Genomic DNA, 57,286 nt, shown 5'->3' on the forward strand with positions numbered 1-57,286 from the left:
TCAGCAGGCCATGGCGCTCTCGGTACAGGCAAGCCAGCAGCTTCAGGCGCACCAGGCACAACGCCCGGAGGGGCTGGAAACCGACGCCGCAACCCTTCAGGCAGGGTTACAGCAGCTGGCGCAGAAGCTTCGGGACAACACCACGCATCAGGGCGAGATACGCCAGCAGCTTAAACAGGACAGCGATAACCGTCTGCATCAGCAGGCGTTAATGCAGCAGATTGAGGAAGCGGCGCGTCAGGCCGACGACTGGGGCTATCTCAATGCGCTGATAGGCTCCAGCACCGGCGATAAATTCCGTAAATTCGCCCAAGGGCTGACGCTGGATAACCTGGTGTGGCTTGCCAACCAGCAGCTCAATCGTCTGCACGGCCGCTACCTTCTCCAGCGTAAAGCGAGCGACGCGCTGGAGCTGGAGGTGGTCGACACCTGGCAGGCCGATGCGGTACGCGATACGCGCACCCTTTCCGGCGGGGAGAGTTTCCTGGTCAGCCTGGCGCTGGCCTTAGCGCTTTCCGATCTGGTCAGTCACAAAACGCGGATTGACTCGCTGTTTCTGGATGAAGGGTTCGGCACGCTCGACAGCGAAACGCTGGATACCGCGCTGGATGCGCTCGACGCGCTGAACGCCACCGGGAAAACCATCGGCGTGATCAGCCACGTCGAGGCAATGAAAGATCGTATTCCGGTGCAGATCAAAGTGAAGAAGATCAACGGACTGGGATACAGCAGGCTGGACAGGGAGTTTGCGGTGGGTTAAATGATGGGGCGCTGTGATCTGGTGCCCTCACCCTGGCCCTCTCCCACGGGGAGAGGGTACAAAAACTTGCGTTGCTGTTTTGCGTTTATTCCGGCCACAACCACGCCGCGCCGCGCACGCCGCTGGAATCACCGTGAACGGCTTTGCGGATCGGCGTTTCACACTCGCCGCCAAATACCCACTGTTTTATCAGCGTGGGCACCGTCGCGTACAGCCGGTCGACGTTGCTCATGCCGCCGCCCAGCACAATGACGTCGGGGTCGAGAATATTGATCACATGCGCAAGGGATTTTGCCAGCCGCATTTCGTAGCGGCTGAGCGCCAGTTCAGCCACCGGATCCTGCTCGTCAACCAGACGCATAATCTCGTTACCTTTCAGCGGCTGGCCGCTCAGACGATGATAATCGGTGGCAAACCCCGTACCGGAAATAAAAGTCTCAATACAGCCCTGCTTGCCGCAGTAGCACGGTACTTCGGCGCGGTATTTGAGTTCATCGTCGTCCATCCACGGCAGCGGGTTGTGTCCCCACTCGCCCGCGGTGCCGTTGCCGCCAATATGCGAGCGTCCGCCGATAGCCACGCCCGCCCCGCAGCCGGTGCCGATGATGACCGCAAAAACGGTCTGCGCACCTGCCGCTGCGCCATCGACGGCCTCGGACACCGCCAGGCAGTTGGCGTCATTTGCCAGACGCACTTCCCGGTTCAGACGTTGACTTACGTCTTTATCAAACGGCTGACCGTTGAGCCAGGTGGAGTTGGCATTTTTCACCACGCCAGTATAGGGCGATATGGAGCCGGGGATCCCCATCCCCACCGTCCCCGTCTCGCCCGTTGCCTGCTCTGCCATATCGACCAGGCGAGCAATCGTTTCGAGGGTCTGGTGATAATCATCGCGCGGCGTAGGCAGACGATGGCGAAACAGTTGCTCTCCCTGCTCGCTCAGCGCAATAACTTCTGTTTTGGTGCCGCCCAAATCAATCCCAATACGCACAATACACTCCTCATTATTTTGATTATCAACAGAGTAGAAGCCCGCATCCCGATTAGCAATGCAAGCGATGCGACAATTCGTTATCATGCCCGCTGATTTAACGACAAGGCCGTGGAAATTATCATGCTGTGGTTCAAAAATTTGATGGTTTACCGTCTCAGCCGCGACGTTTCGCTGCGTGCAGAAGAGATGGAAAAACAGTTAGCCGCTTACTCCTTTACCCCTTGCGGTAGCCAGGATATGGCAAAAACCGGCTGGGTTCCGCCAATGGGTTCTCAAAGCGATGCGCTGACCCACGCCAGCAGCACGGGGCAAATCATCGTTTGCGCCCGTAAAGAAGAGAAGATCCTGCCGACGCCCGTGGTTAAGCAGGCGCTCGAAGCGAAGATCTTCAAGCTGGAAGCTGAACAGGGCCGTAAGCTTAAAAAAACCGAAAAAGATTCGCTGAAGGATGAAGTGCTGCACTCGCTGCTGCCGCGCGCCTTTAGCCGCTTTAGCCAGACCATGATGTGGATCGACACCGTTAACGGGCTGATCATGGTGGACTGCGCCAGCGCCAAAAAAGCGGAAGATACGCTGGCGCTGCTGCGTAAGAGCCTTGGCTCATTGCCGGTGGTTCCGCTGGCGCTGGAAACGCCGATTGAGCTGACCCTGACGGAGTGGGTACGCAGCGGGACGGCCGCTCAGGGCTTCCAGATCCTTGATGAAGCAGAGCTGAAAGCGCTGCTGGAGGACGGCGGCGTGATCCGCGCGAAGAAACAGGATCTGGTGAGCGACGAAATCGCCGTGCACATTGAAGCGGGCAAAGTGGTGACCAAACTGGCGCTCGACTGGCAGCAACGCATTCAGTTTGTGATGTGTGATGATGGCTCGGTGAAGCGTCTGAAGTTCTGCGACGAGCTGCGCGATCAGAACGAAGACATTGACCGCGAAGATTATGCCCAGCGCTTTGACGCAGACTTTATCCTGATGACCGGCGAGCTGGCGGCGCTGATCCAGAATCTGGTGGAAGGCCTCGGCGGCGAAGCGCAGAGGTAAATCTCTATCACCCTCTCCCCCACGGGGAGAGGGAAAAAAACATCACTTCAGATAGCGGCACAGATATGAGGTTGGCTCAGCAACCTGTAAATGGAACTCGCTGTGGCCCGGCACGTTGAATACCTGCCCGGCGCTATAGACTTTCCACTCCGTTTCACCCGGCAGTAAGACGTTCAGCGCGCCGCTGACCACCGTCATCTCTTCCGCTTCTGCGGTGCCAAAGGTGTATTCCCCTTCTGCCATTACGCCGACACTGGCGCGGCCAGTGCTGCTGCTGGTAAAACCAATGGATTTCACTTTACCGGAAAAGTATTCGTTACTTTGAAGCATGAACTGGCCCTTATATTTATAGAGAAAAATCCACTATAGGGGCCATGCTCATGACCTGTCACGCAAAATTCATTACACCAGTAATTCCGACGCCAGGCGCGCCATCAGGACGTTAGAGAGCAGCACCGGAACATCCAGCGCCTTTTGCAGTAAATCACGATGCCGCTGATGGAACCCCAGGCAGTCCAGCATCAGGACATCCGCCCCTCTGTCGATCAACTCCTGTCCAGCCGCAATTAGTTTCGCTTCGCTGTCCCAGAACGGATTTGCCAGCGCGTACAGCGGAGTGTGCTCCAGCGCGGCCCACTTCACCGTCTGGTTATCCAGCAGTTCTTCAACGGGAACAATAACCCCAACCTGATGACCATCAACAATTGACGCCACCAGCGGCGGAATGATCCGCATCGGTTCGAGCAGAATGGCATTACGCGCGCTAAGCCCTTTAACCGGTGCCGTGCTCATCAGCAAAATGACGTCATAGTCTTGATTATCGAGCACTTCGATCACGCCTTGTAGCGCGCGCTCGATTTTCTGACGCGACACATGCGCCAGTTTACCGTCGCTTAATAACGTTGCCAGGGGCTCATCCCCCGCCTCGACAGCGTAGTCTTCCATGACCTCTTCCCGACTCATCTTCCCTAACAGGCTAAGATGCTTAATCTGTTGTTCAGAGATATGCTCCGTGAGGAGCGGTAATACTTCGCTTACAGGGACCACACCGATTGTGAGGATCGCCAACGTCGCCTTCATTTTGATCGCCTTCCGTTACTACCACAACTGCCACACAGGTACAGGCTCACTACGCTGCACCGTTTATTTATTCAACAAAACAGCACCAAGCGTAGCAGGGGACCTCTACACCGTAGTGTAAAGATCGACTGGCCTTTCCGAATCCACCTGTAATAACTAAATATTAACTGCTACTTAACAATGGCGATAAGTTAAAAGTGTGATGCAGGCACGGTTGTAACGAATTCGGACTTTTATCAGGACTTCTCTGGATCCTCATAGCGCCGTTTCGCATCCCGCGCTTCCTGTTCGGTTTCATGTTCGCTGATCAGCGAATCGGGTTTGGGGTGATCGGCACGCAGCTGGTACCAGGTTACGGTCTCATCGCCATTACCTTTTTCAACGGTAACGATGCGGGCTTCACGTGGATAGGGAGGTCTGGTTGGCATAGCTCATCCTTTTTTTATGTCTGAGCTATGAGTATAGACGGCTGTTAGCTGGCGCAAGCCAAACGCAGGGCGGTAATAATCTGAATCGCAACTTTTTCGGGTGACGCCGAAGCATCCACAACATGGTGTGCCGCCTCGCGGTATAGCGCATCGCGTTCGGCGAGCACGTCGCTGACCTCTTCACTCAGCGGTTTCGCGGTCAGCGCCGGGCGCTGCCCCTCTTCCGGAAACGCTTCCAGCCGCCCCACCAGCGTCGATACCGGGGCACAGAGGTAGATCACGACACCTTTGTCGCGCATAAACTGACGATTGTACGGTGCCAGAATAATGCCCCCACCGGTTGCAATCACGGTTGACGGTGCGGTCACCGCTTCCAGCGTAGCCGTTTCGCGCGCGCGAAAGCTCTCCCACCCCTCATTCTCCACGATATCGGCGATGGTCTGACCGGCATTCTCCTGGAGCCAGTGGTCAGTATCAACGAACCGACTCTGGCACAAACGCGCCAGCTCCAGACCAACGGTCGTTTTCCCACAGCCGCGAGGGCCAACTAAAAAGATGGGTGGGTTCATAACCAGGTGTTCCCCTTGATGCCGGATAACTGAAGGCTGTAAAGAAATGATTGCAGAAGATGTTGCGCTAACTTTACTGCAAAGCGGTACGGAATGACAAGCCTGTGGAAGCCACACTGTACCACAAAACAGCCCGGAGGATGTCTACGCCGGGCGGCGTTTCACTTCCAGCAGCCATTTGTCCAGCTCGGCGGCAAACTGCTGGCGATCGCGCTGCGACAGGCTATCTGGCCCACCGGTCTGCACGCCGCTGGAACGCAGCGTATCCATAAAATCACGCATGGTGAGTTTCTCGCGGATCGTTGCCGGAGAATAACGTTCACCGCGCGGGTTCAGCGCCGCCGCCCCCTTCGCCAGAACATCGGCTGCCAGCGGGATATCCGCGGTGATCACCAAATCCCCCGCGCTGCACAGGCGTACTATCTCGTTATCCGCCACGTCGAACCCGGCCGGAACGCGCAGAGAACGAATGTATCTGGAAGGCGGCACGCGGATATTCTGGTTCGCCACCAGCGTCAGCGGCATCTGCACGCGCTCGGCAGCGCGAAATAAAATCTCTTTGATCACGTTCGGACACGCGTCCGCATCAACCCAAATCGCCATAGTCTCTCCCCAATATGATTCTGGCGACTATTGTCGCCTGCATTTCGTTGTTAAGCTATCAGTGAGAGATAACAACGCATAATAACGGAGAGACGTGATGGATAAGAAAATCGGGTTTATCGGCTGCGGGAACATGGGTAAAGCTATCCTCGGTGGACTGATTGCCAGCGGCCAGGTGCTGCCGGGGCAGATTTGGGTCTATACCCCGTCACCGGATAAGGTCGCGGCGCTGCGTGATGAGTATGGTATCAACGCCGCAGAAAGCGCGCAGGAAGTGGCTCAGGTTGCGGACATTGTCTTTGGCGCCGTTAAGCCGAATATCATGATTAAAGTCCTGAGCGAGATCACCTCCAGCCTGAATAAAGATACTCTGGTGGTGTCGATTGCCGCAGGTGTGACCCTCGATCAGCTCGCCCGCGCGCTGGGCCACGACCGTAAAATTGTTCGTGCCATGCCGAACACCCCATCGCTGGTGAATGCCGGCATGACCTCCGTGACCCCGAACGCCCTGGTGACGTCTGAAGACGTGGCGGATGTACTGAATATTTTCCGCTGCTTCGGCGAAGCGGAAGTGATTGCCGAAGCGATGATCCACCCGGTAGTAGGCGTGAGCGGCTCGGCGCCGGCGTATGTCTTTATGTTTATCGAAGCCATGGCGGATGCCGCCGTGCTGGGCGGCATGCCGCGCGCGCAGGCTTACAAATTTGCGGCGCAGGCGGTAATGGGCTCGGCCAAAATGGTGCTGGAAACGGGTAAACATCCGGGCGAACTGAAAGATATGGTGTGCTCGCCGGGCGGCACGACCATTGAAGCCGTGCGCGTGCTGGAAGATCGTGGCTTCCGCTCCGCCGTGATCGAGGCGATGCAAAAATGCATGGAAAAATCAGAGAAGCTGAGCAAGTCCTGACGAGCAACGCCGGGCAAATCGCAGACCGGAACGGTATGAGTCATCCTGTAACAGCTGCTGGTGCCCGCTTCCCGAATGTGCTCGTGATTTCATAAAATTCATCGTTCATCCTTTGTGGGAAAATTATGAAACAATTTCCCCAATTATAGAGAGGGGATGTCAGCGAAAGTATGAAATTTTGGGTGAGCCACTATCGTGACTCACCCATAGCACTACGCCTGTTTCTTCAGGCACGCGCTCATGAACTTGCTGCGATCGTCGCCTTTCAGCATCTGCTGCGTCGCCTGAGCATTACACTCGCGCATTTTTTGCTGCTGCGGGGTCAGGCTTTTTTCATCCGGTTTGGTCGCCCCCTTCTTAAGGCAGTCGCTCATATATGTTTTACGGGCATCCCCTTTCAGACTTTGCGATGTCGCCTGTTGGTTACAGGTCGTCATGCGCTGCTGCTGAGGCGTTAACGTTTTCTCTTCCGCGTGTGCTGAGGCCATCAGACACAGGCCTGAGAGCAGGGTAACCAGTATTGTGGTTTTCATTGCACCATCCTTTATGTGAAGTTCCACGTTAAGTCTGGTTCGTTACGGGAAAAAAACCACCCTGCAACCATGATTTTCGCGGGGCTTCCCGGTTATTTCAGTTCCATCGCGGTGCGATTATCATTATCCGGTTACGCCGGAAGGACAAAAGTAATTAATAACGTAAATAATGCGGTGAAAAGTGTGCTCTGCTTCAATTTAATTACCCCATAACAAGTGGGTAAAAATAAAAACAGCGCGACGCCAGGCATCCTGCATGACAATTCTGTGACACGTCATTTTGACCTCTGGCAGGTTAGCTGCGAGGATGCCTTAAAAGCTTCTTTACGTATTGCTGAAGCAGCTCCGCATCTTCTGTGGGCACCTGTGAATCAGGGCGGGCATTCTCCAGCGCGCCTTCAACGTTGTTGATCAACGCCTCCTGCTCCGGTTTTGCCATCTGTCGCAACAGTGCCGTAACGACGATTTCCAGCGCCTCGACCTGGGCAACCAGCTCTTTCGACTCTTCTTCCTTTTGGGCAAGCTTAACCAATAACTCAGCAATGAGATTTTTCATGGTGGTATTTCCTTTTGTGATTCCCCCTGAAATTAACACCCTCAATGAATAATGCAAAGCATGAATTGATTTTCTCTTATGCAAAAGTGATATCGCTGCCAAAAAGATATTCCAAACCGGGAGCGAAACGTTTTTCCAAAAGAAACGCGCCGCATTTCGTTATATAAAAATACGGCGTTCATAAGAATAAATAATATATTATCGTGTTTACCGGGCTGACTTTGCCTCAGCGATTTGCCTGCGACGTCGCAAGGCAAAGGCCAGTTGAATAATATTAATAAGCACCACCACCGCCGTTGCGGCAAATACCCAGCGGAACCCCGCCATCGCCGAGACCGATGCGCCAATCAGCGGGCCCGCTACGTTGCCTAAATACATGAACGACTGGTTGTAGCCAAAAATGCGGCCTGTTACCTGGTCACTGGAATATTTCACCAGCAGCGTCTGAACCGCAGGCAGCATGGCGCCATCCGCAAAACCAAGCAGGAAGCGCAGCACGCCGAGCTGAAGTGGTGTGTTGACGAACGACATGGCAAAGAAGAGGATCACGGCGATGATGAGCGTTGCCATCAGAATGCGTGCCGTACCGATCCTGTCACCCAGTTTTCCCAGACGCGGCGCGGACATCAGCGCCGACACGCCCGGCACGGCGGCAATCATCCCGCTCAGAAAAGCAATGTTGCTGCTGTCCGGCGCCATCGACTTGATAAACAGCGCCAGAATCGGCCCCACCGAGCCGTTGCAGAGCTGGATCACCATCGTGGTGACAAAGAGGCTGATCATCAGGCCAGGATAAGGCAGCGAAGCGAAAACCGCCTTTCCGCTCAGGCGTTCGGATTTGCTTACAGCAGGCCGCCCGCCCTCTTTGATCAGAAAAAGGGTGACCATAAAGCTGATTGTCAGCAGGATGGCGGTAATGATAAAGACCGCACGCAGCCCGACATGGTCGGCCAGGAAGCCACCGAGCAGCGGGCCGCCAATCACCCCGCTGATCTGTGCGGTGGAAAGCGTACTGAGCGCCCAGCCGCTCCGCTCGCGCGGTACCTGCGAGGCCACCAGCGCCATGGCGTTCGGAATGTACCCGGAAGTCAGCCCCATAATCGCCCGCAGAATAAACAGCTGCCAGACGTTGGTGGCAAAGGCCTGGAGCAAAATGGCTATCGCCATCCCCAGCGAGGCGCGGAGCAACATCAGCTTTCGCCCCTTACGGTCCGCCAGGCTTCCCCACATCGGGGACACTATGGCAGATACCAGAAACGTCACGCTGAACGTCAGGCCAGACCACATGGAGAGCGCTTCATGGGAAGTGACCCCCAGCTGCGACACGTACAGCGGCAGGAAGGGCAATATCTGGCTGATAGCCAGTCCGGTGAAGAAACAGCCGAACCAGACTGAGATGAGGTTAACTTTCCAGGATTCCATAACAGAAATAGTCTTCATTTTTAGGCGAATTCGCCGACAGATTAGCAAGTTACGCGCGATGGCATAGCGCCAGAGATGCGGCCTTGCAGACTTTGGTGTTTTATCTTCCCAGTCATCATATTTGTGAAACAAGTCACAATTTATCCACTTGTCGGTGGAAGATTATGCTTCATCGACATAATCCATATCCGCGCATCCCCAAATGGAAATGGTTGGCATGAGCGGCATTATAGTTCGGCCCCAGACCGTTACCGTAATAGCCGCAGCTTGCCGACAGCAGCGCCTGTAGCCAGGGCTGCGTCTTTTCCGCTTTCCAGCCATTGAGGATGGTAACGCGCTGTCCGTTTGCCAGCCGGAAGGCACTGATATCCAGCGCATCCGCAGTAGCATGTTCACTGCGCCGCGCATCCGGGCGGCTATAGATATTCCGGCAGGCAAAGCTACCCAGATGTTCAATGCGCGTAAGCTCGCTTCCCGTCCAGGTTTTGGTAAGCGGTCGAGCCTGCTGGCTGACAAACAGCGCCGAACTTAACGCCAGCGGGCAACTGGCAAGAAAGCTGCCGTTCAGGCTGACCGGGCCAAAATCGCGCACGCGCACCACGTTACTTAGCGGGCACTCCCCGGCGCTGTCAGCAACAGCCTGGGTACGGATAAGCTGGCGTTGATTCGCCTGCGCTAACAGATTTTCGCACGCCTGCGGCGTTAAGCGCCGAAGTTTAAACTGGGTTATTTTTCCGGGCGGATCGTCAAGCGTAAGCGGCACGAAAGGGTTGTAATGGGGCGGCAACCAGCGATAACCCACCGCGGCGATCCAGGCAATAACGATAAGAATAAGCAGACCTTTTCCTCTCACGCGCCCCCCTTCAACATCCCTTAAAACATTATGGCAGAAGGCCGCGAAACCCGCCGGGCATCGTGGTATGTTATTGGCTTTTCGTCAGACTGGAAGAGAGTGAGATGGCAAAGCAGCGCGTAGGTATTGTCTTTGGGGGAAAATCGGCAGAGCACGAGGTGTCATTGCAATCGGCTAAAAATATCGTTGATGCGATTGATAAAAGCCGTTTTGACGTGGTGCTGCTGGGCATTGATAAACAGGGCCAGTGGCATGTTAACGATGCCAGCCAGTATCTGCTACATGCTGACGATCCGGCGCACATCGCCCTTAATCCTTCTGATATCAGCGTCGCAACGGTGCCGGGCGTGGAACAGGGACAGCTTATTAATGCCGGGAACGCGCAGGCGCTGGCACAGATTGACGTAGTGTTCCCCATCGTTCACGGCACGCTGGGCGAAGACGGTTCCCTGCAAGGGATGTTGCGTATGGCGAACCTGCCGTTTGTCGGCTCCGATGTGCTTGGCTCTGCCGCCTGCATGGATAAAGACGTCACTAAACGTCTGCTGCGCGACGCCGGTCTGAACATTGCGCCGTTCGTGACGCTTACGCGTGCTAACCGCGATAAACACACCTTCGCGCAGATCCAGGCGCAGCTCGGCCTGCCGCTGTTCGTGAAACCCGCGAATCAGGGCTCTTCCGTGGGCGTCAGTAAAGTGACCAGCGAAGCACAGTTTAACGATGCCGTTCGTCTGGCCTTCGAATTCGATCATAAGGTGGTGGTTGAGCAGGGAATTAAAGGTCGCGAAATCGAGTGCGCTGTCCTGGGCAACGATTTTCCCCAGGCGAGCACCTGCGGTGAAGTGGTTCTGAACAGCGACTTCTATTCCTACGACACCAAATATATTGACGACAAAGGCGCCCAGGTTGTGGTGCCCGCCGCGCTCGATCCCGACGTTAACGACACGATCCGCGCGATCGCCGTTGAAGCCTATCAGGCGCTGGGATGCTGCGGGATGGCGCGCGTCGACGTGTTCCTGACGCCGGATAACGAGGTAGTGATTAACGAAATCAACACCCTGCCGGGCTTTACCAATATCAGTATGTACCCGAAATTGTGGCAGGCCAGCGGGATAAGTTATCCGGAACTGATCACTCGCCTGATTGAACTGGCGCTGGAACGTCACGCCGCTGACAGCGCCCTGAAAAGTTCGATGAACTAACGGTTACTCGACGTTCTCTGTCGTCGTCTCATCGGGACGACGACGGATAATGAATCCCGCAAGCCAGAAACTGATGACCCAGGTCACCAGCCCCACCGCATAGGTTTGCCAGCCTTTCGCTTCAAACCCCAGCAGCCCGACAACACCGTTAAGAATAAAGATCAGCCCGATCGCAAAGGCGTAGTAATGCCAGTCACGGCGTAGTTTGGAAGTGAGCTTCATGACAACTCCGGCAGAAAAAAACCATCCTCTCACAGTTTACTGAAGACGTCTGTGGCGGATACGTAAATTCTGAAATGCAGCACAGTTTCACTTATGTTATCAATTTGTGACATGATGCATAAATCGACAATCCAGGAGGAATCCTGAGCCGACTTTCCCACGATTCTGATATTGACAAATGCTATGACCTGTCACACTCACCCTGTACGACGCGTATTAAAACAGAGTGATATTTTCGGGAGGTCTTATGGCAGACTTTACATTGTCGAAACCGATTTTTGGCGGAAAACAACCAAAAACCTCCACTGCGGGGAACATTGCCTATGCCCTGTTTGTTCTGTTTTGCTTCTGGGCAGGAACCCAACTGCTGAACATGCTGGTGCACGCTCCTGGCGTGTATGAGCACCTGATGCAGGTTCAGGATACCGGCCGCCCGCGCGTTGAAATCGGTTTAGGTGTGAGCACCGTGTTCGGGCTCATCCCCTTCCTCGCGGGCAGCATGGTGCTGGGCGTCATTGCACTCGTCCTGCGCTGGCGCCACCGCCGCTGATTACAGTCCCATGCAGCGAGCCCGACGATCGTCCACGCGTTTTGCGAACCAGGCGGTCGTCAGGTTACGCGTGATCTTCGGGCTTTCCAGCTGAATGCCCGGCAGAATGGCTCTCGGTAATGCCTTTCCACTTTTCTTCTCGGCGAGCGCAAAGACCTGCTTATACAAATCCGTTTTCTCAAACGCCAGGCTATCGCCCTTCTCCAGCTGACGGCGGATATCGCTGTTGCTCATCTCCAGCTTCGTCGAGAGTTTACGCACCGCACGTTCGGTGGTGCCCGCCTCGCTACTGCCGTAAGCAATGAGATCGCCGTCCAAAGCCAGCTTCACACCGCTGGCGCGACTTACCGCATTCTGGAAGGCGGCATTTCGGCTGGCATACCAGCCCGCGTTAAAGTCAGCAAAACGATACAGCGGTTTATCGTAGCTGGCCGGATAATTCAGCAGATGATACGTTCCAAACCACAGTCCGCCGCGCAGGGAGAAGACTTCCTGACGCACCGTACCGTCGATATCCCACGGATAGCCGTCTGTATGTTTTTCCGCAAATGCGATACTGACCTGCATCGGGCCGCCGGTATGCACCGGATTCAGCGAACCAAACAGCTTCTGCCCCATCGGCACCATATTAATCAGGTCGTCGAAAATGGCGCTCAGCTGTTTCTCAGTTTTCACCGTATCCAGCCGTTCGCTGTAGCTTTTACCGTTTGGCGAGGTGATTTTAAGGGCGGTATGCACCAAGAAAACCGGGATATGCATCGATTCGGCCCGGCGGTCGATCTCCTTCCAGGCGATTTTGTTCAGGCCAGGCACGACAGGATCTGACTGATACATCGATTCCTGCTGCGCCACCGCCAGCACCGAGCAGATATTCTCCTCGGTAGGCGCAATCTTCTGGCTTTTGAAGGTTGTTGCCAGCGCATCAGCCCACTCGCTGCGATCCTTCACGCTGGCGGGCATTTTTTGCCGCACCACGCTCGCCACATCAACGGGCTTCTCGCCTTCTTTGAGCGGGGCGGCCCCTTTATCGGCACAGCCCGCCAGCACGAAGGCAGCGAGTAACGTCAGCGGTAATCCACGTGGTACGGCAAATGGCATAGCAATTCCTTTTTAACCTAATGTATGGGTGACTTCCTGCAAGTCCTTATCGTCCAGCTCACGCTCGAAACTGCGTAAACGTTTATAGATGGACATCAGCTCCACCAGCGTAGTCCAGGAGCTTATCAGGTACTGGAACGAACCGCGAACCTGACCAAAGACGTTGGTGATTTGGGTCATCAGACCGAGCGTGATCGTACCCGCAACGATAGACGGGAACAGCAGGAACAACCCGAAAACGTTATCCACCTGAAGATAAAGAATGCGCGCGATATTGAAATACATGTAATGGAAATAGAGGCGGAAGTAGTTACGACGTACGGCGCCAAACAGCTCACGCACGGTTGGCGGTGACGCACGGTTGGCATCGTCTTCGCCATACACCAGCTCTTTACGGTAGGCCGCTTCCACGCGCTGGTTTTTAAATTCCAGCCCCGGCAGCTTGATCCCCACGACCGCCAGCAGCCCCGTTCCCATCAGCGACCAGACGATCGCGGCAATCACCAGGCCATATGGCAGATGCCCGACAATCGGCAACTCCGGAACGTGCGATGAAAGCGTTACCAGCACCGGCAGGAAGGCGATAAGCGTCATGATGGCGTTGATAAAGCTCACGCCCATATCTTCAAGCGTTGAGGCAAAACGCATGGTGTCTTCCTGCACACGCTGTGCGGCACCTTCGATATGACGCAGGTGCTGCCAGTGCGCCATATAGTGTTCGTTCATCGCGGTACGCCAGCGAAACACGTAGTGACTGACGAAAAAGTTATTCATCACACCGATCACCACGGCGATCAGGGCGATGCCGAGGAAGATCCCTACCTCATGGTAGAACTGGTTTATGGTCACCTTATGCGGCGAACTCAGCGCCGTCTGGATCAGATCGTAAAACGGCGCATACCAGGCATTGACCGCCACGCCCACTTCCACCAGGAACCAGGTGACAAAGATGATTAACGACGTGCCGAGAATCGACCAGTATTGCCAGCGGTGAGGAGAATAGATGAACCAGAACATGGCGAAAAGCCCTACGCAGAGCAGGTAGTAAGCGTAGAAAAGCAGATAGCTCATGGACCAGAAGCGCGCTGCGCTAATGGGGATCTCGCCCGTTGCTCCCGTAAGACGGGTCAGCCACGCGCCGCCACCGGCCTGCCAGAAAATGACAGCCAGCAGCGCCCAAATAAATGCCGACAGGAAAAAGGGCCCCGGCTTTGGGAAAAATGACTTAAACATTGTGCTTCCTTCTTGTTGTTATGGCTGTTGCTGTGTTCAACATATCGCCACGCGAAACCTTGCCTGTGCCAGCCGCCCGGCTCAGGCAAAAAAGTCAGACCTGCGGGTGAATTATTAGTTCGCTTTCCCGTTTTCGAGAATTGTTTCGGTGCGTTTCATTCGCAACAGCAACCGTAGCGTCTATCATACGGTCGATGTCACAAAATGGGAGTCTGGCCGCAAGTAAATTGTTCAAATTTACCCACGGTTACGTTTTTCTCGCTATCGTTATGCAAATCGGGCCATTGCCCGACGCCGATTAGTAGTATAAATACCCGTAACTCTCCTTATTCACTTGATGGATGCTTTTCGTTGAAACGTTGTCTGCTCTCTTTCGCCGCGCTGTGTGCGGTGACCCTGTCCACCGCCCAGGCAGCCCAGCCTCTGACGGCCCCGGTTTTGGCCTCTGACATTGCCGATCGCTACGCGAACCTGATTTATTACGGCAGCGGTGCGACGGGAATGGCGCTGGTCGTGATCGACGGTAACCAGCGGGTGTTTCGCAGCTTCGGTGAAACACGACCGGGAAATAACGTTCGCCCGCAACTGGATTCCGTCATCCGCGTCGCGTCGATAACCAAGCTGATGACCAGTGAAATGCTGGTGAAGTTACTCGATCAGGGCGTGGTGAAACTTGACGATCCGCTCAGCAAATATGCCCCACCCGGCGCGCGCGTGCCGACATATCAGGGCACGCCTATCAGACTGGTGAACCTGGCGACACATACCAGCGCCCTGCCGCGAGAGCAGCCTGGTGGCGCCGCGCATCGCCCTGTTTTTGTCTGGCCAACCCGCGAACAGCGCTGGAATTACCTGAGCACCGCTACCCTGAAATCGGCTCCGGGCTCGCAGGCCGGCTATTCTAACCTCGCGTTTGATCTGCTGGCTGACGCTTTAGCGTCGGCATCAGGCAAGCCTTACCCTCAACTGTTTGAAGAGCAGATCACGCGTCCGCTGGGGATGAAAGATACCACTTACACTCCATCTCCGGACCAGTGCAAGCGACTGATGGTGGCAGAAAAAGGGGCCAGCCCGTGCAATAACACGCTGGCCGCCATCGGCAGCGGTGGGGTTTATTCAACGCCCGGCGACATGATGCGCTGGATGCAGCAGTTCCTCTCCTCGGATTTTTACGCGCGCAGCAATCAGGCTGACCGGATGCAGACGCTCATCTACCAGCGTGCCCAGTTACGTCGCGTCATCGGTATGGACGTTCCTGGTAAAGCCGATGCTCTCGGCATGGGCTGGGTGTACATGGCACCAAAAGAGGGCCGCCCGGGTATTATTCAAAAAACCGGTGGGGGTGGCGGATTCATCACCTACATGGCGATGATTCCGCAATCAAACGTAGGCGCTTTTGTGGTGGTCACCCGGTCGCCGAACACCCGCTTCGTGAATATGAGTGATGGCGTAAATAACCTGGTGGCCGAGCTCAGCGCCAATAAAGCGCAGGTTCTTACGGCCTCTAACTGATCTCAATAGTCTGTGGGCAAACGGTTGATGCTGATCAGTTTGCCCCGGCTCATATGGATGTAGTTGCCCTGTCGCAGCGCCGCCAGCACTTCCGCAACGACCGAACGTGAAATACGCGTGCTACGCTGAATATGATTCATAACACCAATTTTTGAACGTAGCGTATCATCCCACTCGGCCATATTGATCAGCATCGCCCGTATTTGACTGTAGGAATTATTTCCGACCAGCTGTATATCACGTTTTCCCAGTATGTGATTTAGCCAGGACAGCCAGCAGAAAGCTTCTTGCCAAAGCTGTGCTTCCTGAATAAGTTGGCACGCAGTAGAGGCGTGTAAATAAAATCCGGCGCAAGGTGTTTGTGCTATCAGAGAATATTCAAGATAGCTGTCATTTATCCATGCACTTAAACCATGAATATACGGTGCTCGTGCAATACCCACCAGTAATTCGTCTGATTTACGGTGGACGGCTGTCATGCCGGACTGTATTACAAAGGTCAATGGTTCATCATCATTATTGCCGGGAGTTATTAATTGCTGTGGTTCGTTCTTAAATGGGGTACCGGCGACTTCCAGACACTTTATGAGCCGGCTTAATTCAGAAAGTGGTTTCGCATTAACGTTCATGCATACCTCAAGTCATCTGTATATGTCGGTTCTTTATTATTTTTAAAGCACATAAAAAAGCGGGGGCAAAATCCCCCGCGCTTTCTGTATTACCAGGTATATTTCACACCCAGATTTGCTCCCCAGTTCTGGTCAACGTCGCCGCCGCCCAGATAAGTCGCATCAGTGTATGCACTGAAGTTTTTCGTGAAGCTGAACTGTGTGCCCAGACCTACGCGAACCGCAGAGCCTTCCACGCCATTATCAATGCTGTCGTCGTTGATATCCGCTTCGTTGTCGGCATCATCATACACGTACGCCAGTTTGAAGTATGGCGTTAACGCCTGCTCGCCACCGTAGTTGAAGGTATAACCCGCATCCAGGCCAAGTTCATAACGCATGCTGTCGTAAGACTGACCATCGATACGCATGTCGTTGCTCAGCTGGTAGTCGTCGCCTGACTGGAACAGGCCAGATACCGCCGCGTAAGGGGTGATGTAGCCTGACAGGTTTGGTTTCCAGTCATAACCCAGCTTCATCCCGAAGCCAACCGCGTCAGAGGTGGTGTCACCGTCAACATACTGACCGTTGCTCATGGTTGCAGAGAGGTCGTTGTTAAAGCGGGTGTAGTTCAGTGAGCTGTCGAGGAAGACGTTGTTCGCAAACGTCGCAGACGCGTAGATCATCGCAGTCTGGCTGTCCTGATCGACCTGGCCAGTACGATCGCTGATATCGCCCTTCGCGAAACCGGCCGCACCACCGACGATCCACTTCGCGTTATTACCGTCAATCTGCGTATCCAGACCGACCATAATGCCGCTTACGTCCTGATCGTAGCTAACGGTGCCATTATCCGCGTCAAAGTTGCCGCCAAAATAGCTCACCCACGCTCCGCCATTATCTGCCAGGCCGTGACGGCTGTTGGTCAGACGCGTACCCACGGTATCCTGTTGCAGATTCCAGATGTTGGTATTAGCAGAAGGAATGCTCAGCGCCATGTTGGCGTAGTCAGTCAGTTCTTTCTGCTGGAGAACAACGGTGTCACCCTTCTGCTGCGCCTGATAGGTGTAAGCACCTAAATCGGCTTTGTTTGCGGCAGTAAAGCTGGCTGCGGTATCCGCGTTATTGTCATAGACGCGAATGATCTCTTTGTTTTCGTAATCAGCAACGGAGCCTGCACCGGTGGCATCGTCGATGCGCACTTTATAGTTACCGGCAACGTCACCGTTCACCGCCAGATGACCGTCAGAGTTCAGCGCGACAACACCATAGTCGTATTCCGCCTTGTAACGATCATTGGTAATGTAGCGTGCGTTGTTCAGGTCGCTGTTCAGCACATAATCGCGGCTGGCAACGTTGAGCACACCACCATCGGTCAGCACCATGTTGTGCGTATCAACCTGACCCAGACCCAGCGCCAGCTCTGCACCGTTGTCCACGGTAATGGTGTTGGCATACAGTTCAGCGGTTTCTTCGGTCAGTGCCGCACGGCTATAGCTGTCCAGATAGAGGCTGTCGGTTGCTACGGCCCCGCTGTCGCCAATATTCAGGGTTGAAGCATTGGTCAGGGTGATTGAATCCGCCAGCAGGCCGGAGTTTTCAACATTGACCTGAGACTGGTTGTTCACCGTCAGCGCATCAATGTTGGAGACCTTGCGGGTATCCCACTCGGAACCGTTATCCAGCGCCACATTGAACAGACCGCTCTGGTACACCTCTTCACCGGCAACGTGACCGTTGCTGTCAAAGGTAGAATCAGGCCAGATGCTATTCGGCGATAACGCGTGCCAGTCTACGTTGCTGTAGCCCTGGCCATACATCTGCGCAGTGCCGATAGCTTCAACGCTGGACTGCGCTGCACCGACCCACTTGCTGCCGTTAGTCAGCGTAACATCCAGTGTATCGGTACCGTCCCAGCCGTTGGTGGTTGGGTTATAGACGCCATCTTCAGTGGTATCCGTTGCCGGATCGCCATTCTCGTAGAAGTTGTTATCAAAGGTGCTGGAGAAAAGAATGTCACCCGTTACGGTAGAGTGATCGAAGGTCGCGGTGGTCTGCATGGCGTTATCAGACGCGCCAGCCGCAACGATCAGCGCCGCATCATCCGCAGCCGAGGCGTTGGTTTCACCGTAGTCGCTCGGCTTCGCCGTTTGACCGTAGAACCCGTTGGTGCCCAGATCGCTGTACGCACCAGAGGTCAGCACGGAGTCTTTCACCACCAGCGTATCGGTAAAGATATTGCTGCTGTTAGCAACGCCTTCAACGCCGTCGTACGGGGTGTTATCCAGTTCCTGATAACCCTGCGTCAGCGTGATACCCGCGACGTGGGAGTTGTTCTGAATAACAATATCAGATTCAACGTCCAGGGTAATTGCGTTACCCAGACCATAGGTGTCCAGATAATGCGTTTCAGTATTCTCGCCATTGACGACATCATACGCGTAATGCTCGTAGGCATCGTTGATGGTGGAGTTATCAACGGTCAGGCTAAAACGATCGTACTGGGCATGGCTGGTGCCATCGGTATCCACGCCATCTGCACACGTCGTGGTCATACACTCTGACGTGATCATGCCGTTAATGGTGCTGTTAGAAATACTCAACGCGTTTGCACGGCCATTGACACCATCATCCAGATAGTAAGTCGAAATAACACCGTTTACGGTTGATTTATTGATGACCGGATAAATGTCACCATCATGTGTGGCATCTGAATAATCCCAGTCAGCATAACCATAATACCAGGGAGTAGACGCAGTATTGTCATAACCAAAAGTATTATAGGTCGTGCCGGATATATCTTTCGCATTGGCCTGAGAAGCGATAGCCAGTGTGCAGGCTAATGCAAGTTGTGATACAACCAGTTTCTTTTTCCATGTTTGCATTGGGTCATCCCTCCTCAGGGACGTAAGCAAGTTTGTCCATCAAATCATTTGGCAATGTTTAATTGCGGAAAGAATTATGCAGTTTCACTTCGAAAAGGTTCAATGAATGATTCAATTAAGTCCGTATCCAGACAACTAAGCTTAAAAACCCAGCACAATATCAATCATTATGAATAAATATTATAAATTCAACTGATTGCAAACCCCTTAAGTCGGTTCAATACATATCATAAAATACAATAAATCATTAATAGTTATAACCCCTATCTAATATAGAAGCTTCGCCAATATTTCACACCACGTTAAACCCTATAATAAGGCTTATAATATAGGCAAAACACATATGGAAAATATTAGCTGTTTTCGAAAATCTAAAAGACAACTTTAGTAAAACACCGCTTCCCGCTTTCAGGTACACTATACCTCTTTGTTCCACAAACATCAGGCATACCATGACCGATTTAATTGCACGTCCCCGTCGCCTGCGCAAGTCACCCGCACTGCGCGCCATGTTTGAAGAGACAACACTGAGCTTAAACGATCTGGTGTTGCCGATTTTTGTTGAAGAAGAGATCGATGACTACAAAGCCATCGACGCGATGCCAGGCGTGATGCGTATTCCCGAGAAGCATCTGGCCCGCGAGATTGAACGCATTGCCAATGCGGGGATCCGCTCGGTGATGACCTTCGGTATCTCCCACCACACCGACGCCACCGGCAGCGATGCCTGGAAGGAAGATGGCCTCGTGGCCCGCATGTCGCGCATCTGCAAAGAGAGCGTGCCGGAGATGATCGTCATGTCCGATACCTGTTTCTGCGAATACACCTCTCATGGCCACTGCGGTGTGCTGTGCGATCACGGCGTGGACAACGATGCGACCCTGCTGAACCTCGGCAAGCAGGCGGTGGTTGCGGCCGCTGCAGGTGCGGATTTCATTGCGCCGTCGGCGGCAATGGACGGACAGGTTCAGGCTATTCGTCAGGCGCTGGATGCGGCAGGCTTTACCGACACCGCCATCATGTCCTACTCCACCAAATTCGCCTCTTCGTTCTACGGCCCGTTCCGTGAGGCGGCGGGCACGGCGCTGAAGGGCGATCGTAAAACCTATCAGATGAACCCGCTGAACCGCCGCGAAGCGATTCGTGAATCCTTGCTGGATGAGGCTCAGGGCGCAGACTGTCTGATGGTGAAACCGGCCGGCGCGTATCTGGATATCCTGCGCGACATTCGCGAACGCACCGAACTGCCGCTGGGCGCTTACCAGGTGAGCGGCGAGTACGCGATGATCAAATTCGCCGCGCAGGCGGGTGCTATTGACGAAGATAAAGTGATCCTCGAAAGCCTGGGGGCGATCAAGCGCGCGGGCGCGGATCTGATCTTCAGCTACTTCGCGCTGGATCTGGCCGAGAAAAAAATCCTCCGCTAATCTTCACCAAACTGCAATACAACCGACATCTCCTCCTTCTACTGTCTGGGCAAGACGGCAGGAGGAGTGATCAATGTTTAGTCTCGACAGCGTTCTTGATGACCTTTGGCCTCAGGCGAGGCCCGCACCCTGGCAAAAAAGTCTGTTAAAAAGACTGCTCCACGAAGACGAATTTCAGCAGTTTGCCGCCCGCCACCGTCACCTGAAAGGGCTGGATATGGTGGAGCAGGTTCTGGAACACCTTGATATTCTCTGCACCGTTTCCGCCCGCGATCTCGAACAAATCCCCGAACACGGCCCACTCATTGTGATAGCTAACCACCCGACCGGCACCCTGGATGGGCTGGCGCTGCTGTACGCCGTTTCGCGCGTGCGCCGCGACGTCAAGGTTGTCACCAACCGGATGCTGTCCCACCTTGAGCCCCTCAGTTCGTTGTTTATCCCCGTGGATAATATGGGCGGAAAAACCGCAAAAGCCTCGCTGATACAGATGGAGCAGCACCTGCAAAACGCCGGCGTGCTGATCTTCTTCCCGGCGGGCGAAGTCTCCCGCCCAACGCGCAAAGGCATCCGCGATAAAAAATGGCATCCGGGCTTTATCAAGCTGGCCAGCAAACTACGGGTGCCGTTACTCCCGGTACATATTCAGGCGCACAACAGCCTGCTGTTTTATGCCAGCACACTGGTATCGCCCACCGTATCCATGCTGCTGCTGATGCAACAGATGTTTCGCCGTCGTCACAGCCAGCTGCCGATCAAAATCGGCCAGCAGATTGCCTGGAATGACAGGTTTAGCGCTACCCTTTCATCGCGTGAAATGGCCGAGCAGTGCCGTCAGCACGTGATACGTCTTGGCAAGGGATTGCCTGGCGTCTTTAAAACCCAATGCGCCATTGCCCGCCCGGAAGATCGGGCCACACTGAAGCGCGAGCTGGCGCAGGCCGAGTGTCTGGGCAAAACCAGCGATGGTAAAACCATCTACCTGTGGCAGCGCAACGGGCAGGAGGAGGCACCTCTTCTGCGCGAGCTGGGACGGCTGCGCGAGATTGCCTTTCGTGCCGTGGCAGAAGGCAGCGGCAAGCGCCGGGATATGGACAGCTACGATGATGACTATCTGCACCTGATCCTCTGGGATGATGACGATCTGGAGATTGTCGGCGCGTATCGCTTTATGCCGACGGCGATGCAGGTTGAAAAGCGCGGCGTTGACGGGTTGTACAGCTACAGCCTGTTCCACTACGATGAAAAAATGCAGGACATACTGGTGCATGGCATTGAGTTGGGGCGCAGCTTTATACAGCCGCGCTACTGGGGACGTCGCGGTCTGGACTATCTGTGGTCAGGCATTGGCGCCTATCTGGCGCGCTATCCACACTATCGCTACCTGTTTGGCCCGGTGTCCATCTCCGGCGGCTTACCGCCTGCCGCACGGGATCTGCTGGTGGCGTTTTATCGCCTCTGGTTTCCGGCCAGCCATCCCTTAGCCGCCTCGCGTCAACCCTACCCGGCCTCGCTTCCGGACGTGCTGGCACAGTTTGGCGGAGTGGATTACGTGGGCGACCTGACAAAGCTGAAATCCCTGCTGGGCAATCTGGGATGCGGCATTCCGCCGCTCTATAAACAGTATTCCGAGCTATGCGAGCCAGGCGGCGTGCAGTTTATCGATTTCGGCAGCGATCCGGCGTTCAATAACTGCGTTGACGGGCTGGTGCTGGTGGATTTGTGCTATCTGAAGGCGAACCGCTATCAGCGGTACGTTGAGGCCCATTTGTAGCCCGTTGCCGGGTGGCGGCTACGCCTTACCCGGCCTACATGAACTGCGGAAACGACGGGTTATGGACGATAAAACGGCTTATCCCCCAGGATCGTCGCCCGCTGCATAATCCTTCGCTGCGGCAGGTAATCCGCATTGGCGTAATGCTGCGTAACGCGGTTATCCCAGATCGCCAGATCGTTCTCCTGCCAGCGCCAGCGCACCTGAAACTCCGGTTTCGTGATATGCGCAAACAGGAAGCTGAGCAGCGCCTCGCTCTCTTTTTCCGTTACGTCCACAATGCGCGTGGTAAACCCTTCGTTCACAAACAGCGCCTGCTTGCCGGTCACCGGATGGGTACGCACCACCGGGTGCAGCAGCGGCGGGTGTTTTGCGACCGCATCCAGCCATCGCTGATGTTCTTCTTCCGTTTTACGGTACTTATACTCCTGGAACGATTTTTTAAAATCATGCTCTGCCCGCAGACCACTTAGCAGAGTCTGGAACGGCGCGGAGAGCGCCTCAAACGCCGCAATGCCGCTCGCCCACAGCGTATCGCCGCCGGTCTCTGGCAGTAATTTTGCTGCCAGAATGGCCCCGGCTGGCGGTGTTTCGATAAAGGTGACGTCCGTGTGCCAGTTGTCATTATCGGGCGGATTATCGTTATGAGTGTCCAGCACGATAATTTCTTCCACCCCTTCCGCATGGGGGTAGACCGGGTGGATATGCAGGTCGCCAAAGCGCAGGGCCAGCGCGCGCTGCTGCTGCGGGGTAATGGCCTGATCGCGCAGGAACACCACCTGATGGCGCAGCACCGCGTGGTATAGCTGCTCAAACTGGTTATCGCTCAGCGGACGGGTTACGTCCAGGCCCGACACCTGCGCGCCAATGTACGGCCCCAGCGGGGTAATCGTCAGACGTTCACTCATTGTATTTCTCCATGCCAGGGCGTCAGGCGACGCTGTAGCGCGCGCAGTCCCAGTTCTAATCCAAAGGCGATCGCGGCGATCACCGCGATCCCTGCCAGTACCACGTCAGTCGCCAGGAACTCTCCCGCCGACTGCACCATAAATCCAAGCCCGCGCGTGGCGGCAATCAGCTCTGCCGCCACCAGCGTAGACCAGCCCACCCCAAGGCCAATGCGCAGCCCGGTCAATATCTCCGGCAGCGCGCCCGGTAAAATGACGAACAGCAGCACCTGCGCGCGGCTGGCACCGAGCGACTGCGCCGCGCGTATGCGTACCTGCTGCGCACTTTTTACGCCAGCCAGTGCCGACATCGCGACCGGTGCAAAAATCGCCAGGTAGATCAGTAAGATCTTTGACGTCTCGCCGATACCAAACCAGATCACCATCAGGGGCAGGTAAGCCAGCGGCGGAACGGGCCGGTAAAGCTCTATCAGCGGATCGAGAATGCCGCGAACGGTCTGGCTCAGCCCCATCGCGATCCCCACCGGTACGCCAATCATCACCGCCGCCAGCAGCGCCACCATAATACGCGCCAGACTGGCGCCTAAATGCTGCCAGAGGGTGGCATCCATAAAGCCCTGCGGCCCGGCGATGGTCATCAGTTTTTCCAGAACCTGGCCTGGCGGGGGCAGAAACAGCGGGCTGATCCACTGCTGAGCGGCAACCGCCCACCATACCGCCAGCAATACCGCCAGCGTGCCGACGCTTAAGGCGATCCGACGAGAGAACGGCCAGCGTAAGGCGAGGCGCGCCCGCCGCGGTTTTTCACTGTAAACAATGCTCATGAGAAGGCCTCCCGCTGCTCAAACACGCGGCTCAGGATGTATTCCCGTTTTTCGATAAACAGCGGGTCGGATTTAATGCTGCGCACCGGTTCTCCCGCAACATAGCGTCGGGCAAACTCAAGCGGCAGGCGCTCCAGCACGCGCCCCGGCCCCGGAGAGAGCAGCACCAGCTCCGTCGCCATAAACACGGCCTCTTCGATATCGTGGGTAATTAACAGCACCTGCTTGCCGGTTTCATGCCACAGGCGCAGCAGCAGGGTTTGCATCTGCTCGCGGGTGAAGGCGTCAAGCGCCCCGAACGGCTCGTCCAGCAGCAACAGCTGCGGATTCGCCGCCAGCGCGCGGGCGATCCCGACGCGCTGGCGCTGCCCGCCCGAAAGCTGCCAGATAAAACGTTTTTCAGCCCCCTCCAGCCCGACTTTTTTTAGCATGTCGCGCGCCGTACTCAGGCGCTGTTCACGCGCCACGCCGGCCAGTTGCAGACCGAATGCAACGTTTTCCTGCACGTTTCGCCACGGCAGTAGCCCTTCGTTCTGAAAGACCACGCCGCGCTCTGCGCCCGGCCCCGTGACCCGCTTCCCTTCCAGGTGGATCGTGCCGTGCTGATACGGTACAAACCCGGCGATCAGGTTCAGCAGCGTGGTTTTCCCGCAGCCGGACGGCCCCAGCACGACCAGCAGTTCACCGCTGTCCAGCGTCAGGTTGATCTCTTCCAGGGCGGGTTTGCCGCCGTAATCGGCAGACAGGTTTGTAATGTTCAGCATCGCAGCCTCCTTATTTCACAAAGCGATCGGTCACGAACTGGCTGTAATCCGCCGCCACCGCAGGCACTTTGCCCTGCTCTTTCAGGAACGTTGCGGTGTCGACAATAGCTTTGCTTACCGGCCCGTTCAGCTGCTGGACCTGCTGAGCCGGCGTCAGATAGGTGTTGCCTTTCACCAGCCCCGGCACGTCTGCTTCCGGCACGCCGCTCAGTCGTGAGAGTTTCTCCAGGTTGGCGGGCTGTTTAAGCCATTCATCCGGGTTATTGATGTACGGCTGCTGGGCATCGATGGCGCTTCTGGCGAAGGCTTTCACCACTTCAGGGTGTTTTTCGGCAAAGTCCTTACGCACTACCCAGACATCAAGGGTTGGCGCACCCCATTGCCCCACTTTTTCGGAGTCGGTCAGCACGGTGCCGTCTTTTTCCAGCTCGTTGACGGCGGGTGCCCAGACGTATGCCCCGTCAATGTCGCCACGCTGCCAGGCAGCGATAATCGCCGGTGGTTGCAGGTTAATGATCTGCACCTGCCCCGGCTTGATGCCCCAGTGTTTCAGCGCGGCCAGCAGGCTGTAATGCGTGGTGGAGATAAACGGCACCGCGATGCGCTTGCCGATCAAATCTTCGGGTTTCGTGATGGTTTTCTTCACCACCAGCGCTTCGGAATTTCCGAGCTGCGACGCCAGCAGGAAGACTTCAATCGGTACCTGCTGGCTGGCGGCAACGGCCAGCGGGCTGGAGCCTAGGTTGCCAATCTGCACGTCGCCCGAGGCTAACGCCCGCACAATCGCCGCGCCGCTGTCGAACTTGCGCCAGTCGACTTTTGCCCCGCTCTCTTTGGCGAAGGTGTTATCCGCCTGCGCGACTTTCGCTGGTTCCGCGGAAGTCTGATACGCCACGGTGACGTCCACCGCCTGCGCCTGAAATGCCCACAGCGCCAGCGCGCCGAGTAATGTGATCCGCGATGAAATAGCCATACTCTCTGCTCCCCTTGTTGTTATAAGGGCAGTATTTCCGGCGCGGGAATTTTGATAAAGGAATAAAAAAGCATCGCTAATGACGATTCGTTTTTAGAAAAAAAGCGGGAAAGGATAGTGAATTTTGTGCGGTTGGTTTGTGCCGGGTGGCGGCTGCGCCTTACCCGGCAAAGTCCTCAGCGCTGAACCGTCAGCGCAGCAATATCTTTCGGCGTGGTCCGGCAGCATCCGCCGATTAATTTCGCGCCCGCCGCCAGCCACTGCGGTAAATACCCCGCCAGCGTTTCGCAGGCTTCACCGTGGTGATGCCACGTTTTGCTCACCGCATCGTAATGCTCCCCGGAGTTCGGATAGACGACCAGCGGCAGCGACGTCAGGCTGTGCAGATGCGTCAGCGCCGCCGTGGTGTTTTCCAGAGCGATACAGTTAATCCCCAGCGCGACAACCTGCGGGTAGCTTTCCAGCGCAGAAACGACATCCCGCAGCGGCGTTCCGTCGCTCAGGTGCTCGCTGTCACGCAGGGTAAATGAGAACCATGCCCGGGCGCGCGGATACGCCGTCAGCAATGCGGCCAGCGCCCTGATTTCCGGGAACGAAGGCAGCGTTTCACAGGCCAGGAGGTCTGCGCCCGCATCCAGCAGCGCCTCCACGCGGGGGCGGTGGAAGGCGGTAAATGCTTCGGCGCTACGCACGTAGTCGCCGCGATACTCGGAACCATCGGCCAGATACGCGCCATACGGCCCCACGGAACCCGCCACCAGCAGCGTGCCCGCCTGTGGGTTCTCCGCCAGATACGCCTCGCGCGCCTTACGCGCCAGTTCTACGCTTTTGCCGATCAGCGCCCGGGATTGCGCTTCGTCCAGCCCGCGAGCGGCAAAGCCTGCGGGTGTCGCCTGATAGCTAGCGGTGATCGCCACCTGTGCACCCGCGCGGTAGTAGTCGAGGTGCACGTCGCGGATCAGTTCAGGATTTTCCATCAGCACTTTGGCCGACCAGAGGCTGTCGGCAAGGTTACAACCGCGCGCTTCCAGCTCCGTTGCCATCGCCCCATCCAGCACCACAAACGGCTGTTTTTCAAGGAGGGCGATAAGCGGATTATTCTGCGACATGTTCAGGCTCCTGCGTAGTCAGAGTTCGGGTCAGGTAGTACGCACCATAACACAGGGCGACAAACGGAAGCCCGCAATAAAGGGCAATACGCTGGCTGGGGTCAAACCACAGACCGACGCAGGCGACCAGGCACAGAATAAAGCCGAGCACGGGCACCAGCGGATACCATGGCGCGCGATACTGCAACGCGGATAGCGGCTGGCCGGACTGCACGTGACGGCGACGAAACATGAAGTGCGACACACAGATGCTGATCCACACCGCCACCACCGCAAAACCGGAAATGGCTGACAGGGCCACAAACACCGTATCCGGCGCGACCACGCTGGAGAACAGCGCCAGCACGCCGCCCAGCATGGACACGGAGAGCGCCGTCAGCGGCACGCCGTTTTTGTTGACGCGGGCAAAGCAGCGCGGCAGCGTTTTCTCGTTAGACAGGGACCATAGCATACGGCCAGAGGCGTACAGGCCCGAGTTCGCCGCCGAGAGGATCGCCGTCAGGATCACGAAGTTAAAGATATCGGCCGCATAGGGAATGCCGACCTTTTCAAAAACCAGCACGAACGGGCTTTTCTCCACGCCAGCCTGCTGCATGGGGATCAGCGCCGCCAGCACAAACACGGTGCCGATAAAGAAGATGATGAGCCGCGCGATGGTGGTGCGAATAGCAACCGGAATGACCTTGTGCGGATTTTCCGTCTCCCCTGCCGCGATGCCGATAAGTTCCGTCCCGGAGAAGGCAAAGTTGACCGCCACCATGGTCATCAGGATCGGCAGACCGCCGTGCGGGAACCAGCCTTCGGCGGTAATGTTGCTCAGCCCCGGCGCGGCAGATCCATCCGCCATAGGGATAAAGCCAAAGATGGCCGCGCCACCGAGAATAATAAAGGCGACGATAGTGATGACTTTCACCAGCGAGAACCAGAATTCCCCTTCGGCAAAAAAGCGCGTGGAAATCACGTTAAGGCCAAAAATCACCGCGCAAAAGACCACGCACCACGTCCAGACGGGAACCTGCGGGAACCAGTACTGCATGCAGAACCCGGCTGCGGTAAAGCTCGATCCCAGCGCCACCGTCCAGGTGAGCCAGTAGAGCCACGCCACGGTATACCCCGTCGCCGGGCCGAGATAGCGGGCGGCATAGACGTGAAACGCGCCGGTTTCCGGCATCGCCACGGAAAGTTCGCCCAGACACTGCATCACCAGCCAGACCACCAGCGCACCGATCAGGTAAGCCAGCAGCGTGCCCGCCGCGCCGGTTGTCGAAATGATGTATCCGGTATTGAAGAATAACCCTGTGCCGATAACGCCACCCAGCGAGAGCATAATCAGGTGGCGGGTTTTCATGGTGCGCTTAAGCTGCCCGTTTTCTTGTTGTGTTTGCATGTTACCTTCTAAACGTATAGACATCTAAACATCCAAAGAAGACGTGTTATACCGCGATTGTTAATAAAAAGCCACCCGCCGCGACTTCAGCGCAATTATTGGTAAATCCCTAAATCAGTTCTATAGTCGACACAGTTTCTTCTTCACCAGGACTTACTATGCGCTTTAACGGACTGACCAAAGGTTTCTTTATTCTCATCCTGGCCCTTGTTACCTGGGCCTTCTTTGACGTGCTGTCTCCCTATTTCTCGGCGATTCTGTGGGCCGCGATCCTGACCATCATCTTTAACCCGGTGAAAAACAAACTGCGTACCGCGTTGGGCGATCGCAACGGGCTGGCTTCACTCCTCACTCTCGGCATTATCTGCCTGATTGTGTTTATTCCGTTGATGGTGATCCTTTCATCGCTCGCGGTGGAACTGAACATGGTTTACACCAAGCTACAACAGAACAATACGCAGTTCCCGGAAGTGATCGCCGGTATCTTCAACCGCCTGCCGGACTGGGCCAGCGGCTTCCTGGCGGATCACAACCTCACCAACGCCGCGCAGATCCAGAAAAAACTTTCCGATGTCGCGCTACAGGGCGGACAGTATCTGGCGGGCAGCGCGTTCCTGATTGGTAAAGGGACATTCGGCTTTGCTATTAGCTTCGGCATTATGCTCTATCTGTTGTTTTTCCTGCTGAAGGACGGGCCGTATCTGGTGCGCCAGATCCTCGACTCGCTGCCGCTGTCTGACTTTGCCAAACAGCACCTGTTCGCTAAGTTTGTCGGCGTGTCGCGCGCCACGGTGAAAGGCACGGCGGTCGTGGCGGTGGTTCAGGGTACGCTCGGCGGTATCGCCTTTGCCATCGTGGGTATTGACGGCAGCGTACTGTGGGGCGCGCTGATGGCATTCCTCTCTCTGGTGCCTGCCGTCGGGTCGGCCATCGTCTGGGTTCCCGCCGCCATCTTCCTGTTCGCCACCCACCAGCTGTGGCAGGGCCTGTTCATTGTGGGCTTCTTCGTCATTATCGTCGGGCTGGTGGACAACCTGTTGCGCCCGCTGCTAGTGGGCAAAGACACCAAAATGCCGGACTACCTGATTTTGATCACCACGCTGGGCGGTATGGAGCTGTACGGGATTAACGGTTTTGTGATTGGGCCGCTGATTGCCGCCCTGTTTATCGCCTGCTGGAACCTCTTCTCCGGGCGCGATCACGAAGGCAATGCCGAGGAGCTTGACGCAGACTTTATCGAAGAGGGAAGAAACCCTCCGGATCTCTAAAGCAGAGGTTCTGTAAGGCGGCCCCTGGCCGCCTTTTTTTTCGCCATAAATCAGCGGTTTTCTATAATCTGAATGAACGCTATTCCATTTTTGTCGCAGAGGAAACCAACAGGTGCGAATCGCCACGATCACAAACTGGGCTTATGGTGTCACGGTGTGCCTGACTATTGCCTCCGGCATCGTCATGCTGATGGCTTCCCATGCCGATAACATCGAACGTGAAGCCGTTAAACAACGCCAGGTCTTCGATCAGCTGACGGAGGAGATCGAGACAGACACCTGGATGCTCTCCGATCTGGCGCGACTTTACGTCATCCAAAAAGAGCCCGAGGTGCTTGAGAAATACCAGGCGAAAGAAGCCGAGCTGAAAAATATTGAACACACGCTGCAACAGCTCAAAAACACCGGGGCATCGGGTGAAGAGCTGGCGCTGCTGTACGATGGACTGAAAATTGTAGACGAACTCCAGGATGAACAGCAGTCAGCCATTGACGGCATCGCCCGGGGCGAGGAACAGCAGGCCGTTGCGCTGCTTTTTGGTCAGCGCTATGAGCTGGAACTCGAACGGGCACACAACGCTATCGAACGCTTTCGCATGCTATTGGACAAGCGCATTATTGCCGACGTGCAGGCCGCAACCAAAACGTCCAAAACGCTTCGAACGGCCTCAGAGGTGATGGTCGGCCTGACCGCCCTGCTCTTCTTGTTTGTGATGGGCTTTATCCTTAAGCGCCGCGTACTCCGTCCGGTGGTGCGTCTGAGTGACGTGGTGCATCGTCTGGCATCGCAGGATTACGCCGTCGAAACGCCGAACTTCACCCAGGTTGATGAAATCGGCGATATGGCGCAGGCCATCCGCATCTTCCGCGAGAACGGGCTGGCAAGACAGCGGCTGGAAAAAGAGCGCGATGCTGACTGGTCCATCCGCGAGCTGCTGGCGCGAATGACCCAGCGGTTGCAGGGCTGTGAAAACTTTGCCGACGTGATGAACGTGGCGGAGCTGTTTGCGCCGAATATCGCACCGGGCGTTTCCGGGCGTCTGTATATTCTGGAACGTGATCCGTGGCAGATGCGCTGTGCGGCCGAATGGCTGTCGCCTGAAGGGGATAAAAAGCCGTTCCATCCTGACGAATGCTGGGCCGTCCGGCGTGGCCAAAGCCATCCGCCGGTGAACGGCGAGCCGGATATCGGCTGTTATCATCTGCCTGAATCACAGGCACAGCAATCGCTGTGCGTACCCTTAATTGCTCAGGGCGAGGCGATTGGATTGCTCTCATTCCAGAACATCACGCCTGAAACCGCGCCGTCCCGCGCCTATCTGGAACTGATGGCCGAGGCGCTGGGACTGGCGCTGGCCAACCAGCGGCTGCGCGATGCGCTGCTGGAAAAAGCCCTGTTCGACCCCCTGACGGGGCTGCGTAATCGCCACCATCTGGAGGATACGTTACGTACTCAAATGAAGCAGGCCATGCGTAACGAGGAGCCGGTAAGCTGCCTGATGATCGATATCGATCACTTCAAGAGCATTAATGACCGCTTTGGTCATGAGGCCGGCGACCTGGTGATCAAAAGCGTGGCATCCATTATTCAGCGCGCAGTGCACGATACTGGGCTGGCCTTCCGCTACGGTGGCGAAGAGTTTCTGGCGCTTCTTACCGGTGCGGATGAGGAGGCAGCGCACGCCGCCGCAACCGAGATTTACAACGGTGTGCATGCCCTTTCGCTGCGCTACGGGCTTTCGGAGATTGGCCCGGTGGATGTGTCGATCGGGATCGCCAGCTATCCGCAGCACGCCCAAAGCGATAACCTGCTGCGCGCGGCGGACGTTGCGCTCTACCGGGCGAAAGAGCTGGGGCGCTCGCGGATTGTCAGCTTTGGGATGCTGGAGGCGGGCTAATGGGGTTATCCGTGTCCGGGTTCAGGAGCGCGCGATCGCCCAAAGCACCACCATACCCAGCGAATTGCTCCGCTTTTCCACGTACAGGGTGCCATCGATTAAATAATATCCCTGTGGATAACAGATGCGGATCTCTCTCTTGAGTTCCGGCTCATAGACTGCCGCCCCCGAACAACGATTTCGGCTTCCGGATTCATACCGGTAAGATTGGCTCCAGGCAGAGTATTCTCCGCCCAGTAGCCAGGCAGCGGTAAAGATGACGAAAATGGCAACCGGCAGGCTGAAGATGATGAGGCCGAGATACATTTTGACAACATCACCAATGGTTTTATCTTTAAACACCCTCTTCGCGATGAATATCACCATCGCCACCAGCGGCAGCAGCAATGTGCCAGCCGCAAGATACTGCTCCCCCAGGACCGTAAGAAATGTCACGCGATAAATCTTGATTGACCAGACAACAAAGGCAAATATCAATGCCAACCCGCCAACGATAAGTGGAATTAAAAACGCATAGCTATCTTTTTTCATGATGGGACAGTTCCTTGTCATGCGTCTGCGGTAAGAAGATTAATCATCGCTCGGGTGGCTGCCGACTGACGACGCTGCGGCAGTAAATGAGCCATGTTCAGCAACGGTAATGAAGACGTCGGCATCGCCAGGACAATCACATTTTTGGCTCGTTCTACACTTTCACGAACAAATGTTTTTCATTTCCGCTAATTTATTCCCCGCAGAACAATGAGTAAAGCGCCCTCACACATCATCAGAAAGTAAAAATTATGGATCTTCAACCTGGCGGTAATAATGCGCTGGTTACAGGCGCAACGGCAGGTGTTGGCCTGACCATCAGCCGGGAACCACATTGATGCATACGCTACAGCCTGCGTCAGTTCACCCCGGCAGAACGGCTTTGCTGCCCAACCGAATAATCGTTAAATCCCCCTGCGTCACCCGACGGGTGGCGTTTTTACATCCTGCCCATGATGGATAAACTTGGGGAGAGAGAAAATATATAAACTAGTAGGATAACTAAATTATAATTCTTATACTTATGATAAAACGTGGAGGCTGAAATGCGATTAATCCTACTGCTGTGCTGCTTTTTAGTGCAAAGCGTCACCCTGGCTGCTGAGTTGCCAAAACCTGCTGGTAAACCCATTTTAACCATTTACGGTAATATTGAGAACACGAATGAAAGTGGCAAAGCCGTGTTTGATATCGCCAGCCTTGAAAAACTCGGTATGGTGAGCTTCCAGACATCATCTCCCTGGTACAATGGCCGCACTAAGTTTGAGGGTGTTCCGATGAGCAAACTCATGGATTATGTTGGTGCCAAGGGTAACATGGTCAATGTTATTGCGCTTAATGATTACGCGACAGCCATCCCGCTCAGCGACTTCAAAAAATACAATGCCATACTCGCTTTAAAAGTTAATGGCGAATATATGCGCATCCGCGATAAAGGTCCGGCATTCATCGTATATCCTTATGACAGTCTTCCTGAATTAAATAATCAAATATATTACTCGCGCTCGGCATGGCAGGTCAGCAAGATGAAGATTGAATAGCAGTTCAGGAGAACATAATGAACAGGATACTGGTTGGTATCATTTTTTCTCTTTTTATCACGACTGGATATATTGCTTTTCTGGTTTACGATCGACAGCAGGAGCTCCAAAAACTGACTCATTACACGGAGTCATGGTCTGTCGCCCAACTGGTATCCGAATATTACCGCTTTGAATCATGGCTTGGTCTGTACGCAACCGATTCCGACGACGTTACGATAGACCAGGTCCGCATGCGTCTGGAAATTATGTTAAGTCAGAACGATCTGTTTAAGGAGGGGGATTTAGGGCAGTACGTTAAAAACGTTCAGGCGCATCGAGACCTCGCGTTAAGACTCGATCAAATACTTGCCTATCTGGATGGTAACCTCGAAAAAATGAGCCATTCGGACGTAAAAACATACCTGCATACCATGCATTTACTGGACGCTCCGCTCAGCCAGCTATCATCAAGCGCGTTAACGAAAGATATTAGCACGATTAACAGCACCAACCATAAAATACAAATTCTGTACTATATTTACTCCGCCCTCTCTTTACTGCTGATCATTCTGAGTATTATTCTGGGATTTTTAACAATTTATCAAAATAAAAATATCCTGAAAGCGCACAGGCAGGTTGAAAGTCTGGCAGAAGAACTCCAGTTATCCAAAGAGACCCTACAGGTTCAGAATTCAAAACTGGAGTATGACGTTTACCATGATTCCCTCACCGGCATGAAAAACCGCCTCTACTTCTGGGATGATCTCAGCAAACTTAATCGTGAGGCCGAGGAAAATCATATCCCCGTCACGGTGATGTTATTTGATTTAGACCGGTTCAAAGAGGTCAACGACACTTATGGTCATGATGCTGGCGACTTACTGTTACGCCAGGTATCCAGACGACTGACCGCCATGAGCAGTATTTCAGACACTTTTTACCGTTTAGGTGGAGACGAGTTTGCTTTTTTAGCCAGCGGCTTAACCGAAAGCGAAGCCGTTTCGCGCGCGAGAGAAATCAGCGAGAATATCAGCAAGCCCTACACAATTAATAATCAGCTTATAAAAATTGCCACATGCGTGGGCATTGTTTTATCAGATAATGAACGTCGTGCTGATTATCTTTATAAGTTCGCCGATCTGGCGCTCTATGAGGCCAAAAAGGCAGGCTCACAGCAGATCAAAGTTTTCCGCCAGCGAATGCTTCAGAAGTTGCAGGAGAGCAGAACACTTGAAAACGATATGGCAAGGGCAATAGAGAACAATGAGTTTATTGTTTATTACCAGCCTATTGTTAATTCCATCAGCAAGGAAATTTACGGTTATGAAGCGCTGATTCGCTGGATGCATCCTGTAAAAGGAATGCTCTCTCCTGATAGCTTTATTTTCGCTGCTGAAAAAACGGGCATGATCAACGAAATAGGCAAAACCGTACTCAAACAGGCCTGTAAGGAAGCGGTCTCCTGGGCTGTCCCGGCGAGGATCTCCGTAAACGTCTCGCCTGTCCAGTTGGGCAGCAAATCATTTATTAGTACGGTGCAGTCCGTTTTGACAGAGACCGGGCTACCGGCTAACCGTCTTGAATTAGAGGTAACAGAGTCGTCTCTCTTCAGCGACAGAAATAATCCTATTACCATTCTCAAAAAGCTACGCTCATTGGGTGTAAGAATTTCCATCGATGATTTTGGCACGGGTTACTCGTCGCTCTCACGACTCAGTGAACTGAATTTTGATAAAATCAAAATAGATAAATCTTTTGTCAATCCGATATCTACGCAAGACGATGCGCTTAATATTGTAAAGCTTATTACCGGGATGGCTAAAAGCCTAAATATGGGTGTTATTGCCGAGGGTGTTGAGACCGAAGAGCAGCTTGAGCGTCTTCAGGCTTTGGGTTGCGAGCTGGTGCAGGGATATCTTTTCAGCAAACCACAGCCTCAGGTGGACAGCAAAATTAAGCACGGCCTGAAATGATCTCCTTTGCCCAACCAGCTAAATATGTGATCTCCTACGGGATCATATATTTAGCTCTGGCTATTCACTTAAAAAAAGCAGGTGTTATTGTTCATCGCGTAAATATCTTTTAACTCAATCCGAGGCTTTGGTCCTGGAGAATGTCATCATCCGATAATCAGCTATCCGACCTTCCAGGCCGGACGAGAAAGTCATTTTTTTAGTTTATTCAAATAATATACCATCAGTAGTTTCTAATGAGCGATATTAAATTTACCACCATGCAGGGGAAAAATATCACATGGATAAATAGCACTAAAAGATATGTGTTTAAATAAAATGGGTGAGTCAAACTCCCCCAGAATTTTAACTTGTTATGAAACTAGTTTATTTCTGTCAACTGCCTTTATTGAAAATGCTATTAGTAAAGATAATAAGAAAACGGAAATTGACATTAAAAACATATCCAATACTGGTTTATCTAAAGATCGATAACCTCTCATTACAAAATAATCTAAAACCAGGGCATGAACACCATAAATAGGTAATGATGCACCTGATATCAATTTTATGACTGGATTTACACTACGATCTGAGTAATAGTTTTTCAAGAAAATGAAAATACACAGCGAGGCGCCCATTACGAAAGGAGAACTTCCGCTGTAAAAATTACCAACATACTTGTTGAAGCTATCACTTTGCAAATAAATTAAGTATGCTGTGAGCATTGAAAAAATAAGATACCCTACAACTGGAGTCAAAACCCCAATTCTTTTTGTGTCCATTCTTCCAAAAAAATACCCCAACACACAATATATAAAATTATAGATAAATCCACCATCTATAAGAAAATTTCCGTAATATCTAACCCCGATGAATTTAAATAAATTAGAGGTGAACGGATTTAACAGAACAAACACAACCAATAATATAGTTATAGCACTATATTTTCCAACATCCCTAACCTTAAGGAAAGAGAAAAGTATGTAGCAACCAACTAAAGTATAAAAAAACCATAAGTGATAAAATACTGGCTTAGAAAGTATATTCAATATTCTTTCTGTCGGGTTATAGCGGTCGGTAGCTAACATATAAATTATGCACAGTGCGCTATAAAATAAAAGACAATACAGAATTCTTAATATATTCTTGGCTTTTACTTTCTTTTCTCCAAGAAAAATATAACCTGAAATCATAAAGAAAAGCGGCACACAGGGTCTTACAAACGAATCGACTATATTCCCTGACATCCAGTCAGAAAGTGGGATTTTTCCATATGAAACCACATACCACACAGAACTGTGCAAGATGATAACCATTAAACACGCTACAGCGCGAATTGCATCTGGCCAGGATTCTCTTTGTTGGTCCATAATTACATTTAACACATGTTAAAATTTTGTATGCAGATTATGACCAACAATTAATTTTTTTCAAGAAAATTTAACATACGCATCACATTTTAAGTGTTCATTGGCTTACTCTAACTACTACGCTCTCCGTGCCCGCTGTAGCTACGTTAGCTAGCTAACAGGCCGTTACGGTACTGACGTTCAGTCAGTAAAGAAATTTACCGCTTCATTTTTAAACTCTTCAGGATAACGCCTACCTCTCATGGGCACCTCTCTTTAAGTCATCGTAAATGATTCTGGGGTGTCTGTTAGATCCGTGGCGATTCAAGCATTAGGAAAACTGGAAACTCATGAAAGAGGCATGTCGTAAGAAAGGAAAGCAGCCTCCAGATTACAGACCCAACCCGCCAGCGGTAGCCACAGAAGCAACTCACTTCTCATTCATTAAGGCGCTTCTTAGGGCGGCAGAGCGTGAATAGAAGATGCTTGATAAGGCTCCGATCCTCAACGTTCCTCAACCGAAGAACAAACGCATCAGACGGCTTGAACCTCATGAGTTGAATGATGAATGTCCGGAGCCGCTTAAGTCAGTCGTAGAGTTTGCGCTTTCTACTGGCTTAAGCCGCTCGAACATCATCAATCTGGAATTGTTGCAGGAAATAGTTCGATGGGAGTCAATCGTAATGGTCCAGTGATACGCTCACCTTTCCGTCGGTCATCTCCCCAAGCTCGATAGCAAAATTGGCGCGATTATTGGCTGCAATGCCACAAATACAGTACAAGAGGAGAATGTGGTTTATTTAAATGCTCTGTAAGTATTTGATATGAATGGTGCGATAATAGGAGTCAACAAAACAAACTAAGCAATTGATTTAACTATAAAAACAGAACATAAAAAATAAACCTATACACAAATCTATACACACTGGCGGATGCATTCGTTTTTTATACAACCTCTTTAGGTCAAAAATTTTGGCCTGAACACTAATCCCATTCACGAATACCTGCCCTACTTACCAATATAAGCAGATACGCCAAATCGTGGCTATCAAGGTCGAAGCGTTAAACCTAAATCCCATGGAAAAACATCGATGTATGAGGTGCTTGAAACTGCTGCCCAGTTGATTTTTACATCTTTTGAACTGCTAAGAAGAGTTTCATTAGCCCTATCCCATTCAAAATCACTCGGTAACAACTGCCCAGGGGCATGAGGCGACAGCGCCCCAAAAGCAACATAATTCCATGCACCTGGTGGCCCCTCTCTTCCTGAAACTAGGAGTTCTTGATGCCGTAAGGACTCCCTATACTCCAAAGTTAAGTGTTCCTCTTCCATAAGATCTTTTAGGGTTAATCTTCCCAGCGGTGGACAGCAAAGGTGCCAAGATGGAAATTCGAAAGTTGTATCATGGTCAATCAATGCCACTGCGATGGTTTCAATAGAATCGTTTGAATCGAATGTCAGAGAAACCAATGAGTCTGAAAACCTGTATCCCCACCATTTATCCCCTATGCGGTTAGGAACACCTAGTTGTTGTTCAACCCAGCGAGATGGAGCACCAAGCTCTATCCCTGAGAATATATTTTCAGGTGTTCTACGACGTTCGATACGTACATTAGGTCTTGCTAACTTTGACCTTAAAATACGAACTCCATGCTTACTCATTGCGAGCCAAATGAGTGCTACACCACCAACAAAGCTTCCAACCGCATTAACCATTACATCCTTGACAGGTATATGAGCTAATAGCATCTGCAATTGCACCACCCAAGCATCCTGCGCCATTATTAACCTCATTGAATGCGGACGATTTGACCGCCCTTGATATTTTAAAAAATTACTTTCAACAGCATATCGTGAATACGGTACAGAATTATATGACAGCGAGCAGAGTGTAGATGATGATAAAAAAGTTTTTTTGCATTTAACTGTTCACACTGTTCACCTCGGTTATTTCTGATTTTATATCATGCAGTTAAGTGGTGATGAGTTGGTGAAGGGTGAACAGTGCATTGTTCACCTTATGCCAATTGCCGGAAAGAAAAAGACCGGCTGTAGCCGGTCTGGAGTGGGTTATGTCGCTGCGGGTTCATCGCATTTCGGCAGCCAGTCGCCGTAGCTTTCTTCTTTCAGCGACAGGTTGGTCTGTATCCCCTGCTTTGTGTGCCGCTTTTCATAATTCAGGCCGTACTCTTTCAGCATCATGGGCAGCCCCAGCCCGAACATTTTCAGGCTGAGCACGTTTCTGTACCCGTTGGCCTCCATATAGGCCAGATACGCGTGATAGAGATACTTACGGTAATTACGCGGGACGATGCTGGCATTACCCATAAACATCCCGCTGGTCTGCGGCAGCATTTCCAGATAACCGCAAAAATCAAACGTCGGGTCAGCATCGCGCTTGATATTGAGTGCCTCGTCGGAGTTCTGCTGCAACTGGAGCAGTGCGCGCGCGGTCATCGGGTCGCTGAATTTCTGCATAAGCTGGCGCACGATAACGGCCAGCTCGCGCGCAATTTTATCCCTGAGCTGCGGGTCGCGCTCTTCCGGTGCAATCTGCTCCGGGAAATGAATAATCACCCGGCGACGGGATACGCCGCCGCTGCGGTCGGTGAAGCGCATTGGGTTATTGTTCACGGCCAGAATCACCGCAGGAATATGTGTTGAGTACGGATTCTGGTATTTCGGGTCAACCGAGACCGCATCGCCGCCGGTGATGGCCTTTAGTCCTGCGCCGTCACCGCTCCATTTTTCCTGGTCAGGCAGACGTATCAGCGAGAAGCCAATCAGGGAGGCACGCTTGCGCGGGTCTTCCAGCGTATCGATATCGGCCGACGTGGCGTTATCCTCTCCGGCAAGCAGGGTCGCGATTTCGGCCAGAATACTTTTCCCGCTCCCGCCGGGACCGGTGACTTCGAGAAAGAGCTGCCAGTCGTAGCGGTTCGCCAGCACCATAAACAGCGCGGCCAGAATTACATCGCGTTTTTCTGGCCTGCTACCGGCAGCACGGTCGAGCCAGCGCCAGAAGTTCGGCGCGTGAGTCTCCAGCATTTCGCCTTCCACCGGCGGGGTAAAATCCACGTCGCACAGCGTGCGCAGCCAGTGCGATTTGTGGTACGGGCTGAATATGCCGCTTTGGGTATCGAGTACCCCGTTGCGAAAGCCAATCAGACGCCGTGCCGGTGTAGCCTGCTGCGGAATAATCAGTTTCAGGGTCTCCACCACCGAGGCAATTTTCCCGGACGAGAACGGGGCGCGCAGACGCTGGAATAAATCAGCCACATTCCGTGAGAAAGTGGCGGCAGGGATATTTTTCCAGATGCCGTTTTCATAGCGGGAAAGGAGCTGGCCGTTCGCATCCACGGCCAGCGCTTCGCCGTAATGTTCATGCACCCGCAGAGCCTTGTCACTGGCGCTCATGGCGGTAAATTCCGCCTCGCTCATGGTATCAAACGGGCTTTGCGCCGGTGGCCGGATGGCGTCATAAATGGCTTTCCGCGTGGTCTCCCCGCCGTGCTGCATAAACGCATCATTCCAGTCACCGAACACCGGCGGCAGGGCAACAACGCCCTCACAGGCGTCTGCGGCCGCGGCGGCTTTACTCTGGCCGTCACCGTTAAGGTCACGGTCGGCGGTGAGGACAATCTGACAGGCCGGGTGTTTCTGGCGGACAAGGCTCGCCAGAGAAAGGAGGTTCACGGACGACAGCGCCACCATAACGGTTTCGGCGGTCAGGTGATGCACGGTGAGCGCGGTCGCATAGCCCTCCGCTATCCACAGGCGTTTTCCTGCCTGTTTTTTCCCTTCGATGACATGACATGCTCCTTTAACCTGACCGCCCTTCAGGGTGCGTTTGAGACCGTCAGAACTGATAAGCTGAAGGTTTACCAGCGCGCCGGTATCGTCATACAGCGGGACAACCACATCCCCGGCGCGGAACGTCACGCCGCCGGTTTTATGCGTGACCGTCAGTACCGGACATTCCCGGTCGGGGAAGCCCTTGCGGGTCAGGTAGGCGTTGCCGCTGGCCGGTCGGGTTTTCTCCATGAGCCTGACGGCCAGCGCGGCCGCCGCCTGGCGGTCAGCCTCCGTTTCAGCCTCTGCGGCCGCAATCACTTCCGGGGCAACCGGTGGCAGGTTGCCGGTCACGGCGTTCACCTTCCCGGCAGCTTCTGATGCGGTCACGCCAAACACTTTCTCTACCAGCTTAAGCCCGTCCCCCGCACCGCACTGATTGCAGAACCACGTCCCGCGCCCCTCTTTATCGTCAAAGCGAAAACGGTCAGAGCCGCCGCACACCGGACAGGCCTGATGCCGGTTTTTTATGACCTTCACACCCAGCGCCGGGAGAATGCGCGGCCAGTGGCCGCACGCCTGTTTTACGGTTTCCGTTACGTTCATTTTCATCGTTATTTTCTCCCTCAGTGCACAACAGGCGATTGCATGTGACGGGCGCAGAGTTCATCCATCACTGCGAGCCCGAGAAAGGACAGTGAGGGCGCGGCCCTGAGTGGTCCGTCTTCCATTAAATCTTCCAGCAGTGCACAGGCAATCTGGCGGCCTTTTTCCTCGCCGTGCTGGCGCAGGTAGAAGCCCTCCAGCTCGGCGGCAATGGCGCTTTCCAGCGTGTCGAGGGTGAGGTGCGGATAGCGGCGCTGGCGTTCACATACCGTCAGCCATGCACAGGCCACGGCGCGACGATACAGCGCGGCGCGTAATACGGGCGGTAATGGCTTTTTCATACGTTGCCCTCCCCGGTCAGCCAGCGCTGATTGCAGCGCTCTACCACGCCGTCGAGCTGGGCGGTCATAAGGTAAATCACAGAGGTGAGCTGTGACTGCTGCGCAGGGTCACGACGAACGGTGGCGCAGTCCTGCACCTGCATCAGCTCATTGATGAGCTGGCCGACGTTGCGCATATGCTCAAGGCATTCGAGGTCACGGGCGGTAATGGTGGTGTGTCTCATGCGCGCACCTCCGCAACCGGCAGACGGCCAGCGAATGAGAGGACGTAATCGCGAACAAGTGAACGACGTGCAGCGTGTTCATCACCGGCAACGATGCGGAGCATACAGATACGGGGTTTACGGTCTGCGCGACGAACGGCGGCAAACACAAAGACAAACTGCGGGTGTGACGGGATGAGGGTCGTAGCCATAAGGGCAACCTCCTTGAAGTAGCGGTTATTGCCACCACCGGAGCTGCAAATCTCATGGGTGGTAGCCCGGACGGGGTTTGCAGTACCGGCCTTCAAGGAAACCGGCCAGCCCGAAGGCTGCCCCGCCCGGACCACCATTATCTGACAGGAGCCAAGGTGTAAGCACCACAGCCCGAAAAATAGGTGTGCCTGAGCAACGACATAAAAAAACACGCTCGGCGCGTGTTGTGTCGCCTTGAAGTTACACGGGCTGCAAATCCCGGCTGCCGATTTTGCGACAGCGGGAAAACTATACCTGGAAACGGCGAAAAGAAGCAAGCCAGAAAAAGGGGCTGTTTGCTGAACGGTCATCATCATACGTCATAGTCCCGGTTGCGTTCGGCAATGCGATCTGCCATCCATGCCGTGATTTCAGACTGCGCCCACGCCACGTTTTTACCGCCCAGGCTGATTTGTTTCGGGAAGGCTTCCCGGCTGATGAGGTCATAAATGGTCGACCGGGACAGGCCACACAGATGCATCACTTCGGGCAGGCGGATAAAGCGCTCCTGAACGGCATCAGAAACCGGCATCAGTGGCGCGGCAGGGGCAGAAGACGGGGAAGAAAAAGCGGTTTGCATCGGGCTACCTCATAATGTCCATACAGTGCCGGTCGTGTCCGTCCGGCCTCGGGTAGCTCTCTATTTTGTGAATATTTTCTCTCAGGGCAACAAGTCATTTTGCAGTACTTCACCACACAACAGACTGTTTTTTATACAGCGACAATCTCTGACAATGTTCTGGTATATCGTGGGTATCCTTTGGCACATTCTGGCACATCCATACATAACCAAAAGTGGTTAATGGCTTATTTTTTATTAATAAAAAATATATACGCCTCCAAGAGAGTTCAGAAGATGGGTGAACAGTGGTGAACAGACGGTGAACAGTCAGACCCTCAACTGTTCACCCTTTATCTTACTGTATTACTTATATTTTTATTTTAGGTGAACAGTAGTGAACAGTTATATGTAAAAAAAACAAACGATGAGTAAGGTTTTGCTGAGACCTGTCTCTGGCCAGCCGGGTTTTGAGTGCTGTTTGTGCCAGAACTGTCACAACTGCAATGAATCGAGATGTTGTGTGATGAAGGGCAGAATCATTTCAGGTTGAATACACGGAGAGCCTGAACATGAAACCCGAAACAGTCATTACCGCCCTGCAAAATGTTGCCGCCAAGCAGTCCGCAGAGAACAACCCGCACATCACCGACAAGCTGAGCGCATTCACTGCGGCCAGAGACACCCACGCGGCCTGCATGCAGGTACTGAAAGAGATTGATACATCCATTGAACGCTGTAAGCAGGAGCGACAGATCGCCCTTGATGAGAGCGCAGAAGCAGAGCAGGACTGGCGCAGCCGCTTTCGCACCCTGCGCGGCAGTCTCACCCCTGAAATGAAAGCTGAGCACAGCAGGCGTATCGCCAATCGCGAGCTGGCCGACGAGTTCACTGGCCTGATTGCGGAGCTGGAGACAGACCGGACACGCGCCATGCTGAATGCCTGCTCCACCGGCAATAAATACCTTTCAGCGCATGAAGATGCCTTTATCGCTTATGCTGGTGCGGAATGGGCTCAGGCTGTCAACGCCGTTCCTGTCGCCCTCATCCGCGCTTTCCTGCTGCGCATTCGTGCCCTCGAAATGAAGGGTGAAAGTGCCCCGCAGTCCGTGGCCACCGGCGAGCTGCACGACGCGCTGAGCCGTCAGGGCAGCATGTATCGCTTCGACATGACGCAGGAGCCTGTATTGTCCGTGACGGGCATGCACCGGCCGCAGATTACTGACGTTGATACGGAGCTGTTACGCAGCCCTGCGAAGAGAATGATGCTCGCCAGAAAACTGGCTGAAAATGGCGAGACAGAAGCGGAGGCGTAAGCATGTTTCACTGTCCGTTCTGCAAAACCAGCGCGCATTCCCGCACCAGTCGTTATCTGTCCGATAACGTCAAACAGCGCTATCACCAGTGCATGAACATCGAGTGCTCGGCCACGTTCCGCACGCTTGAGTCCATCGACGGGATTATTCGTTCACCGGTGACAGAGCCGGTTATCCCGCTACCCGCACCGGCGGCCATCGTCAACCGTGCCGGTGCGTAAGCACGGCCAGTCATCAGGAGAAACATACGTGACCACACTGACGCTACAGAAAGCCTTTGAGGCCTGCCAGGCAAACAAATCCGCCTGGCTGCAACGCAGGGATGAACTGACGCAGGCCGAACAGGCATACCGCGAACAGCTTGCAGGCAGCGGGCACAGCGGCCGGAGCCTGCAAACGCTACGTGAAATTATTGACGTGATAAAATGGGAAATTAATCAGGCTGCCGGTCGCTATATCCGTTCGCATGAGGAGTTACAGCGCATCAGTATCCGCGACCGTTTAAATGATTTTATGCAGGTACACGGCGCGGAGCTGGCCGCCGCCCTTGCCCCTGAACTGATGAATTATTCCGGGCAACACTCCGCCGTTCAGCGCTGCGCCATGCAGCACTCACTCGACTATCTGCGTGAGGCGCTACAGCTCTGGCTGGTCGCCGGTGAAAAAATTAATTATTCGGCGCAGGATAATGACATTTTAACGGCCATCGGTTTCAGACCTGACGCGGCTTCGTGCGATGATAGTCGTGAAAAATTCACGCCTGCACAGAACCTGAATTACACCCGCCGCCGTGCAGAGCTGGCCGCGCAGTAGTCCTTTCAAAAATTCCCGAAAATCCCGCCTTTATCCCCTAAAAAAGCCATGCATGCATAAGGTGCATGGTTTTGCATGCGTTTTACCGACACTGGATCCCCCGCCAGTGCCAGCGCTGGCGCGCCCTGAGGCCGGTCATGCACCTGCATTAAAAGCGCCCCCTTAAGCGGGCAGGCGGGGCGGGGAGAGCATTGCGCGCCAAGCATGCGGTATAATTAAAATCTATCATTGGTGTTTTTTGCGCTCATAAGTAATATTAAACATGGTTACGAAGATATCATCATTGTAAATCCCCCAAGATTTTGTGCGTATTTCTCAATATAAACACCACTACTCCCTAAGAAACATGCAACCCAGCACCCTTTCATAAATAATTAAACTACTATTTAGAATTGCCGTTCTCACATAGAAAAAACACATTGGGAACGGCATGACCAAATTTAAATAACCTTCTCCCAGCAATTATTGCAAATGCCCTGCTTTATATAAACAGGATGATTAACATCAATAGCTTGTTTGCAATTTGGATTAGGGCAAAAGAATGCCTCACCGATATTAATTAAAAATCTATCAAAAAATTCTTTCTCCAGAGATATTCTTCTTATAGCCCTCAAGTCTTTGACATTCAAATCTCCGTCCATTAAAGACTCAAGTTTGCTCTTGGCAATATTCAGCGAATTATAGCAACCATAGTCAACAGAGTAAACATTATATGCCACCCCCGCATGATCCTTATGAGAATAGCCATTCTTTCTTAAATGAATAACTCTAAAATCAATTAAATTCTGTATATGCTTATTATTTGAGTATTCCTCAGGAATTAAAAAATGCATAGATTTTTTCTTGTGAATAACCTCTTTAACAATTTCCGTCAACAATAATCTTTCTGTGTTATTTTTATCGACCTGCTCTTTCTTATCTTTTTCATACCATTCGGAGTTTGCAGCCCTCACACTTTTTACGTTTATTCTCTTGGCAGTTGCTGCTGAGGATAACAAAAACCTGTCATAGCTGTTCAAAAATAAATTAATAAAATCACGAGGAATACCCGCGCAAGCAACTAAAATCTCATTTAATGAAACATTGGCAAACAATAAATTAATGAAATTAGCTGCTGTAGTTTTCTCATTAGAGATAAATCCATCAATAACCTCTTTATCTATTGATGATAAATGGCGGTAAAGTAAGTCATTAAAGAAATCTCGTGTTTGAGACTTGTTAACCTCAAAAACATATCTCAAGTCAAGATGGTATCCAAATATATCACCACCATCCTCTAACCCAATGAATTTCTTCTCACTTTTATATCCCAGCTCGGTTCTATTTGGTATGGCTGCTATTTTCAAATAAACATTTATGGCCGAGAAAGTTTTTTTCAAAATTTCAGCTAATGATGGTTGTATATCACTACCTAATTCAGACCACTCATCAATAAGTAGCATTACGCCATTTAAATCCAGCTCTTTTAATAGATTTTCAAGAGCATTTGTAATGTCTAACACAGAAATATGTGAACGATGACTAGTTTCAGTTACTGTCTTTTGATTATTGCCTTTATTGAGAGTAACCCTCGGGTCTTTAGATATATCCAGCCCGGCGTTCAATGAACGAACTTCCTCTTCTGAAACTTTCAAGTCAGTTGCTTTTCTTAATGTCCTACCATCTATCTCTAAATATATTTTTGTAAAATAATCCGATACCAACTTTCCGTTGATATCCTTAACTAATGAAGATGAACTATCAAATTCATTTGTACCGAGTATAAACTCCAAATTTTCGTATAGACTATACGAAATTTCCCCCATGATATATTTAAATATTAGAATGGCATCTACATCAGCTAATCCGTCAGAAGATAATAAAGGGATTATCCTTCGCAAATCCAAATAAATGGGAAAAACTCTTTTTTGCTCAAACTCTTCAACAATAACTTCAGAAAGAGCCTTAAGGAGATGTGTTTTACCTGAGCCTCTTCGCCCATAAATAACACTATTCATAATATTTTTTATATTACTTATATTCTCATAACCTGAATAAATAGATAAAAAATTATCATGGCTAATTCTCTCTGCACGAATATTATTTGCAAGCGATTTAATTACATCCTGCATTTTTTGATCTTTTAATTTCATATTAAACCCTTAATTTTTTTGAGTACCATTCAAGCATTTGTCTACGTTGTTCTAAATATTGCGCATGATTATATGTTCCGCGAATACTATTCTTGTCAACATGGGCTAATTGAATTTCGATCCAAGTAGAATCAAAACCCTGTTCATGCAGGATAGTCGACAGGGTATGTCTAAAGCCATGCCCAGTAACTTTACCGCCATAACCAATGCGTTTGATGACCTGATTTATGCTTGCTTCACTCATAGGCTTGTTCGGATCATTCCGCCCCGGAAAAACATAACGATAGTTCCCTGTCATGATCTTGAGTTCATTGAGTAAATCTAACGCCTGAGTAGACAATGGCACAAGATGTGACCTACGCATTTTCATCCTTTCAGCGGGAATTTCCCAAATAGCGTTATCCAGATCAAATTCTGACCATAAGGCCGCACGTAATTCGATGGTTCTAACACCCGTAATCATGAGTAATTTAGTGGCAATCAAAACAAGCCGACTTCCGGTGTAACTGTTTAAGGCGCGGAGGAAATCAGGTATCTCATCAGCCTTTAGGAACGGGAAGTGATTTGATTGGTGTACATCGAGGGCGCTTGAAAGATCCGCAGCAGGGTTAAACTCTGCCCTTCCAGTAGCAATGGCATAGCGAAAAACTTCTGAGCATCGTTGTCTAACTTTGCGCATTTTCTCTAATGCACCGCGCTTTTCGATTTTACGAAGCACATTAAGTAGTTCTAGCGGTTTAATTTCGCCTACTGGTCTCGTACCCACATAAGGGAAAATGTCGTTCTGAAACGCTTCCATGATGTCAGAGGCATATCCTGCCGACCATTTGGTAGACTTCATCTGGTGCCACTCTGTCGCTATCTTTTCGAACGCGCTTTCAGACTCGGTTTGCAAAGCAATCTTCTGTTCTTTTCGAACCTTACTAGGATTCTTACCTTCGGCGACCAGTTTTCGGGCATCGTCACGACGGCAACGAGCATCGGCAAGGGTAATCGTCGGATACACACCCAGCGAGATCATTTTGGGTTTTCCGGCAAAACGATAACGGAACCGCCAGCTCTTGCTTCCATTAGGTTCTATAAGCAATGACAGACCTTGCCCATCTCCAAGTGTATAGGCTTTAGCTTCAGGCTTAGCGCGGCGAATCTGCATATCGTTTAAAGGCATGTGTATAGGAATCCAAGACCGAACAGGAACATATACACAATCCTATACACATTCCGTATCGGATTCTACTGGATGGTTACGGACAGCGACGGACTAAAAAGAAATAAAATCGTTATAAAACATAGCAGTTATGGATGAATATGGACGTCTGGGGAAGTTGAGATGGTGCCGATAATAGGAGTCGAACCTACGACCTTCGCATTACGAATGCGCTGCTCTACCAACTGAGCTATATCGGCCCTGAGAGGCCGGTTACGAGCGTAACCACGGGGCAAAAGAGTAGATCTAACCGGGTGATGCGTCAATGCCCTTTTGAATCAAACGGCTATTTTTGCATCACCCGCGATTATTTACGCACGAATAGTATCATCACCGAAGCCGATCCACTTGTAGGTGGTCAGCGCTTCCAGCCCCATCGGACCCCGGGCGTGCAGCTTCTGAGTGCTCACTGCTACCTCCGCGCCCAGACCAAACTGGCCGCCATCGGTGAAGCGCGTCGAGGCATTTACGTAAACCGCAGACGAATCCACTTCATTCACAAAACGATCGGCATTGCGCAGGGTGCGCGTCAGGATCGCATCAGAATGCTGGGTGCCGTGTTCACGAATGTGCGCAATGGCGTCATCGAGATCCGCAACCATCTTCACGTTCAGATCCAGCGACAAATACTCATCGTCGTACTGCTCCGCATTAACCGGAACAACCGCCGCCGGGCCGTCCTTCAGCAGGGCGAAAGCCTTCTCGTCCGCATGCAGCGTAACGCCACTTTCCGCCATCTGCTTGCTCAGCGCAGGCAGGAAAGTACTGGCGATGCCCTGATGCACCAGCAGCGTTTCCACCGTATTACAGGTGCTTGGACGCTGGGTTTTGGCGTTGACGATAATCTTAAGGGCTGGTGCGATCTCTGCGGTGTCATCCACCACGATATGGCACACGCCGATACCGCCAGTGATCACCGGGATCGTCGACTGCTCACGACACAGCTTATGCAGGCCCGCGCCGCCGCGTGGGATCAGCATGTCGATGAATTTGTCCATGCGCAGCATCTCGTTCACCAGCGCACGATCGGGGCTTTCGATTGCCTGCACGGCGCCCGCCGGTAAGCCGCACTCTTCCAGCGCCTGCTGAATGACATTGACCGTCGCGGCGTTGGTGCGCCAGGTCTCTTTCCCGCCACGCAGAATCGCGGCGTTACCGGTTTTCAGACACAGGGTTGCGACATCCACCGTTACGTTTGGACGCGCTTCGTAAATCACGCCGATAACGCCGAGCGGCACGCGACGACGCTCCAGACGTAACCCGCTGTCGAGCACGCCACCGTCAATCACCTGCCCTACCGGATCTGCGAGGTTGCACACCTGACGGACGTCGTCGGCGATACCTTTCAGACGCGCCGGGGTTAGCGCCAGACGGTCGAGCATCGCTTCGCTCAAGCCGTTGCGACGCGCTTCCAGGAGATCCTGTTCGTTAGCGAGCAGGATCTCCTGCGACTGAGATTCCAGATAATCAGCGATTTTTTCCAGCACGCGGTTTTTCTCGCGGCTGGAAAGGAGCGCCAGTTTATAAGAGGCGGCTTTCGCGGCTGCGCCCATTTGTTCCAGCATGTTCAGGCTCCTTAACGTATAATCATGTCGTCGCGATGCACAGCAACCGGGCCATATTCATAGCCCAGGATGGCGTCGATCTGCTGGGAGTGATGACCCGCAATCCGACGCAGCGCGTCGCTGTTATAACGACTGACGCCATGAGCGATGTCGCGACCTTCAAGGTTACGGATTCGGATCACTTCACCACGCGAGAAGTTACCTGTCACGCTTTTAATTCCTTTTGGAAGTAATGAGCTTCCTCTTTCCAGAATAGCGGCAGTAGCGCCTTCATCCACAGTCAGTTCGCCAGCCGGAGGCGCGCCAAAGATCCAGCGTTTTCGGTTTTCCAGCGGGGAGGCCTGGGCGTGGAAGCGCGTGCCCACAGAGATGCCTTCCATCACGTCACCGATGACGCCAGGGCGGCTGCCTGCGGCTATAATGGTGTCGATACCGGCCCGGCACGCCACGTCCGCGGCCTGAAGCTTGGTGCCCATACCGCCGGTGCCCAGACCAGAAACGCTGTCACCGGCGATGGCGCGCAGCGCGTCATCAATGCCGTGCACGTCTTTGATCAGTTCTGCCTGTGGGTTAGAACGCGGGTCAGCGGTAAACAGCCCCTGCTGATCGGTCAGAAGCAGCAGCTTATCGGCCCCTGCCAAAATCGCCGCCAGCGCAGAGAGGTTATCGTTATCACCCACTTTGATTTCAGCGGTGGCAACTGCGTCGTTTTCGTTGATGACCGGAACGATATTGTTATCCAGCAGCGCGCGCAGCGTATCGCGGGCGTTAAGGAAACGTTCTCTGTCTTCCATATCCGCGCGCGTCAGCAGCATCTGCCCCACGTGAATGCCGTAGATGGAGAACAGTTGTTCCCAGAGCTGGATGAGTCGGCTTTGTCCCACGGCGGCCAGCAGCTGTTTGGAGGCGATCGTCGCGGGGAGTTCGGGGTAGCCCAGGTGTTCACGCCCGGCGGCAATCGCCCCGGAGGTCACAATCACAATACGATGCCCTGCGGCATGCAACTGAGCACACTGACGTACAAGCTCAACAATATGGGCGCGATTCAGGCGGCGCGATCCGCCCGTTAACACACTGGTACCGAGTTTTACCACCAGCGTCTGGCTGTCACTCATGATTCTCTGCCGTTCAACAATAAGGGAAAATGATGTCAGTCAGACGTTTTAACAGGTGTCAGCCCCGTTGCCAACTGCCTTAGCACATCACCCGTCACTTTGTTGCGCGGGATCAGGAAGCGTAGCGGCAGATTTTGACAATTTTATTACCGAAAAATTAAAACATACTTTTTTAGACATATTCTTACTTTGTCATAAAAGTTTCACCCACGGACGATAAAACCCTTCCTGTTTTTCACGGGGTAATAAGCTGAATCTTATTGCTCAGCGAATATTAGCGCGTTTGTATAAAATCAGGATTGAAAATGAAAAAGAGCACTCTGGCATTAGTGGTAATGGGCGTAGTTGCTTCCGCATCTGTTCACGCAGCAGAAGTTTATAATAAAAACGGTAATAAACTGGACGTGTACGGCAAAGTAAAAGCAATGCACTACATCAGTGATGATGACGCTAAAGATGGTGACCAGACTTACGTTCGTTTCGGCTTTAAAGGTGAAACGCAGATTAACGATCAGCTGACGGGCTACGGACGTTGGGAAGCCGAATTCGCGGGTAACAAAGCAGAAAGCGATTCTTCTCAAAAAACACGTCTGGCATTTGCTGGCCTGAAACTGAAAGACTTCGGCTCTCTGGATTACGGTCGTAACCTGGGCGCGCTGTATGACGTCGCCGCCTACACCGATATGTTCCCTGAGTTCGGCGGTGACGGCCTGGCACAGACCGATAACTTCATGACCAAACGCGCCTCCGGCCTGGCTACCTACCGCAATACCGACTTCTTTGGCATGGTTGACGGTCTGAATATGACCCTGCAATACCAGGGAAAAAATGAAAACCGCGACGTGAAGAAGCAAAACGGAGACGGCTTCGGTACCTCTCTGAGCTATGACTTTGGCGGCAGCGATTTCTCTGTGATTGGTGCGTATGCCAGCTCCGATCGCACCAACGAGCAAAACCTTCAGGCGCGCGGCGAAGGTAAAAAAGCAGAAGGCTGGGCCACCGGTCTGAAATACGATGACAACGATATTTACCTGGCCGCTATCTATTCCGAAACCCGCAACATGGCTCCTATTTCCGGCGGCTTTGCGAATAAAGCACAAAACTTTGAAGTGGCCGCGCAATATCAGTTTGACTTTGGTCTGCGTCCATCTTTGGGCTATGTGCAGTCTAAGGGCAAAGATATCGAAGGTATCGGCGATGAAGATATCGTGAAATACATCGACGTCGGTGCGACGTATTATTTCAACAAAAACATGTCTGCGTTTGTTGATTATAAAATCAACCAGATCGATGACGATAATAAACTGGGCGTAAGCAACGATGATATCGTTGCGCTGGGCTTGACCTACCAGTTCTGATGCTGTGGAAATAAAAAAACCGGCGCTGAGCCGGTTTTTTTGTATCTGGTGGCGCTGTGCTTACCGGGCCTACAGGAAAGTACATCTTGCAGGCCGGGCAAGGCGTAGCCGCTACCCGGCGCGGTGACATCATCAGGCGGTCAGCTTCACCGCTTCGCTGGAAAAATCATCCGCAGGTTCCAGCTTCAGATCCAGGGTGGCCAGCAAATCACGCGCCCTGCCGTGGAACTCTTTAAGCGTGTGTTCCAGGCGGTCAATCACTTCCTGATCCTTGATGGACGTCGCCTGCCAGTACCCGTCTTTATTAAACAGGCCAAACTGATAGCTATAGGTAAAACGGTTTTCCTGTGCTTCCATTTCCATCCACCAGCCCCAGAACTCACGTTTTTCGGGTGCAGGCTTCACGTTGACGCAAACAGCCAGGCAGTCGAAAAAAAAGCGATTCTCTTCACACTGCTCTTCTCGAATATACGGGCCAAGAGCCATGAACTTCTTAATCAGTCTACTTTTCGGGTGTCCACTCGGTAACGTCATTGCGATCTCCTTTTGTGAAGCACTGTTTTACCAAACCAACGAAATTTAGCAAACTATTAACACACTCTCTGCGTGATCCAGCGTGTAATCTCTTTCAGCGCTTTGTCAAAATTCTGGTACACCGGGCTGAAGGGTACCTCCAGCAATTTGCCATCCGAAGATGACGACGTGATTAAGCGTGACTCCTCTTCCGGGCTAAACGGATCGTTTTTCCAGAAGCCGGACATCATCGGGGTTGGGCACCGGCGGCCCAGTAAGCCCTGCGTTTTTAATGAGTACCGATTAAGTTCAATGCGTAACGCTTCATCTGAAGCATCATGCATGCCAAGCCGGCTCGCCAGCACGTCCAGATACATCTCAGGAACGTTACCCTGACGCTCCGGATCGCTTAACAGCGCATGCACCACCGGGCCAAGGCAGGCGACGGCCTTCAGGCGGGAAGATTCAAGGTAGGCCAGCCGAACCGCTACGTTAGCGCCGAAGCGGAAACCAAACGCGCCCACCCGGGTGTGGTCCACCCACGGAATATTCTCCAGCGCTTTTAACGCATGCTGGTGCAGCAGGCTGGAATCCTGAGTGAGCTTCCACTTGGATGAAAAACCGATCGAAGGCATATCCAGCGTCAGCATGGCGATCCCATTTGGTGCGAAGTAGCGCTCATACAGGCTGTAATAATCGATTTGCAACGAATCCAGGCCGCCGCACATCAGAACCGTCGGGAACGGGCCTTCGCCTTCCGGCATATGCAGGAACCCGGTTACCGGGCTGCCGCCGGGAATGGTGAACTCAATTTCACGCATCCGGCCAGGCAAACGCTGGGCAGCCTCTTCATAGGCGCGGTTGGCCAGCGCCTGTGCCTGCTCCGCCAGCTCGTCGCCCTTAAGATGTGGGTAAGCAGCGATGCTGTACAGGTTTGCCGCATGCAGCCAGTGCTTGCCGCTGAGCGCCGCGTCCTCTTCCTGGCTCGCTTTCTGCTGCCAGAGCATGGCCTGCTTCGACCATTCGTAGATCCAGTTCCCACCACGGTAGCCCACCACCGTATCGTAGAGATCGCTGTCGGTGCGCTCAGACTCGCTCATCACGATACGCGCCTGCACGTCGAGAATTTCACGCGGATCGATGCCGCGCCAGATCCACATCAGGCGGTTAATCATGCGATACCAGTGGGGCACGTTCTTACCGTCTAACGCTGACTGAACAGCAGGCATTGTTCCCGGATTAAACCGACGCACCAGCGTCGACGTTTCAGGGTGCTTGAAACGAGGTTTGAAGAGAGTTTCGGTGAGATTCGCCTGCGTCATTGCGTTGCCTCCATGGATACGTCATATGTAGACCATTGTAACGCGTGGCAGGCCAAAAAGAACAACGCCCGGCATAGCCGGGCGTGTAAAGTTACGTACTGAAATTAACGGCCTGAGATAGGCGGTACGAAGACCACGCCCATATCCCATGGCTGTTCAATCCAGGTATCCTGCGGGATATCAATGACGTAATCATCAACCAGTGGACGGCCCGCTGGTTTCGCGAAGATAGTGACGAAGTGCGCTTTAGGATACATTTCGCGGATGGCTACCGCGGTACCGCCGGTGTCCACCAGATCGTCGATAACGATGAAGCCTTCACCGTCGCCTTCCGCGCGTTTCAGCACTTTCAGCTCGCGCTGGTTGTCGTGATCGTAGCTGGAGATACAGACGGTATCGACATGACGAATACCCAGCTCACGTGCCAGCAGCGCCCCCGGTACCAGACCGCCACGGCTGACGGCAATAATGCCTTTCCACTGTTCGGAAGGCATCAGACGCGCAGCCAGTTTGCGTGCGTGAATCTGCAACATGTCCCAGGTGACGACGTATTTTTCGCTCATGTGAAGTGTCCCAGCCTGTTTATATACGGCTTAAAAAAAATGAGGGTGAACCAGGTTGCGCGAGATTATAGAGATCTGACGCACTAAAAACCAGTGTTACGCGCCAACAGCCTGAGTTTTTACATGCTTTATGCTACCAGCCACGGGAGAAAGTGGTATTCTCAGTTGCATCTCGCAAGCCCGTCTTGTGGTAACAATCAACCTGCTAACCCTGTGACCTGCAACATTGTTTTGCAGCGCATCGACAAGGAGACCTATCGTGTCTGAACTGTCTCAATTATCTCCGCAGCCGCTGTGGGATATTTTTGCCAAAATCTGCTCCATTCCGCACCCTTCCTATCACGAAGAACAGCTTGCCGAACATATTATGGGCTGGGCAAAGGAAAAAGGTCTGCACGCCGAGCGTGACCAGGTTGGCAACATTCTTATCCGCAAACCTGCCACCGCAGGAATGGAAAACCGCAAGCCGGTTGTCTTGCAGGCGCACCTGGACATGGTTCCGCAGAAAAACAACGACACCGTTCACGACTTCACCAAAGACCCGATCCAGCCGTATATCGACGGCGAGTGGGTGAAGGCGCGCGGCACAACGCTGGGCGCGGATAACGGTATTGGTATGGCTTCCGCGCTGGCCGTGCTGGCTGACGACAGCGTCGAGCACGGTCCGCTCGAAGTGCTGCTGACCATGACCGAAGAAGCGGGCATGGACGGCGCGTTCGGCCTTCAGGCGAACTGGCTGCAAGCGGACATTCTGATCAATACCGACTCTGAAGAAGAAGGTGAGATCTACATGGGCTGCGCAGGCGGGATCGACTTCATCTCTACCCTGCCCCTGTCCCGCGAAGCGGTTCCTGCTGGCTTCGAAACCTACAAGCTGACGCTGAAAGGATTGAAAGGCGGCCACTCCGGCGGTGATATTCACCTAGGCCTGGGCAACGCCAACAAACTGCTGGCACGTTTCCTGGCGGGCCACGCGGCTGAGCTGGATCTGCGCCTGGTGGACTTCAACGGCGGTACCCTGCGTAACGCAATTCCTCGCGAAGCCTTCGCGACCGTGGCGGTACCAGCGGCGAAAGCGGACGAGCTGAAAAAACTCGCCAGCGCATATCTGGATATCCTGAAAAACGAGCTCTCTGAGAAAGAGAAAAACCTGACCGTGGTGCTGGAGTCCGTTACGACGGATAAAACCGCACTGACCGCGCAGTCTCGTGACACGTTTGTTCAGCTGCTGAACGCGACGCCAAACGGCGTGATCCGTAACTCTGACGTGGCGAAAGGCGTGGTGGAAACCTCCCTGAACGTGGGCGTGGTGACCATGGGCGACGACAGCGCGGAAATCATCTGCCTGATCCGTTCCCTGATCGACAGCGGTAAAGAGTACGTGGTGAGCATGCTGGAATCTCTGGGTACCCTGGCGGGTGCAAAAACGTCCGCAAAAGGCAGCTACCCGGGCTGGCAGCCGGATGCAAGTTCTCCGGTTATGGCACTGGTGCGTGAAACCTATCAGCGCCTGTTCAACAGCACCCCAAACATTCAGGTTATTCACGCGGGCCTGGAGTGTGGTCTGTTCAAGAAACCGTATCCGGACATGGACATGGTTTCCATTGGGCCAACCATCACCGGGCCACACTCGCCGGATGAGCAGGTTCACATTGAAAGCGTTGGGCATTACTGGACGCTGCTGACTGAACTGCTGAAGGCGATCCCTGCGAAGTAATTTGTCGTCTGTTGCCCGGCGGCGCTACGCTTGCCGGGCCTAAGATGAGTGCAATCTACAGTCCCAAAACCAGCTGACGCTCCAGCTGCGGATCCAGCAGCGTGACATGCAGTCCCACCAACCTCACCCCTCGCCCGCCTCGTCGTTCTTCCCACGCCTTTTTCGCCGTCGCGATAAGATCTTCTTTGTTCAGGCGCGGCCAGACGTGCTCCTGCGTCGTCTGCTGAAAGTCGTTAAACTTCAGCTTGATGCCCTGACGGGCAATCAGTAAATCCGGTTTCACTTTGATCAGCCGTCGCTCCAGCTCTGGATAAAGCTGTTCCGTAATGATGGTTTCACATGCCGACCAGTCATGAATATCTTCGCTCAGCGTGCGTTCAACCCCGACCGATTTACGCAGCCGTTCGTTGTTTACATCGCGGTCGTCAATGCCCTGACTGCGCTCCCACAGTACGCGGCCAAACTTGCCAAAACGCTTAAGCAGCAGGGCCAGATCGCTTCGCTGAACGTCTTCGCAGGTGCGTAGCCCCATACTTTCCAGCTTCGCGGCGGAGACTTTACCCACGCCGGGGATTTTGCTGAGGGGCAGCGTTTTCAAAAACGCCGGCACCTCTTCCGGAGTGATGACGTACTGGCCGTTGGGCTTATTTAAATCGGAGGCAATTTTGGCGAGAAATTTGACCGGCGCGACGCCCGCCGATGCCGTCAGATTCAGCTCGTTAAAGATAGTCTGGCGGATCTCCTGCGCCATCAGGGTGGCGGAGCCGTGGCAGTGCAGGCTGTCGGTGACGTCCAGATAGGCCTCATCCAGCGACAGGGGTTCAATCAGCGAAGTGTAGCGAGAGAAGATCTGCCGAATATGGCTCGATGCTTCTTTGTAGGCTTCAAAGCGCCCCGGCAAAAGCGTCAGGTGCGGGCACAGCTTCAGCGCCATCGCCGTCGGCATGGCGCTGCGCACGCCAAATTTGCGTGCAGGATAGTTCGCGGTGCTGATCACACCGCGCTGGACACGACTGCCGCCAATGGCGATAGGGATGTCCCGCAGCGCGGGGTTGTCACGCATCTCCACTGCGGCAAAAAAACAGTCCATATCGACATGGATTATTTTGCGCATTGATTACACCACACATGTATTTATATACAGTATAACAAAAGGCAAAAAATGCGTCAGCTATTTTCCTTTCTCACGATTGTCATAAATCCATGTTACAAATAACCCGAATAAAGTCTTTATATTCATACACTTAAAGAAAATACATAGAGGGCTATCATTGATGAGGAAAATACTTTCGGTGTCGTTACTGTTTCTGGCGAGTGCGGCATCGGCTCATCCCGGGATCGTTGCTCACCGGGGGGGTACGGCGGATGCCCCTGAAAACACCCTGCCTGCAATTAAGCTCGCGCTCGAAAATAAAGCCGATATCGTCTGGATAACCGTGCAGCTCAGTCGGGATGGTGTGCCGGTTTTGTATCGACCGGCTGACCTGAAAGCGTTAACCCGCTTGCAAGGAAAAGTATCACAGTTTACCGCTGAAGAACTGGCAAAGGCGGATGCCAGCGTAAAATGGAAAGATAAGGGCCTGGCGAAAAATATGCTGAATACGTCAGTACCTACGCTCAAGTCGGTACTGACGGCCTGGCCAGACACGCGGTTTTTTATTGATATCAAATCT

At 53.1% G+C, this 57,286-nt stretch carries 55 protein-coding genes, 1 tRNA gene and 1 pseudogene (2 of these 57 running past the window's edge); 19 read left to right on the top strand and 38 right to left on the bottom strand.

Translation table 11 applies throughout. The features are described from left to right. Positions 1-760 carry the end of an exonuclease subunit SbcC gene (gene sbcC / locus A3466_RS17960; RefSeq protein ID WP_063451716.1) on the top strand. It extends 2,372 nt beyond the left edge of the window, so the window shows 760 of its 3,132 coding nt (coding positions 2,373-3,132); the start codon falls outside the window, past its left edge; it ends in the stop codon at positions 758-760. 85 nt (positions 761-845) lie between these two features. Here the strand turns inward: sbcC and mak are convergent, their stop codons facing one another. After that, positions 846-1,751, bottom strand: coding sequence for a fructokinase (gene mak, locus A3466_RS17965; protein ID WP_063451717.1), 906 nt, complete (start codon positions 1,749-1,751; stop codon positions 846-848). Between the two features lie 123 nt (positions 1,752-1,874). On the opposite strand from mak, the gene rdgC reads away from it, so the two are divergent. Continuing rightward, a complete protein-coding gene (gene rdgC / locus A3466_RS17970) occupies positions 1,875-2,789 on the top strand; it encodes a recombination-associated protein RdgC (protein WP_006809928.1) in 915 nt (304 codons plus the stop codon). 42 nt (positions 2,790-2,831) lie between these two features. On the opposite strand, the gene ppnP is transcribed toward rdgC, so the two are convergent. From ppnP to A3466_RS17995, 5 genes are all read right to left on the bottom strand, one after another. Beyond that, positions 2,832-3,119 (bottom strand): pyrimidine/purine nucleoside phosphorylase, encoded by a 288-nt coding sequence (gene ppnP / locus A3466_RS17975; RefSeq protein WP_003859131.1) that lies wholly within the window; start codon positions 3,117-3,119, stop codon positions 2,832-2,834. Between the two features lie 72 nt (positions 3,120-3,191). Then, positions 3,192-3,869 (bottom strand): AroM family protein, encoded by a 678-nt coding sequence (locus tag A3466_RS17980; RefSeq protein ID WP_063451718.1) that lies wholly within the window; start codon positions 3,867-3,869, stop codon positions 3,192-3,194. Positions 3,870-4,105: 236 nt separating this feature from the next. Next, positions 4,106-4,297 carry a protein YaiA gene (gene yaiA, locus A3466_RS17985; protein ID WP_063451719.1) on the bottom strand — a complete coding sequence of 64 codons (192 nt, stop codon included), beginning with the start codon at positions 4,295-4,297 and terminating at the stop codon, positions 4,106-4,108. Between the two features lie 44 nt (positions 4,298-4,341). Then, positions 4,342-4,866: a shikimate kinase AroL gene (gene aroL, locus A3466_RS17990; RefSeq protein ID WP_063451720.1), complete on the bottom strand. Its 525-nt coding sequence runs from the start codon at positions 4,864-4,866 to the stop codon at positions 4,342-4,344. 144 nt (positions 4,867-5,010) lie between these two features. Further along, a complete protein-coding gene (locus A3466_RS17995) occupies positions 5,011-5,469 on the bottom strand; it encodes a YaiI/YqxD family protein (protein WP_063451721.1) in 459 nt (152 codons plus the stop codon). Positions 5,470-5,566: 97 nt separating this feature from the next. Between A3466_RS17995 and proC the strand changes: the two genes are divergently transcribed. After that, positions 5,567-6,376: a pyrroline-5-carboxylate reductase gene (gene proC / locus A3466_RS18000; RefSeq protein ID WP_063451722.1), complete on the top strand. Its 810-nt coding sequence runs from the start codon at positions 5,567-5,569 to the stop codon at positions 6,374-6,376. A gap of 212 nt (positions 6,377-6,588) precedes the next feature. Here the strand turns inward: proC and psiF are convergent, their stop codons facing one another. The 4 genes from psiF to A3466_RS18020 all read right to left on the bottom strand — a co-directional run bounded on the left by psiF (position 6,589) and on the right by A3466_RS18020 (position 9,740). Continuing rightward, a complete protein-coding gene (gene psiF / locus A3466_RS18005; RefSeq protein WP_063451723.1) occupies positions 6,589-6,909 on the bottom strand; it encodes a phosphate starvation-inducible protein PsiF in 321 nt (106 codons plus the stop codon). A gap of 295 nt (positions 6,910-7,204) precedes the next feature. Next, positions 7,205-7,465 (bottom strand): anti-adapter protein IraP, encoded by a 261-nt coding sequence (iraP, locus tag A3466_RS18010; RefSeq protein ID WP_063451724.1) that lies wholly within the window; start codon positions 7,463-7,465, stop codon positions 7,205-7,207. A gap of 207 nt (positions 7,466-7,672) precedes the next feature. Then, positions 7,673-8,887 (bottom strand): multidrug efflux MFS transporter, encoded by a 1,215-nt coding sequence (locus tag A3466_RS18015; RefSeq protein ID WP_063451725.1) that lies wholly within the window; start codon positions 8,885-8,887, stop codon positions 7,673-7,675. Positions 8,888-9,056: 169 nt separating this feature from the next. Next, a complete protein-coding gene (locus A3466_RS18020; RefSeq protein ID WP_063451726.1) occupies positions 9,057-9,740 on the bottom strand; it encodes an extensin-like domain-containing protein in 684 nt (227 codons plus the stop codon). 104 nt (positions 9,741-9,844) lie between these two features. Here A3466_RS18020 and ddlA point away from each other — a divergent pair, with 104 nt between their 5' ends. Continuing rightward, positions 9,845-10,942 carry a D-alanine--D-alanine ligase gene (gene ddlA / locus A3466_RS18025; protein ID WP_063451727.1) on the top strand — a complete coding sequence of 366 codons (1,098 nt, stop codon included), beginning with the start codon at positions 9,845-9,847 and terminating at the stop codon, positions 10,940-10,942. A gap of 3 nt (positions 10,943-10,945) precedes the next feature. On the opposite strand, the gene A3466_RS18030 is transcribed toward ddlA, so the two are convergent. Continuing rightward, positions 10,946-11,164 (bottom strand): DUF2754 domain-containing protein, encoded by a 219-nt coding sequence (locus A3466_RS18030; RefSeq protein ID WP_063451728.1) that lies wholly within the window; start codon positions 11,162-11,164, stop codon positions 10,946-10,948. Positions 11,165-11,411: 247 nt separating this feature from the next. Here A3466_RS18030 and A3466_RS18035 point away from each other — a divergent pair, with 247 nt between their 5' ends. Next, positions 11,412-11,714, top strand: coding sequence for a DUF2755 family protein (locus A3466_RS18035; RefSeq protein ID WP_063451729.1), 303 nt, complete (start codon positions 11,412-11,414; stop codon positions 11,712-11,714). Here A3466_RS18035 and A3466_RS18040 read toward each other — a convergent pair whose 3' ends face one another. Then, entirely contained in the window at positions 11,715-12,812 is a 1,098-nt protein-coding gene (locus A3466_RS18040) for a DUF1615 domain-containing protein (protein ID WP_063451730.1), read from the bottom strand. A 12-nt stretch (positions 12,813-12,824) separates the two neighbouring features. Then, the gene (sbmA, locus tag A3466_RS18045) at positions 12,825-14,045 is read right to left on the bottom strand and encodes a peptide antibiotic transporter SbmA (RefSeq protein WP_063451731.1); all 1,221 of its coding nucleotides are present in this window, start codon (positions 14,043-14,045) and stop codon (positions 12,825-12,827) included. Between the two features lie 351 nt (positions 14,046-14,396). Between sbmA and ampH the strand changes: the two genes are divergently transcribed. After that, positions 14,397-15,557, top strand: coding sequence for a D-alanyl-D-alanine-carboxypeptidase/endopeptidase AmpH (gene ampH, locus A3466_RS18050; protein WP_063451732.1), 1,161 nt, complete (start codon positions 14,397-14,399; stop codon positions 15,555-15,557). Between the two features lie 2 nt (positions 15,558-15,559). Here ampH and A3466_RS18055 read toward each other — a convergent pair whose 3' ends face one another. After that, positions 15,560-16,186: a helix-turn-helix domain-containing protein gene (locus A3466_RS18055; protein ID WP_063451733.1), complete on the bottom strand. Its 627-nt coding sequence runs from the start codon at positions 16,184-16,186 to the stop codon at positions 15,560-15,562. A gap of 89 nt (positions 16,187-16,275) precedes the next feature. Next, a complete protein-coding gene (locus tag A3466_RS18060; RefSeq protein ID WP_063451734.1) occupies positions 16,276-19,050 on the bottom strand; it encodes an autotransporter outer membrane beta-barrel domain-containing protein in 2,775 nt (924 codons plus the stop codon). Between the two features lie 452 nt (positions 19,051-19,502). On the opposite strand from A3466_RS18060, the gene hemB reads away from it, so the two are divergent. Both hemB and A3466_RS18070 read left to right on the top strand, forming a co-directional pair. Further along, the gene (gene hemB / locus A3466_RS18065; protein ID WP_063451735.1) at positions 19,503-20,477 is read left to right on the top strand and encodes a porphobilinogen synthase; all 975 of its coding nucleotides are present in this window, start codon (positions 19,503-19,505) and stop codon (positions 20,475-20,477) included. A 73-nt stretch (positions 20,478-20,550) separates the two neighbouring features. After that, complete coding sequence (locus A3466_RS18070) at positions 20,551-22,251, top strand: lysophospholipid acyltransferase family protein (RefSeq protein WP_063451736.1); 1,701 nt, start codon at positions 20,551-20,553, stop codon at positions 22,249-22,251. A 59-nt stretch (positions 22,252-22,310) separates the two neighbouring features. On the opposite strand, the gene tauD is transcribed toward A3466_RS18070, so the two are convergent. The 6 genes from tauD to mmuP all read right to left on the bottom strand — a co-directional run bounded on the left by tauD (position 22,311) and on the right by mmuP (position 28,216). Continuing rightward, positions 22,311-23,159 (bottom strand): taurine dioxygenase, encoded by an 849-nt coding sequence (tauD, locus tag A3466_RS18075; RefSeq protein ID WP_063451737.1) that lies wholly within the window; start codon positions 23,157-23,159, stop codon positions 22,311-22,313. Further along, on the bottom strand, positions 23,156-23,983 hold the full coding sequence (gene tauC / locus A3466_RS18080; RefSeq protein WP_063451738.1) for a taurine ABC transporter permease TauC: 828 nt from the start codon (positions 23,981-23,983) through the stop codon (positions 23,156-23,158). The genes tauD and tauC overlap by 4 nt, the downstream gene beginning before the upstream one ends. Next, complete coding sequence (gene tauB / locus A3466_RS18085; RefSeq protein WP_063451739.1) at positions 23,980-24,747, bottom strand: taurine ABC transporter ATP-binding subunit; 768 nt, start codon at positions 24,745-24,747, stop codon at positions 23,980-23,982. Before tauB ends, tauC begins: the two co-directional genes overlap by 4 nt. Before the next feature lie 10 nt (positions 24,748-24,757). Next, positions 24,758-25,720, bottom strand: a complete 963-nt coding sequence (gene tauA / locus A3466_RS18090) for a taurine ABC transporter substrate-binding protein (protein ID WP_063451740.1) — start codon at positions 25,718-25,720, stop codon at positions 24,758-24,760. Between the two features lie 176 nt (positions 25,721-25,896). After that, the gene (gene mmuM, locus A3466_RS18095; RefSeq protein WP_063451741.1) at positions 25,897-26,829 is read right to left on the bottom strand and encodes a homocysteine S-methyltransferase; all 933 of its coding nucleotides are present in this window, start codon (positions 26,827-26,829) and stop codon (positions 25,897-25,899) included. Further along, positions 26,816-28,216, bottom strand: a complete 1,401-nt coding sequence (gene mmuP, locus A3466_RS18100; RefSeq protein WP_063451742.1) for an S-methylmethionine permease — start codon at positions 28,214-28,216, stop codon at positions 26,816-26,818. Before mmuP ends, mmuM begins: the two co-directional genes overlap by 14 nt. 158 nt (positions 28,217-28,374) lie before the next feature. Here mmuP and A3466_RS18105 point away from each other — a divergent pair, with 158 nt between their 5' ends. Together A3466_RS18105 and A3466_RS18110 are read left to right on the top strand one after the other, a co-directional pair. Then, positions 28,375-29,484 carry an AI-2E family transporter gene (locus A3466_RS18105; protein ID WP_063451743.1) on the top strand — a complete coding sequence of 370 codons (1,110 nt, stop codon included), beginning with the start codon at positions 28,375-28,377 and terminating at the stop codon, positions 29,482-29,484. A 112-nt stretch (positions 29,485-29,596) separates the two neighbouring features. Continuing rightward, positions 29,597-31,381, top strand: coding sequence for a diguanylate cyclase (locus tag A3466_RS18110; RefSeq protein ID WP_063451744.1), 1,785 nt, complete (start codon positions 29,597-29,599; stop codon positions 31,379-31,381). A gap of 21 nt (positions 31,382-31,402) precedes the next feature. Here the strand turns inward: A3466_RS18110 and A3466_RS18115 are convergent, their stop codons facing one another. Continuing rightward, positions 31,403-31,912 (bottom strand): hypothetical protein, encoded by a 510-nt coding sequence (locus A3466_RS18115; RefSeq protein WP_063451745.1) that lies wholly within the window; start codon positions 31,910-31,912, stop codon positions 31,403-31,405. A 545-nt stretch (positions 31,913-32,457) separates the two neighbouring features. Here A3466_RS18115 and A3466_RS18120 point away from each other — a divergent pair. Both A3466_RS18120 and A3466_RS18125 read left to right on the top strand, forming a co-directional pair. Further along, positions 32,458-32,952, top strand: coding sequence for a molybdopterin-dependent oxidoreductase (locus tag A3466_RS18120; RefSeq protein ID WP_063451746.1), 495 nt, complete (start codon positions 32,458-32,460; stop codon positions 32,950-32,952). A gap of 17 nt (positions 32,953-32,969) precedes the next feature. Beyond that, positions 32,970-34,907, top strand: coding sequence for a putative bifunctional diguanylate cyclase/phosphodiesterase (locus A3466_RS18125; protein ID WP_063451747.1), 1,938 nt, complete (start codon positions 32,970-32,972; stop codon positions 34,905-34,907). 353 nt (positions 34,908-35,260) lie between these two features. On the opposite strand, the gene A3466_RS22595 is transcribed toward A3466_RS18125, so the two are convergent. After that, on the bottom strand, positions 35,261-36,259 hold the full coding sequence (locus tag A3466_RS22595; protein ID WP_074161082.1) for an acyltransferase: 999 nt from the start codon (positions 36,257-36,259) through the stop codon (positions 35,261-35,263). A 314-nt stretch (positions 36,260-36,573) separates the two neighbouring features. Between A3466_RS22595 and A3466_RS23480 the strand changes: the two are divergent. Continuing rightward, positions 36,574-36,894: pseudogene (locus A3466_RS23480) on the top strand (integrase); the annotation flags it as partial. A gap of 392 nt (positions 36,895-37,286) precedes the next feature. Here the strand turns inward: A3466_RS23480 and A3466_RS22600 are convergent. The 6 genes from A3466_RS22600 to A3466_RS18155 form a co-directional block, all read right to left on the bottom strand. Next, positions 37,287-38,021: a hypothetical protein gene (locus tag A3466_RS22600; RefSeq protein WP_074141230.1), complete on the bottom strand. Its 735-nt coding sequence runs from the start codon at positions 38,019-38,021 to the stop codon at positions 37,287-37,289. Positions 38,022-38,309: 288 nt separating this feature from the next. Then, the gene (locus A3466_RS18135) at positions 38,310-40,643 is read right to left on the bottom strand and encodes a primase-helicase zinc-binding domain-containing protein (RefSeq protein WP_063451749.1); all 2,334 of its coding nucleotides are present in this window, start codon (positions 40,641-40,643) and stop codon (positions 38,310-38,312) included. A gap of 14 nt (positions 40,644-40,657) precedes the next feature. Further along, positions 40,658-40,978, bottom strand: coding sequence for a DUF5375 domain-containing protein (locus tag A3466_RS18140; RefSeq protein ID WP_063451750.1), 321 nt, complete (start codon positions 40,976-40,978; stop codon positions 40,658-40,660). After that, positions 40,975-41,202, bottom strand: coding sequence for a hypothetical protein (locus tag A3466_RS18145; protein WP_063451751.1), 228 nt, complete (start codon positions 41,200-41,202; stop codon positions 40,975-40,977). The genes A3466_RS18140 and A3466_RS18145 overlap by 4 nt, the downstream gene beginning before the upstream one ends. Beyond that, positions 41,199-41,750 (bottom strand): host cell division inhibitor Icd-like protein, encoded by a 552-nt coding sequence (locus A3466_RS18150; protein ID WP_063451752.1) that lies wholly within the window; start codon positions 41,748-41,750, stop codon positions 41,199-41,201. The genes A3466_RS18145 and A3466_RS18150 overlap by 4 nt, the downstream gene beginning before the upstream one ends. Continuing rightward, complete coding sequence (locus A3466_RS18155) at positions 41,747-42,013, bottom strand: helix-turn-helix transcriptional regulator (RefSeq protein ID WP_063451753.1); 267 nt, start codon at positions 42,011-42,013, stop codon at positions 41,747-41,749. Before A3466_RS18155 ends, A3466_RS18150 begins: the two co-directional genes overlap by 4 nt. A 551-nt stretch (positions 42,014-42,564) precedes the next feature. On the opposite strand from A3466_RS18155, the gene A3466_RS18160 reads away from it, so the two are divergent. The 3 genes from A3466_RS18160 to A3466_RS18170 are packed head-to-tail and all read left to right on the top strand — an operon-like array spanning position 42,565 to position 44,121. Continuing rightward, the gene (locus A3466_RS18160; protein ID WP_063451754.1) at positions 42,565-43,308 is read left to right on the top strand and encodes a hypothetical protein; all 744 of its coding nucleotides are present in this window, start codon (positions 42,565-42,567) and stop codon (positions 43,306-43,308) included. A 2-nt stretch (positions 43,309-43,310) separates the two neighbouring features. Then, positions 43,311-43,529, top strand: a complete 219-nt coding sequence (locus A3466_RS18165; RefSeq protein WP_063162845.1) for an ogr/Delta-like zinc finger family protein — start codon at positions 43,311-43,313, stop codon at positions 43,527-43,529. 28 nt (positions 43,530-43,557) lie between these two features. Continuing rightward, the gene (locus tag A3466_RS18170; RefSeq protein ID WP_063451755.1) at positions 43,558-44,121 is read left to right on the top strand and encodes a phage polarity suppression protein; all 564 of its coding nucleotides are present in this window, start codon (positions 43,558-43,560) and stop codon (positions 44,119-44,121) included. A 440-nt stretch (positions 44,122-44,561) separates the two neighbouring features. On the opposite strand, the gene A3466_RS18180 is transcribed toward A3466_RS18170, so the two are convergent. The 5 genes from A3466_RS18180 to proB all read right to left on the bottom strand — a co-directional run bounded on the left by A3466_RS18180 (position 44,562) and on the right by proB (position 50,140). Beyond that, entirely contained in the window at positions 44,562-46,253 is a 1,692-nt protein-coding gene (locus A3466_RS18180) for a hypothetical protein (protein ID WP_063451756.1), read from the bottom strand. Between the two features lies 1 nt (position 46,254). Next, a complete protein-coding gene (locus A3466_RS18185) occupies positions 46,255-47,421 on the bottom strand; it encodes a tyrosine-type recombinase/integrase (RefSeq protein WP_063451757.1) in 1,167 nt (388 codons plus the stop codon). Between the two features lie 163 nt (positions 47,422-47,584). Next, a tRNA-Thr gene (locus A3466_RS18190) sits at positions 47,585-47,660 on the bottom strand. Positions 47,661-47,771: 111 nt separating this feature from the next. After that, positions 47,772-49,025 carry a glutamate-5-semialdehyde dehydrogenase gene (gene proA / locus A3466_RS18195; protein ID WP_063451758.1) on the bottom strand — a complete coding sequence of 418 codons (1,254 nt, stop codon included), beginning with the start codon at positions 49,023-49,025 and terminating at the stop codon, positions 47,772-47,774. An 11-nt stretch (positions 49,026-49,036) separates the two neighbouring features. Beyond that, complete coding sequence (gene proB / locus A3466_RS18200) at positions 49,037-50,140, bottom strand: glutamate 5-kinase (protein WP_063451759.1); 1,104 nt, start codon at positions 50,138-50,140, stop codon at positions 49,037-49,039. A gap of 305 nt (positions 50,141-50,445) precedes the next feature. Here proB and phoE point away from each other — a divergent pair, with 305 nt between their 5' ends. Next, entirely contained in the window at positions 50,446-51,498 is a 1,053-nt protein-coding gene (phoE, locus tag A3466_RS18205) for a phosphoporin PhoE (protein ID WP_063451760.1), read from the top strand. Between the two features lie 132 nt (positions 51,499-51,630). Here the strand turns inward: phoE and crl are convergent, their stop codons facing one another. The 3 genes from crl to gpt all read right to left on the bottom strand — a co-directional run bounded on the left by crl (position 51,631) and on the right by gpt (position 53,896). Then, positions 51,631-52,032, bottom strand: coding sequence for a sigma factor-binding protein Crl (gene crl / locus A3466_RS18210; RefSeq protein WP_063451761.1), 402 nt, complete (start codon positions 52,030-52,032; stop codon positions 51,631-51,633). 56 nt (positions 52,033-52,088) lie between these two features. After that, entirely contained in the window at positions 52,089-53,333 is a 1,245-nt protein-coding gene (frsA, locus tag A3466_RS18215) for an esterase FrsA (protein WP_063451762.1), read from the bottom strand. Between the two features lie 104 nt (positions 53,334-53,437). Next, on the bottom strand, positions 53,438-53,896 hold the full coding sequence (gene gpt / locus A3466_RS18220) for a xanthine phosphoribosyltransferase (RefSeq protein ID WP_003863205.1): 459 nt from the start codon (positions 53,894-53,896) through the stop codon (positions 53,438-53,440). A 259-nt stretch (positions 53,897-54,155) separates the two neighbouring features. Here gpt and pepD point away from each other — a divergent pair, with 259 nt between their 5' ends. Further along, a complete protein-coding gene (pepD, locus tag A3466_RS18225; protein WP_063451763.1) occupies positions 54,156-55,613 on the top strand; it encodes a cytosol nonspecific dipeptidase in 1,458 nt (485 codons plus the stop codon). Between the two features lie 55 nt (positions 55,614-55,668). Here the strand turns inward: pepD and dinB are convergent, their stop codons facing one another. Beyond that, positions 55,669-56,727, bottom strand: coding sequence for a DNA polymerase IV (gene dinB / locus A3466_RS18230; protein ID WP_063451764.1), 1,059 nt, complete (start codon positions 56,725-56,727; stop codon positions 55,669-55,671). 160 nt (positions 56,728-56,887) lie between these two features. Between dinB and A3466_RS18235 the strand changes: the two genes are divergently transcribed. Next, positions 56,888-57,286: the start of a glycerophosphodiester phosphodiesterase family protein gene (locus A3466_RS18235; protein WP_063451765.1), read on the top strand. Its footprint extends 465 nt past the window's final position; the window shows 399 of its 864 coding nt (coding positions 1-399); the start codon lies at positions 56,888-56,890; its stop codon lies beyond the right edge, outside the window.

It is taken from the genome of Enterobacter genomosp. S, assembly GCF_001631805.1.
Taxonomy (GTDB): Bacteria; Pseudomonadota; Gammaproteobacteria; order Enterobacterales; family Enterobacteriaceae; genus Enterobacter; species Enterobacter quasihormaechei.

What these genes read in the sequence shown, in the direction of transcription:
- rdgC (WP_006809928.1), top strand. Translation starts at nt 1,875, where the DNA reads ATGCTGTGGTTCAAAAATTTGATGGTTTACCGTCTCAGCCGCGACGTT.
- ppnP (WP_003859131.1), bottom strand. Translation starts at nt 3,119, where the DNA reads ATGCTTCAAAGTAACGAATACTTTTCCGGTAAAGTGAAATCCATTGGT.
- A3466_RS17980 (WP_063451718.1), bottom strand. Translation starts at nt 3,869, where the DNA reads ATGAAGGCGACGTTGGCGATCCTCACAATCGGTGTGGTCCCTGTAAGC.
- yaiA (WP_063451719.1), bottom strand. Translation starts at nt 4,297, where the DNA reads ATGCCAACCAGACCTCCCTATCCACGTGAAGCCCGCATCGTTACCGTT.
- aroL (WP_063451720.1), bottom strand. Translation starts at nt 4,866, where the DNA reads ATGAACCCACCCATCTTTTTAGTTGGCCCTCGCGGCTGTGGGAAAACG.
- A3466_RS17995 (WP_063451721.1), bottom strand. Translation starts at nt 5,469, where the DNA reads ATGGCGATTTGGGTTGATGCGGACGCGTGTCCGAACGTGATCAAAGAG.
- proC (WP_063451722.1), top strand. Translation starts at nt 5,567, where the DNA reads ATGGATAAGAAAATCGGGTTTATCGGCTGCGGGAACATGGGTAAAGCT.
- psiF (WP_063451723.1), bottom strand. Translation starts at nt 6,909, where the DNA reads ATGAAAACCACAATACTGGTTACCCTGCTCTCAGGCCTGTGTCTGATG.
- iraP (WP_063451724.1), bottom strand. Translation starts at nt 7,465, where the DNA reads ATGAAAAATCTCATTGCTGAGTTATTGGTTAAGCTTGCCCAAAAGGAA.
- A3466_RS18015 (WP_063451725.1), bottom strand. Translation starts at nt 8,887, where the DNA reads ATGGAATCCTGGAAAGTTAACCTCATCTCAGTCTGGTTCGGCTGTTTC.
- ddlA (WP_063451727.1), top strand. Translation starts at nt 9,845, where the DNA reads ATGGCAAAGCAGCGCGTAGGTATTGTCTTTGGGGGAAAATCGGCAGAG.
- A3466_RS18030 (WP_063451728.1), bottom strand. Translation starts at nt 11,164, where the DNA reads ATGAAGCTCACTTCCAAACTACGCCGTGACTGGCATTACTACGCCTTT.
- A3466_RS18035 (WP_063451729.1), top strand. Translation starts at nt 11,412, where the DNA reads ATGGCAGACTTTACATTGTCGAAACCGATTTTTGGCGGAAAACAACCA.
- A3466_RS18040 (WP_063451730.1), bottom strand. Translation starts at nt 12,812, where the DNA reads ATGCCATTTGCCGTACCACGTGGATTACCGCTGACGTTACTCGCTGCC.
- sbmA (WP_063451731.1), bottom strand. Translation starts at nt 14,045, where the DNA reads ATGTTTAAGTCATTTTTCCCAAAGCCGGGGCCCTTTTTCCTGTCGGCA.
- A3466_RS18055 (WP_063451733.1), bottom strand. Translation starts at nt 16,186, where the DNA reads ATGAACGTTAATGCGAAACCACTTTCTGAATTAAGCCGGCTCATAAAG.
- A3466_RS18060 (WP_063451734.1), bottom strand. Translation starts at nt 19,050, where the DNA reads ATGCAAACATGGAAAAAGAAACTGGTTGTATCACAACTTGCATTAGCC.
- hemB (WP_063451735.1), top strand. Translation starts at nt 19,503, where the DNA reads ATGACCGATTTAATTGCACGTCCCCGTCGCCTGCGCAAGTCACCCGCA.
- A3466_RS18070 (WP_063451736.1), top strand. Translation starts at nt 20,551, where the DNA reads ATGTTTAGTCTCGACAGCGTTCTTGATGACCTTTGGCCTCAGGCGAGG.
- tauD (WP_063451737.1), bottom strand. Translation starts at nt 23,159, where the DNA reads ATGAGTGAACGTCTGACGATTACCCCGCTGGGGCCGTACATTGGCGCG.
- tauC (WP_063451738.1), bottom strand. Translation starts at nt 23,983, where the DNA reads ATGAGCATTGTTTACAGTGAAAAACCGCGGCGGGCGCGCCTCGCCTTA.
- tauB (WP_063451739.1), bottom strand. Translation starts at nt 24,747, where the DNA reads ATGCTGAACATTACAAACCTGTCTGCCGATTACGGCGGCAAACCCGCC.
- tauA (WP_063451740.1), bottom strand. Translation starts at nt 25,720, where the DNA reads ATGGCTATTTCATCGCGGATCACATTACTCGGCGCGCTGGCGCTGTGG.
- mmuM (WP_063451741.1), bottom strand. Translation starts at nt 26,829, where the DNA reads ATGTCGCAGAATAATCCGCTTATCGCCCTCCTTGAAAAACAGCCGTTT.
- mmuP (WP_063451742.1), bottom strand. Translation starts at nt 28,216, where the DNA reads ATGCAAACACAACAAGAAAACGGGCAGCTTAAGCGCACCATGAAAACC.
- A3466_RS18105 (WP_063451743.1), top strand. Translation starts at nt 28,375, where the DNA reads ATGCGCTTTAACGGACTGACCAAAGGTTTCTTTATTCTCATCCTGGCC.
- A3466_RS18115 (WP_063451745.1), bottom strand. Translation starts at nt 31,912, where the DNA reads ATGAAAAAAGATAGCTATGCGTTTTTAATTCCACTTATCGTTGGCGGG.
- A3466_RS18120 (WP_063451746.1), top strand. Translation starts at nt 32,458, where the DNA reads ATGCGATTAATCCTACTGCTGTGCTGCTTTTTAGTGCAAAGCGTCACC.
- A3466_RS18125 (WP_063451747.1), top strand. Translation starts at nt 32,970, where the DNA reads ATGAACAGGATACTGGTTGGTATCATTTTTTCTCTTTTTATCACGACT.
- A3466_RS22595 (WP_074161082.1), bottom strand. Translation starts at nt 36,259, where the DNA reads ATGGACCAACAAAGAGAATCCTGGCCAGATGCAATTCGCGCTGTAGCG.
- A3466_RS22600 (WP_074141230.1), bottom strand. Translation starts at nt 38,021, where the DNA reads ATGGCGCAGGATGCTTGGGTGGTGCAATTGCAGATGCTATTAGCTCAT.
- A3466_RS18135 (WP_063451749.1), bottom strand. Translation starts at nt 40,643, where the DNA reads ATGAAAATGAACGTAACGGAAACCGTAAAACAGGCGTGCGGCCACTGG.
- A3466_RS18140 (WP_063451750.1), bottom strand. Translation starts at nt 40,978, where the DNA reads ATGAAAAAGCCATTACCGCCCGTATTACGCGCCGCGCTGTATCGTCGC.
- A3466_RS18145 (WP_063451751.1), bottom strand. Translation starts at nt 41,202, where the DNA reads ATGAGACACACCACCATTACCGCCCGTGACCTCGAATGCCTTGAGCAT.
- A3466_RS18150 (WP_063451752.1), bottom strand. Translation starts at nt 41,750, where the DNA reads ATGATGATGACCGTTCAGCAAACAGCCCCTTTTTCTGGCTTGCTTCTT.
- A3466_RS18155 (WP_063451753.1), bottom strand. Translation starts at nt 42,013, where the DNA reads ATGCAAACCGCTTTTTCTTCCCCGTCTTCTGCCCCTGCCGCGCCACTG.
- A3466_RS18160 (WP_063451754.1), top strand. Translation starts at nt 42,565, where the DNA reads ATGAAACCCGAAACAGTCATTACCGCCCTGCAAAATGTTGCCGCCAAG.
- A3466_RS18165 (WP_063162845.1), top strand. Translation starts at nt 43,311, where the DNA reads ATGTTTCACTGTCCGTTCTGCAAAACCAGCGCGCATTCCCGCACCAGT.
- A3466_RS18180 (WP_063451756.1), bottom strand. Translation starts at nt 46,253, where the DNA reads ATGAAATTAAAAGATCAAAAAATGCAGGATGTAATTAAATCGCTTGCA.
- A3466_RS18185 (WP_063451757.1), bottom strand. Translation starts at nt 47,421, where the DNA reads ATGCCTTTAAACGATATGCAGATTCGCCGCGCTAAGCCTGAAGCTAAA.
- proA (WP_063451758.1), bottom strand. Translation starts at nt 49,025, where the DNA reads ATGCTGGAACAAATGGGCGCAGCCGCGAAAGCCGCCTCTTATAAACTG.
- proB (WP_063451759.1), bottom strand. Translation starts at nt 50,140, where the DNA reads ATGAGTGACAGCCAGACGCTGGTGGTAAAACTCGGTACCAGTGTGTTA.
- phoE (WP_063451760.1), top strand. Translation starts at nt 50,446, where the DNA reads ATGAAAAAGAGCACTCTGGCATTAGTGGTAATGGGCGTAGTTGCTTCC.
- crl (WP_063451761.1), bottom strand. Translation starts at nt 52,032, where the DNA reads ATGACGTTACCGAGTGGACACCCGAAAAGTAGACTGATTAAGAAGTTC.
- frsA (WP_063451762.1), bottom strand. Translation starts at nt 53,333, where the DNA reads ATGACGCAGGCGAATCTCACCGAAACTCTCTTCAAACCTCGTTTCAAG.
- gpt (WP_003863205.1), bottom strand. Translation starts at nt 53,896, where the DNA reads ATGAGCGAAAAATACGTCGTCACCTGGGACATGTTGCAGATTCACGCA.
- dinB (WP_063451764.1), bottom strand. Translation starts at nt 56,727, where the DNA reads ATGCGCAAAATAATCCATGTCGATATGGACTGTTTTTTTGCCGCAGTG.